50 protein-coding genes (1 of these 50 running past the window's edge) are annotated in these 57,671 nt (G+C 63.8%); 33 read left to right on the forward strand and 17 right to left on the reverse strand.

Going from position 1 to position 57,671, the window contains the following annotated elements; genetic code table 11:
- A partial coding sequence (locus J4D28_RS08190; protein ID WP_207246409.1) for a leucyl aminopeptidase occupies positions 1-1,461 on the reverse strand: 1,461 nt, incomplete at its 3' end.
- Between the two features lie 311 nt (positions 1,462-1,772).
- Between J4D28_RS08190 and lptF the strand changes: the two genes are divergently transcribed.
- The 9 genes from lptF to pdxJ all read left to right on the forward strand — a co-directional run bounded on the left by lptF (position 1,773) and on the right by pdxJ (position 10,248).
- A complete protein-coding gene (gene lptF / locus J4D28_RS08195) occupies positions 1,773-2,891 on the forward strand; it encodes an LPS export ABC transporter permease LptF (protein WP_009047122.1) in 1,119 nt (372 codons plus the stop codon).
- Complete coding sequence (gene lptG, locus J4D28_RS08200; RefSeq protein WP_016702720.1) at positions 2,884-3,945, forward strand: LPS export ABC transporter permease LptG; 1,062 nt, start codon at positions 2,884-2,886, stop codon at positions 3,943-3,945. Before lptF ends, lptG begins: the two co-directional genes overlap by 8 nt.
- Positions 3,946-4,113: 168 nt before the next feature.
- Positions 4,114-5,913, forward strand: coding sequence for a translation elongation factor 4 (gene lepA, locus J4D28_RS08205; protein WP_007932152.1), 1,800 nt, complete (start codon positions 4,114-4,116; stop codon positions 5,911-5,913).
- 5 nt (positions 5,914-5,918) lie between these two features.
- Positions 5,919-6,773 carry a signal peptidase I gene (lepB, locus tag J4D28_RS08210; RefSeq protein WP_007932153.1) on the forward strand — a complete coding sequence of 285 codons (855 nt, stop codon included), beginning with the start codon at positions 5,919-5,921 and terminating at the stop codon, positions 6,771-6,773.
- A gap of 31 nt (positions 6,774-6,804) precedes the next feature.
- Positions 6,805-6,990 carry a hypothetical protein gene (locus J4D28_RS08215; RefSeq protein WP_009047124.1) on the forward strand — a complete coding sequence of 62 codons (186 nt, stop codon included), beginning with the start codon at positions 6,805-6,807 and terminating at the stop codon, positions 6,988-6,990.
- Positions 6,987-7,676, forward strand: a complete 690-nt coding sequence (rnc, locus tag J4D28_RS08220; RefSeq protein WP_009042306.1) for a ribonuclease III — start codon at positions 6,987-6,989, stop codon at positions 7,674-7,676. The genes J4D28_RS08215 and rnc overlap by 4 nt, the downstream gene beginning before the upstream one ends.
- Positions 7,669-8,571 (forward strand): GTPase Era, encoded by a 903-nt coding sequence (gene era, locus J4D28_RS08225; protein ID WP_007932155.1) that lies wholly within the window; start codon positions 7,669-7,671, stop codon positions 8,569-8,571. Before rnc ends, era begins: the two co-directional genes overlap by 8 nt.
- Before the next feature lie 119 nt (positions 8,572-8,690).
- Entirely contained in the window at positions 8,691-9,380 is a 690-nt protein-coding gene (recO, locus tag J4D28_RS08230; RefSeq protein WP_009047125.1) for a DNA repair protein RecO, read from the forward strand.
- Positions 9,381-9,507: 127 nt separating this feature from the next.
- The gene (pdxJ, locus tag J4D28_RS08235; protein ID WP_009047126.1) at positions 9,508-10,248 is read left to right on the forward strand and encodes a pyridoxine 5'-phosphate synthase; all 741 of its coding nucleotides are present in this window, start codon (positions 9,508-9,510) and stop codon (positions 10,246-10,248) included.
- Between the two features lie 109 nt (positions 10,249-10,357).
- Here pdxJ and mltF read toward each other — a convergent pair whose 3' ends face one another.
- Positions 10,358-11,818 carry a membrane-bound lytic murein transglycosylase MltF gene (gene mltF, locus J4D28_RS08240; protein ID WP_009042308.1) on the reverse strand — a complete coding sequence of 487 codons (1,461 nt, stop codon included), beginning with the start codon at positions 11,816-11,818 and terminating at the stop codon, positions 10,358-10,360.
- 287 nt (positions 11,819-12,105) lie between these two features.
- Between mltF and purL the strand changes: the two genes are divergently transcribed.
- Entirely contained in the window at positions 12,106-16,002 is a 3,897-nt protein-coding gene (purL, locus tag J4D28_RS08245; protein WP_009047128.1) for a phosphoribosylformylglycinamidine synthase, read from the forward strand.
- A gap of 5 nt (positions 16,003-16,007) precedes the next feature.
- Positions 16,008-16,319 carry a YqfO family protein gene (locus tag J4D28_RS08250; RefSeq protein WP_009047129.1) on the forward strand — a complete coding sequence of 104 codons (312 nt, stop codon included), beginning with the start codon at positions 16,008-16,010 and terminating at the stop codon, positions 16,317-16,319.
- Positions 16,320-16,495: 176 nt separating this feature from the next.
- Here J4D28_RS08250 and nagE read toward each other — a convergent pair whose 3' ends face one another.
- The 7 genes from nagE to J4D28_RS08285 all read right to left on the reverse strand — a co-directional run bounded on the left by nagE (position 16,496) and on the right by J4D28_RS08285 (position 25,094).
- Complete coding sequence (gene nagE / locus J4D28_RS08255; RefSeq protein WP_103330512.1) at positions 16,496-18,217, reverse strand: N-acetylglucosamine-specific PTS transporter subunit IIBC; 1,722 nt, start codon at positions 18,215-18,217, stop codon at positions 16,496-16,498.
- A gap of 26 nt (positions 18,218-18,243) precedes the next feature.
- Entirely contained in the window at positions 18,244-20,766 is a 2,523-nt protein-coding gene (gene ptsP, locus J4D28_RS08260; RefSeq protein ID WP_103330509.1) for a phosphoenolpyruvate--protein phosphotransferase, read from the reverse strand.
- 30 nt (positions 20,767-20,796) lie between these two features.
- Positions 20,797-21,819 (reverse strand): SIS domain-containing protein, encoded by a 1,023-nt coding sequence (locus J4D28_RS08265; RefSeq protein ID WP_009047132.1) that lies wholly within the window; start codon positions 21,817-21,819, stop codon positions 20,797-20,799.
- On the reverse strand, positions 21,800-22,906 hold the full coding sequence (nagA, locus tag J4D28_RS08270; protein WP_016702726.1) for an N-acetylglucosamine-6-phosphate deacetylase: 1,107 nt from the start codon (positions 22,904-22,906) through the stop codon (positions 21,800-21,802). The genes J4D28_RS08265 and nagA overlap by 20 nt, the downstream gene beginning before the upstream one ends.
- A 57-nt stretch (positions 22,907-22,963) precedes the next feature.
- Positions 22,964-23,695 (reverse strand): GntR family transcriptional regulator, encoded by a 732-nt coding sequence (locus tag J4D28_RS08275; protein ID WP_016702727.1) that lies wholly within the window; start codon positions 23,693-23,695, stop codon positions 22,964-22,966.
- Positions 23,696-23,990: 295 nt separating this feature from the next.
- Positions 23,991-24,494, reverse strand: a complete 504-nt coding sequence (locus J4D28_RS08280) for a murein L,D-transpeptidase family protein (protein WP_009047135.1) — start codon at positions 24,492-24,494, stop codon at positions 23,991-23,993.
- A gap of 48 nt (positions 24,495-24,542) precedes the next feature.
- Positions 24,543-25,094 (reverse strand): NUDIX hydrolase, encoded by a 552-nt coding sequence (locus J4D28_RS08285; RefSeq protein ID WP_009042316.1) that lies wholly within the window; start codon positions 25,092-25,094, stop codon positions 24,543-24,545.
- Positions 25,095-25,507: 413 nt separating this feature from the next.
- Between J4D28_RS08285 and J4D28_RS08290 the strand changes: the two genes are divergently transcribed.
- The 5 genes from J4D28_RS08290 (at position 25,508) to purT (ending at position 28,789) form a co-directional block, all read left to right on the forward strand.
- Complete coding sequence (locus J4D28_RS08290) at positions 25,508-26,107, forward strand: CoA pyrophosphatase (protein WP_009047136.1); 600 nt, start codon at positions 25,508-25,510, stop codon at positions 26,105-26,107.
- A gap of 66 nt (positions 26,108-26,173) precedes the next feature.
- A complete protein-coding gene (locus tag J4D28_RS08295) occupies positions 26,174-26,695 on the forward strand; it encodes a gamma carbonic anhydrase family protein (RefSeq protein ID WP_009047137.1) in 522 nt (173 codons plus the stop codon).
- Positions 26,695-26,907, forward strand: a complete 213-nt coding sequence (locus J4D28_RS08300) for a DUF1289 domain-containing protein (protein WP_016702729.1) — start codon at positions 26,695-26,697, stop codon at positions 26,905-26,907. Before J4D28_RS08295 ends, J4D28_RS08300 begins: the two co-directional genes overlap by 1 nt.
- Before the next feature lie 129 nt (positions 26,908-27,036).
- Positions 27,037-27,504: a VUT family protein gene (locus tag J4D28_RS08305; RefSeq protein ID WP_016702731.1), complete on the forward strand. Its 468-nt coding sequence runs from the start codon at positions 27,037-27,039 to the stop codon at positions 27,502-27,504.
- A 103-nt stretch (positions 27,505-27,607) separates the two neighbouring features.
- A complete protein-coding gene (purT, locus tag J4D28_RS08310; protein WP_009047140.1) occupies positions 27,608-28,789 on the forward strand; it encodes a formate-dependent phosphoribosylglycinamide formyltransferase in 1,182 nt (393 codons plus the stop codon).
- Between the two features lie 76 nt (positions 28,790-28,865).
- Here purT and J4D28_RS08315 read toward each other — a convergent pair whose 3' ends face one another.
- The 3 genes from J4D28_RS08315 to J4D28_RS08325 form a co-directional block, all read right to left on the reverse strand.
- Entirely contained in the window at positions 28,866-30,182 is a 1,317-nt protein-coding gene (locus J4D28_RS08315) for an MFS transporter (protein ID WP_028681724.1), read from the reverse strand.
- A 394-nt stretch (positions 30,183-30,576) separates the two neighbouring features.
- Positions 30,577-31,815, reverse strand: coding sequence for a transporter associated domain-containing protein (locus tag J4D28_RS08320; protein WP_038630673.1), 1,239 nt, complete (start codon positions 31,813-31,815; stop codon positions 30,577-30,579).
- A 12-nt stretch (positions 31,816-31,827) separates the two neighbouring features.
- The gene (locus tag J4D28_RS08325; RefSeq protein WP_007927682.1) at positions 31,828-32,640 is read right to left on the reverse strand and encodes an inner membrane protein YpjD; all 813 of its coding nucleotides are present in this window, start codon (positions 32,638-32,640) and stop codon (positions 31,828-31,830) included.
- Positions 32,641-32,837: 197 nt separating this feature from the next.
- On the opposite strand from J4D28_RS08325, the gene ffh reads away from it, so the two are divergent.
- The 6 genes from ffh to J4D28_RS08355 all read left to right on the forward strand — a co-directional run bounded on the left by ffh (position 32,838) and on the right by J4D28_RS08355 (position 36,912).
- Complete coding sequence (ffh, locus tag J4D28_RS08330; RefSeq protein ID WP_007927681.1) at positions 32,838-34,214, forward strand: signal recognition particle protein; 1,377 nt, start codon at positions 32,838-32,840, stop codon at positions 34,212-34,214.
- Between the two features lie 248 nt (positions 34,215-34,462).
- Positions 34,463-34,714: a 30S ribosomal protein S16 gene (gene rpsP, locus J4D28_RS08335; RefSeq protein ID WP_007927680.1), complete on the forward strand. Its 252-nt coding sequence runs from the start codon at positions 34,463-34,465 to the stop codon at positions 34,712-34,714.
- A 5-nt stretch (positions 34,715-34,719) separates the two neighbouring features.
- Positions 34,720-35,256: a ribosome maturation factor RimM gene (gene rimM, locus J4D28_RS08340; protein ID WP_007927679.1), complete on the forward strand. Its 537-nt coding sequence runs from the start codon at positions 34,720-34,722 to the stop codon at positions 35,254-35,256.
- Positions 35,257-35,258: 2 nt separating this feature from the next.
- Positions 35,259-36,011: a tRNA (guanosine(37)-N1)-methyltransferase TrmD gene (gene trmD / locus J4D28_RS08345; RefSeq protein WP_007927678.1), complete on the forward strand. Its 753-nt coding sequence runs from the start codon at positions 35,259-35,261 to the stop codon at positions 36,009-36,011.
- Between the two features lie 45 nt (positions 36,012-36,056).
- Positions 36,057-36,407 carry a 50S ribosomal protein L19 gene (gene rplS / locus J4D28_RS08350; protein WP_009047143.1) on the forward strand — a complete coding sequence of 117 codons (351 nt, stop codon included), beginning with the start codon at positions 36,057-36,059 and terminating at the stop codon, positions 36,405-36,407.
- A gap of 91 nt (positions 36,408-36,498) precedes the next feature.
- A complete protein-coding gene (locus tag J4D28_RS08355) occupies positions 36,499-36,912 on the forward strand; it encodes an acyl-CoA thioesterase (RefSeq protein WP_007927676.1) in 414 nt (137 codons plus the stop codon).
- Between the two features lie 69 nt (positions 36,913-36,981).
- Here J4D28_RS08355 and J4D28_RS08360 read toward each other — a convergent pair whose 3' ends face one another.
- Complete coding sequence (locus J4D28_RS08360; protein ID WP_009047144.1) at positions 36,982-38,787, reverse strand: sodium:proton antiporter; 1,806 nt, start codon at positions 38,785-38,787, stop codon at positions 36,982-36,984.
- 107 nt (positions 38,788-38,894) lie between these two features.
- Here J4D28_RS08360 and xerD point away from each other — a divergent pair, with 107 nt between their 5' ends.
- The 6 genes from xerD (at position 38,895) to J4D28_RS08390 (ending at position 48,684) form a co-directional block, all read left to right on the forward strand.
- The gene (xerD, locus tag J4D28_RS08365) at positions 38,895-39,791 is read left to right on the forward strand and encodes a site-specific tyrosine recombinase XerD (protein WP_009047145.1); all 897 of its coding nucleotides are present in this window, start codon (positions 38,895-38,897) and stop codon (positions 39,789-39,791) included.
- A gap of 188 nt (positions 39,792-39,979) precedes the next feature.
- A complete protein-coding gene (locus tag J4D28_RS08370) occupies positions 39,980-40,711 on the forward strand; it encodes a thioredoxin fold domain-containing protein (RefSeq protein ID WP_009047146.1) in 732 nt (243 codons plus the stop codon).
- Between the two features lie 131 nt (positions 40,712-40,842).
- Positions 40,843-42,147: a homoserine dehydrogenase gene (locus tag J4D28_RS08375; protein ID WP_009047147.1), complete on the forward strand. Its 1,305-nt coding sequence runs from the start codon at positions 40,843-40,845 to the stop codon at positions 42,145-42,147.
- A gap of 62 nt (positions 42,148-42,209) precedes the next feature.
- The gene (thrC, locus tag J4D28_RS08380; protein WP_016702738.1) at positions 42,210-43,619 is read left to right on the forward strand and encodes a threonine synthase; all 1,410 of its coding nucleotides are present in this window, start codon (positions 42,210-42,212) and stop codon (positions 43,617-43,619) included.
- 154 nt (positions 43,620-43,773) lie between these two features.
- A complete protein-coding gene (locus J4D28_RS08385; RefSeq protein ID WP_103330507.1) occupies positions 43,774-47,349 on the forward strand; it encodes an ATP-binding protein in 3,576 nt (1,191 codons plus the stop codon).
- 90 nt (positions 47,350-47,439) lie between these two features.
- Positions 47,440-48,684, forward strand: coding sequence for an EAL domain-containing protein (locus J4D28_RS08390; RefSeq protein ID WP_103330505.1), 1,245 nt, complete (start codon positions 47,440-47,442; stop codon positions 48,682-48,684).
- Between the two features lie 8 nt (positions 48,685-48,692).
- Here J4D28_RS08390 and J4D28_RS08395 read toward each other — a convergent pair whose 3' ends face one another.
- The gene (locus J4D28_RS08395; RefSeq protein WP_038630679.1) at positions 48,693-49,355 is read right to left on the reverse strand and encodes a response regulator transcription factor; all 663 of its coding nucleotides are present in this window, start codon (positions 49,353-49,355) and stop codon (positions 48,693-48,695) included.
- 104 nt (positions 49,356-49,459) lie between these two features.
- Between J4D28_RS08395 and J4D28_RS08400 the strand changes: the two genes are divergently transcribed.
- Positions 49,460-49,642: a hypothetical protein gene (locus J4D28_RS08400; RefSeq protein ID WP_124301179.1), complete on the forward strand. Its 183-nt coding sequence runs from the start codon at positions 49,460-49,462 to the stop codon at positions 49,640-49,642.
- Between the two features lie 189 nt (positions 49,643-49,831).
- Positions 49,832-50,116, forward strand: coding sequence for a DUF3509 domain-containing protein (locus J4D28_RS08405; RefSeq protein WP_016702741.1), 285 nt, complete (start codon positions 49,832-49,834; stop codon positions 50,114-50,116).
- Between the two features lie 167 nt (positions 50,117-50,283).
- Here the strand turns inward: J4D28_RS08405 and J4D28_RS08410 are convergent, their stop codons facing one another.
- Both J4D28_RS08410 and J4D28_RS08415 read right to left on the reverse strand, forming a co-directional pair.
- Entirely contained in the window at positions 50,284-51,126 is an 843-nt protein-coding gene (locus tag J4D28_RS08410; RefSeq protein WP_009047153.1) for a TIGR02285 family protein, read from the reverse strand.
- A gap of 106 nt (positions 51,127-51,232) precedes the next feature.
- Positions 51,233-52,432, reverse strand: a complete 1,200-nt coding sequence (locus J4D28_RS08415; protein WP_023969736.1) for a CaiB/BaiF CoA-transferase family protein — start codon at positions 52,430-52,432, stop codon at positions 51,233-51,235.
- A gap of 149 nt (positions 52,433-52,581) precedes the next feature.
- Between J4D28_RS08415 and J4D28_RS08420 the strand changes: the two genes are divergently transcribed.
- The 3 genes from J4D28_RS08420 to J4D28_RS08430 all read left to right on the forward strand — a co-directional run bounded on the left by J4D28_RS08420 (position 52,582) and on the right by J4D28_RS08430 (position 56,288).
- The gene (locus J4D28_RS08420; RefSeq protein ID WP_007923023.1) at positions 52,582-53,121 is read left to right on the forward strand and encodes a YaeQ family protein; all 540 of its coding nucleotides are present in this window, start codon (positions 52,582-52,584) and stop codon (positions 53,119-53,121) included.
- Between the two features lie 63 nt (positions 53,122-53,184).
- Complete coding sequence (recJ, locus tag J4D28_RS08425) at positions 53,185-54,894, forward strand: single-stranded-DNA-specific exonuclease RecJ (protein WP_041985777.1); 1,710 nt, start codon at positions 53,185-53,187, stop codon at positions 54,892-54,894.
- Positions 54,895-55,181: 287 nt separating this feature from the next.
- Positions 55,182-56,288: an NADH:flavin oxidoreductase/NADH oxidase gene (locus J4D28_RS08430; protein ID WP_009047156.1), complete on the forward strand. Its 1,107-nt coding sequence runs from the start codon at positions 55,182-55,184 to the stop codon at positions 56,286-56,288.
- Between the two features lie 213 nt (positions 56,289-56,501).
- Here J4D28_RS08430 and J4D28_RS08435 read toward each other — a convergent pair whose 3' ends face one another.
- Positions 56,502-57,671, reverse strand: the 3' portion of a protein-coding gene (locus tag J4D28_RS08435; RefSeq protein WP_016702744.1) for a glucan biosynthesis protein D. The gene runs 450 nt beyond the window's last position; only the last 1,170 of its 1,620 coding nucleotides appear in the window; the start codon falls outside the window, past its right edge; the stop codon is at positions 56,502-56,504.

A 57,671-nucleotide genomic window follows, 5' to 3' on the forward strand; every position in this document is an offset into this window, starting at 1 on the left:
GGTCAGCAGGGGCACCGGACGGCCAGTGGCGCCCTTGTCCTTGCCGCCGCTGGTCCAGGCGGTACCGGCGATATCCAGGTGCGCCCAGTTGTACTGCTTGGTGAAGCGCGACAGGAAGCAGGCAGCGGTGATGGTGCCGGCTTTCGGGCCACCGATGTTGGCGATGTCGGCGAACGGACTGTCCAGCTGTTCCTGGTACTCGTCGAACAGCGGCAGTTGCCAGGCACGGTCGTCAGCCTGAACGCCGGCGCTCAGCAACTGGCCGATCAACTCGTCGTTGTTGCCCAGGAGGCCCGAGGTATGGGAGCCGAGGGCGACCACGCAGGCACCGGTCAGGGTGGCGATGTCGATCACCGCCTGTGGCTTGAAGCGCTCGGCGTAGGTCAGGGCATCGCACAGCACCAGGCGGCCTTCGGCGTCGGTGTTGAGGATTTCCACGGTCTGGCCGCTCATGGTGGTGACGATATCGCCCGGACGCGAAGCGGTGCCGCTCGGCATGTTCTCGGCGCAGGCCAGGATGCACACCAGGTTGATCGGCAACTTGAGTTCCAGCACGGCGCGCAGGGTACCGAACACGCTGGCGGCGCCACCCATGTCGTACTTCATTTCATCCATGCCGGCGCCAGGCTTGAGGCTGATGCCGCCGGTGTCGAAGGTGATGCCCTTGCCGACCAGGGTGTACGGCTTCTCGGATTTCTTGCCGCCGTTGTATTGCATGACGATCAGGCGTGGTGGCTGGGCGCTGCCCTGGCCCACCGCATAGAACGAGCCCATGCCCAGTTCCTTGATCTTCTTCTCGTCGAGGACTTCGACTTTCAGGGCCTTGAATTCCTTGCCCAGGGCCTTGGCCTGCTCGCCGAGGAAGGTCGGGTGGCAGATGTTCGGCGGCAGGTTGCCCAGGTTGCGGGTGAAGGCCATGCCGTTGGCGATCGCCTTGGCGTGGGCCACGGCGCGCTCGACTTCGGCCAGCGCGGCCTTGATGGTCAGCAGGGTGATTTTCTTCAGGGCGCGCGGTTCGGCTTTCTGGCTCTTGAACTGGTCGAAACTGTACTCGCCGTCCACCAGGGTTTCAGCCAGCAGGCGGGTCTTGCCGTAGCTGTCGCGGCCCTTGACCACCACTTCGTCCAGCGCCAGCACGGCATCGCTGCCGCCCAGGCCCTTGAGGGTAGCGAGGATGCCACTGACGATCTTGCGGAACGGGCGGTCGCCCAGTTCGGCGTCCTTGCCGGTACCGACCAGCAGGACACGTTCGGCCTTCAGGTTCGGCAGGGCGTGCAACAGCAGGCTCTGGCCGACCTTGCCGTCCAGGTCGCCGCGCTTGAGTACCGCGCCGATGGCGCCTCCGCTGAGCTCGTCGAGTTGTTTGGCAACGCTGCCGAGCTTGCGGCCTTCGCCGACGGCGACCACCAGGGTGGCGGTCTTCAACGTTTCCGGGCTAACGCTTTTTACAACCAGTTCCATGTCCGGGTCCCTGAATTAATGGTCAAAGAGCGCAGGGCCAATGCCGTGCGCCAGGCTTGTCATGTCTGTAGCTTTTATAAGGAGAGGCGTCGGCAGCGGCCAACGACAGGGCCGCCAGTTTGAACCCGGGCGGTCGAGGCTGACAACCCTCCCATGAGCGAACTTCGCCGCTTTAGAGGCCTGCGTGAGCATGCGCAGTGACAGGCGCATGCAATCACAGGATAATGCGCCATCTTTTTTCGGCGGCTCGGCTTCACGGGCCGTGTTTGCTTGTTTGGCCGCCTTAGCCTGACAACCCTGGAGTGTCTGGTTTGATCGTCTTCCGTTATCTATCCCGCGAAGTGTTGCTGACCTTGAGCGCCGTGAGTGCCGTTCTGCTGGTCATCATCATGAGCGGACGTTTCGTCAAATACCTCGCGCAAGCGGCCTCGGGCGCACTGGACCCGGGCTCGCTGTTCCTGATCATGGGCTTTCGCCTGCCAGGCTTCCTGCAACTGATCCTGCCGCTGGGGTTGTTCCTCGGCATTCTCCTGGCCTACGGCCGGCTGTACCTCGAAAGCGAAATGACCGTGCTGTCGGCCACCGGCATGAGCCAGCAGCGCCTGCTGGGCATGACCATGATCCCGGCCGCGCTGGTGGCCCTGCTGGTGGCGTGGCTGAGCTTGAGCCTGGCGCCGCAGGGGGCCAATCAGTTCCAACTGCTGCTGAACAAGCAGGACGCCATGACCGAATTCGACACCCTGGTGCCGGGGCGCTTCCAGGCGCTCAACGACGGTACCCGGGTGACCTATACCGAACACTTGTCTGATGACCGCGCCAACCTGGGTGGCGTATTCATCTCGGAAAAACGCCTGAGCCAGGACAAGAAAGACCAGGGCATCTCGGTGCTGGTGGCAGAGAAGGGGCACCAGGACATTCGTCCGGACGGCAACCGCTACCTGATCCTGGAAAACGGCTACCGCTACGACGGTAACCCCGGCCAGGCCGATTACCGGGTCATCAAATACGACACCTACGGCGTATTGCTGGCCAAGCCGGACGTCAGCGACGAGGTCACCGACCGCGACGCCATGCCGACCCGCGACCTGATCGGCAACCCGGAACTGCGCGCCCATGCCGAGCTGCAATGGCGTATTTCCCTGCCGCTGCTGGTGTTTGTCGTGACCCTGATGGCGGTGCCGCTGTCCCGGGTCAACCCGCGCCAGGGCCGCTTCCTCAAACTGCTGCCGGCGATTCTTCTTTATATGGCTTACCTGACCATCCTGATCGCGGCCCGTGGCTCGCTGGAAAAGGGCAAGCTGCCGCAGGCGCTGGGCCTGTGGTGGGTACACGGACTGTTTCTATTGATTGGCCTCGGATTGCTGTACTGGGAACCCTTGCGTCTGAAACTGGCGAGCCGCCGCAGCATGAAGGAGGTGGCTCGTGGTTAAGCTCGATCGCTACATCGGCAACAGTGTCCTGCTGGCCATTCTGGCGGTACTGGGGATCATTCTCGGCCTGGCGTCGCTGTTCGCCTTCATCGACGAAATGGGCAGTGTCAGCGACAACTACACCGTGATGGATGTGCTGAGTTTCGTGGTCATGACGGCGCCGCGCCGACTCTACGAAATGCTGCCGATGGCGGCCCTGATCGGCTGCCTGATCGGCCTGGGCAGCCTGGCCAGCAACAGCGAGCTGACCATTATGCGCGCCGCTGGCGTGTCCATCGGGCGGATCGTCTGGGCGGTGATGAAGCCGATGCTGTTCCTGATGCTGGCCGGTGTGCTGATCGGCGAGTACGTCGCTCCCGCCACGGAAAGCCAGGCACAGGCCAGTCGCGCGCTGGCGCAGGGTTCGGGCGACGCGCAAAGTTCCAAACGCGGCCTGTGGCACCGTCAGGGCGAGGAGTTCATCCACATCAACGCCGTGCAACCCAATGGCCTGCTGTATGGCGTGACCCGTTACCACTTCGACGATCAACGGCACATGTTGTCCTCGAGCTTCGCTCGCCAGGCCCGCTTCGAAGAGAACTACTGGCAGCTGAGCGACGTCACCACCACTTATTTCCGTGAAGGCCATACCGAAGTCATCAATACCCCTCAGGAACGCTGGGACGTGGCCTTGAGCCCGCAACTGCTGAGCACTGTGGTGATGGCGCCGGAGTCCCTGTCGATCAGCGGTCTGTGGGGCTATATCCACTACCTGGCCGATCAGGGCCTGAACAACGGTCGCTACTGGCTGGCGTTCTGGGTCAAGGTGCTGCAACCGCTGGTCACCGCGGCCCTGGTATTGATGGCGATTTCGTTCATTTTCGGTCCGTTGCGTTCCGTGACGCTCGGCCAGCGGGTATTCACCGGCGTGCTGGTGGGGTTCACCTTCCGCATCGCCCAGGACCTGCTGGGCCCGTCGAGCCTGGTATTTGGCTTCTCGCCGCTGTTCGCGGTGCTGGTTCCCGCCGGTTTCTGTGCCCTGGCCGGGTTCTGGCTGATGCGCCGGGCCGGCTGACCGGCGCCAATGACGCCACGCGCAAGAGCAACGCCCCTGTCGAAAGACCGGGGCGTTTTGCGTTTATGCACCACTGACAGGCGAACGTGACGCTTGCGTCGTCTATCAGGTACAATTCCCGGCTATTTTTCGGCGGGCTATGCCTGCAGCCTTTTTGAGTGTTGATCCGTGAGTGATTTGAGTCATATCCGCAATTTCTCCATCATCGCCCACATTGACCATGGCAAGTCGACTCTGGCCGATCGCTTCATCCAGATGTGCGGCGGCCTGGCCGAGCGCGAAATGGAAGCCCAGGTTCTGGACTCCATGGACCTTGAGCGTGAACGCGGGATCACCATCAAGGCCCACAGCGTTACCCTCTATTACAAAGCCCGCGACGGCATCACCTACCAGCTGAACTTCATCGACACCCCGGGCCACGTGGACTTCACCTATGAAGTCAGCCGCTCGCTGGCCGCTTGTGAAGGCGCCTTGCTGGTGGTCGACGCCGGCCAGGGCGTGGAAGCGCAGTCGGTCGCCAACTGCTACACCGCCATCGAGCAGGGCCTGGAGGTCATGCCGGTGCTGAACAAGATCGACCTGCCGCAGGCCGATCCGGACCGGGTCAAGGAAGAGATCGAGAAGATCATCGGTATCGATGCCACCGACGCCGTGACCTGCAGCGCCAAGACCGGCCTGGGTGTCGACGAGGTGCTGGAGCGCCTGGTAACCACCATTCCCGCGCCGACCGGCAACATCGAGGATCCGCTGCAAGCGTTGATCATCGACTCCTGGTTCGACAACTATCTGGGCGTCGTGTCCCTGGTTCGCGTGCGCCATGGCCGCGTGAAAAAGGGCGACAAGATCCTGGTGAAATCCACCGGCAAGATCCACCTGGTGGACAGCGTCGGTGTATTCAACCCGAAACACACCGCCACCACCGACCTGAAGGCCGGTGAAGTGGGCTTCATCATCGCCGGCATCAAGGACATTCATGGTGCACCGGTTGGTGACACCCTGACCCTGAGCTCGACCCCTGACGTCGAAGTGCTGCCCGGCTTCAAGCGCATTCAGCCGCAGGTCTACGCCGGCCTGTTCCCGGTCAGCTCCGACGACTTCGAAGACTTCCGCGAAGCCCTGCAAAAGCTCACGCTGAACGACTCGTCGCTGCAATACACCCCGGAAAGCTCCGACGCACTGGGCTTCGGCTTCCGTTGCGGGTTCCTCGGCATGCTGCACATGGAAATCATCCAGGAGCGCCTGGAGCGCGAATACGACCTGGACCTGATCACCACGGCGCCGACGGTGATTTTCGAGTTGCAACTGAAGAATGGTGAGACGATCTACGTCGATAACCCGTCGAAGTTGCCGGATCTGTCGTCCATCGAGGACATGCGCGAGCCGATCGTGCGGGCCAATATCCTTGTGCCGCAGGAGCATCTGGGTAACGTCATTACCCTGTGCATCGAGAAGCGCGGCATACAGCACGACATGCTGTTCCTCGGCAGCCAGGTCCAGGTGACCTACGACCTGCCGATGAACGAAGTGGTCCTGGACTTCTTCGACCGCCTCAAATCCACCAGTCGTGGCTATGCTTCGCTGGATTATCATTTCGATCGCTACCAATCGGCTAATCTGGTCAAGCTGGATGTGCTGATCAACGGTGAGAAAGTCGACGCCCTGGCATTGATCGTGCACCGTGACAACGCGCACTACAAAGGGCGTGCGTTGACCGAGAAGATGAAGGAACTGATTCCTCGGCAGATGTTCGACGTGGCAATCCAGGCCGCCATTGGCGGGCAGATTGTGGCGCGGACAACCGTCAAGGCGCTCAGAAAGAACGTACTGGCCAAATGCTACGGTGGTGACGTTAGCCGTAAGCGCAAGCTGTTGGAAAAGCAGAAGGCCGGTAAGAAACGCATGAAGCAAGTGGGTAACGTGGAGATTCCACAAGAAGCCTTCCTTGCCGTGCTCAGGTTGGATAGTTAGGTCCTATGTCGCTAAATTTCCCGCTGTTGCTGGTCATCGCCGTCGCCGTCTGCGGCCTCTTGGCGTTGCTCGATCTGGTCTTTCTGGCGCCGCGTCGGCGTGCCGCCATTACCAACTATCAGGGCAGCGTCAGCCAGCCGGATGGACTGGTCATCGAGAAACTGAACAAGGAGCCGATGCTGGTCGAGTACGGCAAATCGTTCTTTCCGGTGCTGTTCATCGTGCTGGTGCTGCGTTCGTTCCTGGTGGAACCGTTTCAGATTCCTTCGGGATCGATGAAACCGACCCTGGATGTGGGCGACTTCATCCTGGTGAACAAGTTTTCTTACGGGATCCGCCTGCCGGTGATCGACAAGAAAATCATCGAGGTCGGTGATCCGCAGCGCGGCGATGTGATGGTGTTCCGCTACCCGAGCGATCCGAACGTCAACTACATCAAGCGTGTGGTTGGCCTGCCGGGCGACGAAGTGCGCTACACCAGCGACAAGCGCCTGCTGGTCAACGGCCAGTCGGTCGCCGAACAGCTGGTCGGCTCCGAGCCGGGCACCCTGGGCAGCGCGGAGCTCTACAAGGAAAAACTCGGCGCCGCCGAGCACCTGATCCGCAAGGAAATGAGCCGCTACCGGGCGACCCCGGACCGTCAGTGGACCGTGCCTGCCGGGCACTACTTCATGATGGGCGACAACCGCGACAACTCGAACGACAGCCGCTACTGGGATGACCCGAGCATTCCCAAGGACCTGCTGGGCATGGTTCCCGACAAGAATATCGTCGGCAAGGCCTTCGCAGTCTGGATGAGCTGGCCCGAACCGAAACTCAGCCACCTGCCGAATTTCTCGCGGGTTGGCCTGATCAAGTAATCAAACACGGCGCTGTTGAACACAGCGCCGAATGCTTTTCTGGATCTTGCAGAACACCGGCCCGCCAGGTTCGGCAGCCTCCCAGGCGTCACCAGAAGCAGCAGTCAACGATATTCAGGATGTGGATTTGAACACAGCGTTAATTGCCACAGGCACCTCGTGCCTCGTCTCCAAGGTGGTGAAATTCAACCACGAACTCAGCGTGGGTAAACCGTGAGCGTTTCTTTGAGCCGTCTCGAGCGTCAGCTCGGTTACACCTTCAAGGACCAGGAACTGATGGTCCTGGCCCTCACTCACCGCAGTTTTGCCGGGCGCAACAACGAACGCCTGGAGTTCCTCGGTGACGCCATCCTCAACTTCGTCGCCGGCGAAGCGCTGTTCGAGCGTTTCCCCCAGGCCCGTGAAGGCCAGCTGTCGCGTCTGCGCGCGCGCCTGGTGAAGGGAGAAACCCTGGCCGTACTGGCCCGCGGTTTCGATCTGGGCGAATACCTGCGCCTGGGTTCCGGTGAGTTGAAAAGCGGCGGCTTCCGCCGTGAGTCGATCCTCGCCGATGCCCTGGAAGCGCTGATCGGTGCGATCTACCTGGATGCTGGCATGGAGGTCGCGCGTGAGCGTGTGCTGTCCTGGCTGACGTCCGAGTTCGACAGCCTGACGCTGGTCGACACCAACAAGGACCCCAAGACCCGCCTGCAGGAGTTCCTGCAGTCGCGTGCCTGTGAATTGCCCCGCTACGAAGTGGTGGATATCCAGGGTGAGCCCCATTGCCGGACGTTCTTCGTCGAATGCGAAATCACCCTACTGAACGAAAAAAGCCGAGGTCAGGGTGTGAGCCGTCGTATTGCCGAACAGGTAGCGGCCGCCGCAGCACTGATTGCCCTGGGCGTGGAGAATGGCCATGACTGATACAACCGCAACACGCTGTGGCTATGTCGCCATCGTCGGCCGTCCGAACGTGGGCAAGTCCACGCTGCTGAACCATATCCTGGGGCAGAAGCTGGCCATCACCTCGCGCAAGCCGCAGACCACGCGGCACAACATGCTCGGCATCAAGACCGAAGGCGCCATCCAGGCGATCTATGTCGACACCCCGGGCATGCACAAGAGCAACGAGAAGGCGCTGAACCGCTACATGAACAAGACTGCCTCGGCGGCCTTGAAAGACGTCGACGTGGTGATCTTCGTCGTCGACCGCACCAAGTGGACCGACGAAGACCAGCTGGTGCTGGAGCGCGTGCAGTACGTGCAGGGCCCGGTGATCCTGGCGATCAACAAGACCGATCGCATCGAGGACAAGGCCGAGCTGATGCCGCACCTGACCTGGTTGCAGGAGCAGTTGCCGAATGCCGAGATCGTTCCGGTGTCGGCCCAGCAGGGCCACAACCTGGAAGCCCTGGAAGGCCTGATCGCCAAGCACCTGCCGGAAAACGATCACTTCTTCCCGGAAGACCAGATCACCGACCGCAGCAGCCGTTTCCTCGCCGCCGAACTGGTGCGCGAGAAGATCATGCGCCAACTGGGTGCCGAGCTGCCGTACCAGATCACCGTGGAAATCGAAGAGTTCAAGCAGCAGGGCAAGACCCTGCACATTCATGCCTTGATCCTCGTCGAGCGCGACGGGCAGAAGAAAATCATCATTGGCGACAAGGGTGAGCGCATCAAGCGCATCGGCATGGAAGCGCGCAAGGACATGGAGCTGCTGTTCGACTCCAAGGTCATGCTCAACCTGTGGGTCAAGGTCAAAGGCGGTTGGTCCGACGACGAGCGTGCCCTGCGTTCGCTGGGCTACGGCGACCTGTAACTCCTGCGAGCGCTTTGCGCTCAATCGCGAGCAAGCTCGCTCCTACAAGGGAGCGGGTGTGCTGCTCGCGATAATTCCGGACCTGTCACTTTCTCAAGCCTTGAGATCCCCCGACACCTATGTCCAGTAACCCTCCCATCGGCCAGCCCGCTTACGTCCTGCACAGTCGCGCCTATCGCGAGAGCAGTGCGTTGGTGGACTTCCTCACGCCCCAAGGGCGGCTGCGCGCGGTGTTGCGTGGCGCGCGGGGCAAGGCCGGGACCCTGGCGCGGCCGTTCGTGCCGCTGGAAGTGGAGTTTCGTGGGCGCGGCGAGCTGAAAAACGTCGGGCGCATGGAGAGCGCGGGAACCTCCACCTGGCTCAACGGCGAGGCGCTGTTCAGCGGTCTCTACCTCAACGAGCTGCTGATCCGCCTGCTGCCTGCCGAAGATCCGCATCCGGCGATCTTCGAGCACTATGCGGCAACCTTGCTGGCGTTGGCCGAGGGCAGGGCCCTTGAGCCCTTGCTGCGTGCCTTCGAGTGGCGCCTGCTGGACGACCTGGGCTACGGTTTTGCCCTGGACACGGATATCCACGGCGCGCCGATCGAGGCGCAGGGCATGTATCGCCTGCAGGTGGATGCCGGCCTGGAGCAGGTTCAGCTGTTGCAGCCGGGCCTGTTCAACGGCACCGAGCTGCTGGCCATGGCGCAAGCCGACTGGAGCGCCCCCGGCGCGCTGGCGGCAGCCAAGCGCCTGATGCGCCAGGCGCTGGCGGTGCACCTGGGCGGTCGGCCATTGGTCAGTCGCGAATTGTTTCGCAAGCCCTAGTCGTCCCATTACGCCAATACGCTCGAATCCTGCCTGGCTTGCTCGTGCGGCCGAACGCCGGCAGTTATTTTCGCCAGCGGACACTATATGCTGTGCACCGAATCTCTAACTCCTCAGGAGCGCTTCCGTGACCACCAGCAATCGCATTCTTCTTGGCGTGAACATCGACCACGTAGCCACCCTGCGTCAGGCCCGGGGTACCCGTTACCCTGACCCGGTCAAGGCGGCGCTGGACGCGGAAGAGGCGGGGGCCGACGGCATTACCGTGCACCTGCGCGAGGACCGCCGGCATATCCAGGAGCGCGACGTGCTGCTGCTCAAGGACGTGCTGCAAACCCGCATGAACTTCGAGATGGGCGTCACCGAGGAAATGATGGCGTTCGCCGAGCGCATCCGTCCGGCGCACATCTGCCTGGTTCCGGAAACCCGCCAGGAGCTGACCACCGAAGGCGGCCTGGATGTCGCCGGGCAGGAGGCGCGGATCAAGGCGGCGGTAGAGCGTCTGTCGAAGATCGGCGCCGAAGTGTCGCTGTTCATCGATGCTGATGAGCGGCAGATTGCAGCCTCCCGTCGGGTGGGCGCACCTGCCATCGAGTTGCACACAGGGCGTTACGCCGATGCCGAAACGCCGAGCGAGGTGGCCGAGGAGCTGCAACGCGTGGCCGATGGCGTGGCGTTCGGCCTGGGCCAGGGCCTGATCGTCAATGCCGGCCACGGCCTGCATTACCACAACGTCGAGGCGGTCGCGGCGATCAAGGGCATCAACGAGCTGAACATCGGCCATGCGCTGGTGGCCCATGCGCTGTTCGTCGGCTTCAAGGGTGCGGTGGCGGAGATGAAGGCGCTAATCCTGGCGGCGGCCAGGTAACAGTCTTTGATGCTATCGCGAGCAAGCTCGCTCCTACAGGGTTGGCGGCGTGCACGGAAATAGTGGCCTCCGTCTATCTCTGTAGGAGCGAGCTTGCTCGCGATGCGGTTTAAAGCGGCGGGGTTTCCTGGGTCGGCTTGGTCTTGTCCACGCCCGGCACATGCAGATTGCCTTCGGCCACCTGGTCGCCTTCCAGCTGCGGCTGCGTGACCCAGGTCAGGATGTCGTAGTAACGACGGATGTTGGCGACGAAATGCACCGGCTCGCCGCCCCGGGCGTAGCCATAGCGGGTCTTGCTGTACCACTGCTTCTGCGAAAGACGCGGCAGCATTTTCTTCACGTCCAGCCACTTGTTCGGGTTCAGTCCTTCCTTTTGCGCCAGCTTGCGGGCGTCGTCCAGGTGGCCGCTGCCGACGTTGTAGGCGGCGAGGGCGAACCAGGTGCGGTCCGGCTCTTCGATCTTGTCGTCCAGTTGATCCTTCATGTACGCCAGGTACTTGGCGCCGCCCTGGATGCTTTGCTTGGCATCCAGGCGGTTGGACACGCCCATGGCCTGGGCGGTGTTCTGGGTCAGCATCATCAGGCCACGTACGCCGGTCTTGGAGGTGACGCTCGGTTGCCACAAGGATTCCTGGTAGCCAATGGCCGCCAGCAGGCGCCAATCGACCTTTTCTTCCTTGGCCGAGGCCTTGAAGTGTTTCTCGTACTTGGGCAGGCGCTGCTGCAGGTGCTGGGCAAAGGTGTAGGCGCCGACATAACCGAGGACATCCACGTGCCCGTAATAACGGTCCTTCAGGCGTTGCAGGGTGCCGTTCTTCTGCACCTTGTCGAGGAAGTCGTTGATTTCGTTGAGCAGGCTGTTGTCTTCACCGGCGGCCACCGCCCAGCTCTGGTTGCGGGCATCGCCAAGGTCGAAGGCCACGCGGATATTGGCGAAATACACCTGGTTCATCGCCACTTCGTTGGAATCCACCAGGGTCAGGTCGATCTGCCCTTCGTCGACCATGCGCAGCAGGTCGACCACTTCGACCTCGTCGGACTCTTCATATTGAATGCCGGGGTATTTCAGCTTGAGTTCGGCCAGTTGCTCGGCGTGGGTGCTGCCCTTGAGCACCATGATCTTCTTGCCGACCAGGTCGCCCGCATCGGTGGGGCGGGACTGGCCGTTGCGGTAGATGATCTGCGGGGTCACTTCCAGATAGGTGTGGGAAAACCTGACTTGCTGCTTGCGTTTCTCGCTGCTGACCAGACCGGCAGCAGCCAGCACCGGGCCGTTAGGTTTACCCAGCTGGTCGAAGAGGTCGTCGAGGTTGTCCGCGGTTTCGATCTTGAGCGTTACCCCCAGATCGTCGGCGAAGCGTTTCACCAGCTCGTATTCGAAGCCGGTTTCACCATTGCGATCCTGAAAGTAGGTGGCCGGGCTGTTACGGGTGACCACCCGCAGCACGCCATCCTCCTTTACTCGCTCCAGTGTGCTGGGTTTCTCAACGCAGGCACTGAGCATCAGGAAGAGTCCGGTTGCGATGAGCCATCGGGCACAGCGCGGACGTAAAGCCATTGGGGAAAACATCTGCGCAGTATACGCAAAGGACAACAACCGCCATATCTCGACAGCGAAGGGCTTGTCTGCTAGAGGTCCCGGCCCCCGGCCAGAGCCCTCGGGAATGGGCCTTCGCGGCTTGCCGAGAGGGTTCAAATAACCCTTCCGAAGGGGCCGGATAAGCCTTTGTCGCAGGGGGCTGCGCACGGGCCGACGTCTGGCCGTGCTCGGGCATGCCGTTTCGGGTGCCGTCGCGGGCGGTTTAGGCTAGAATGCACGGCCTCAAAGCACACCCCCTTCCCGAGGCTGTCCCGAAGATGTTGATCCTGCGCGGCGCTCCTGCCCTTTCTGCCTTTCGCCACAGCAAACTCCTTGAGCAACTGAGCCAGAAGGTTCCAGCTGTCAGTGGCCTGTATGCTGAATTCGCTCACTTCGCCGAAGTTACCGGCGTCCTGACCGGCGACGAACAGCAGGTGCTTGCGCGCCTTCTGAAGTACGGCCCAAGCGTACCGGTGCAAGAACCTACCGGTCGTCTGTTCCTGGTGCTGCCGCGTTTCGGCACCATCTCGCCATGGTCGAGCAAGGCCAGCGATATCGCCCGCAACTGCGGCCTGAGCAAGATCCAGCGCCTGGAACGCGGTATTGCCTTCTACGTGGCCGGTGAATTCAGCGACGCGCAAGCGCAGTTGATCGCCGACACCCTGCACGACCGCATGACCCAGATCGTGCTGGGCAACCTGGAACAGGCTGCCGGCCTGTTCAGCCATGCCACGCCGAAGCCGCTGACCGCCATCGACATCCTCGGTGGTGGCCGCGCCGCGCTGGAGCAGGCCAACACCGAGCTGGGCCTGGCCCTGGCCGAAGACGAAATCGATTACCTGGTCAACGCCTTCCAGGGGCTCAAGCGCAACCCGCACGACATCGAACTGATGATGTTCGCCCAGGCCAACTCCGAGCACTGCCGCCACAAGATCTTCAACGCCAGTTGGGATATCGACGGCCAGAGCCAGGAAAAAAGCCTGTTCGGCATGATCAAGAACACCTATCAGATGCACAACGAAGGTGTGCTGTCGGCCTACAAGGACAACGCGGCGGTCATCGTCGGTTCCGTTGCCGGGCGCTTCTACCCGAATCCGGATACCCGCCAGTACGGCGCGGTGCAGGAGCCGGTGCACATCCTGATGAAGGTCGAGACCCACAACCACCCGACCGCCATCGCGCCATTCCCGGGGGCCTCCACCGGTTCCGGCGGCGAGATTCGCGACGAAGGCGCGACCGGTCGCGGCGCCAAGCCGAAAGCCGGCTTGACCGGTTTCACCGTGTCCAACCTGCAGATCCCGGGCTTCGAACAGCCATGGGAAAAGCCGTACGGCAAGCCCGAGCGCATCGTCGACGCCCTGGACATCATGATCGAAGGCCCGCTGGGCGGCGCGGCGTTCAACAACGAATTCGGCCGTCCGGCCCTGACCGGCTACTTCCGTACCTTCGAACAGTCCATCAACACCCCGCGCGGTGAAGAAGTTCGCGGTTACCACAAGCCGATCATGCTGGCGGGCGGCATGGGCAACATCCGCGCCGAACACGTACAGAAAGGCGAGATCACCGTCGGCTCCAAGCTGATCGTCCTCGGCGGCCCGGCGATGCTCATCGGCCTGGGCGGCGGCGCTGCTTCCTCCATGGCCACCGGCACCAGCTCGGCCGACCTGGATTTCGCCTCGGTACAGCGTGAAAACCCGGAAATGGAACGCCGTTGCCAGGAAGTCATCGACCGCTGCTGGCAGCTGGGCGACAAGAACCCGATCAGCTTCATCCACGACGTCGGCGCGGGCGGCCTGTCCAACGCCTTCCCGGAGCTGGTCAACGATGGCGGCCGTGGCGGTCGCTTCGAACTGCGCAATATTCCGAACGACGAGCCGGGCATGGCCCCGCACGAAATCTGGTCCAACGAATCCCAGGAACGTTACGTCCTGGCCGTCGGCGCCGCTGATTTCGAACGCTTCCAGGCCATCTGCGAGCGTGAGCGCTGCCCGTTCGCGGTCGTCGGCGAAGCCACTGCCGAGCCGCAACTGACCGTGACCGACAGCCACTTCGGCAACAGCCCGGTGGATATGCCGCTGGAAGTGCTGCTGGGCAAGGCTCCGCGCATGCACCGTTCGGCCGTTCGCGAGACTGAACTGGGCGACGATTTCGATCCGGCCAACCTGGACATCGCCGAAAGCATCGAGCGCGTCCTGCATCACCCGGCCGTGGCCAGCAAGAGCTTCCTGATCACCATCGGCGACCGCACCATCACCGGCCTGGTGGCCCGTGACCAAATGGTCGGCCCGTGGCAGGTTCCGGTGGCCGACGTTGCCGTCACCGCCACCAGCTTCGACGTCTACACCGGCGAAGCCATGGCCATGGGCGAGCGGACTCCGCTGGCGCTGCTGGACGCTCCGGCGTCGGGCCGCATGGCCATCGGCGAAACCCTGACCAACATCGCCGCTTCGCGCATCGAGAAGATTTCCGACATCAAGCTGTCGGCCAACTGGATGTCCGCTGCCGGTCACCCAGGCGAAGACGCTCGTCTGTACGACACCGTGAAAGCGGTTGGCATGGAGCTGTGCCCTGAGCTGGGCATTACCATCCCGGTGGGCAAGGACTCCATGTCCATGGCCACTCGCTGGAACGACAAGGGCGTCGACAAGAGCGTGACCTCGCCGCTGTCGCTGATCGTGACCGGTTTCGCGCCTGTGGCCGACATCCGCCAGACCCTGACCCCGCAACTGCGCATGGACAAGGGCACCACCGATCTGATCCTGATCGACCTCGGTCGCGGCCAGAACCGCATGGGCGCCTCGATCCTCGCCCAGGTGCACGGCAAGCTCGGCAAGCAGGCTCCGGACGTCGATGACGCCGAAGACCTGAAAGCCTTCTTCGCGGTGATCCAGGGCCTCAACGCCGACGGTCACCTGCTGGCTTACCACGACCGTTCCGACGGTGGTCTGCTGACCAGCGTGGTGGAAATGGCCTTCGCCGGTCACTGCGGCCTGAACCTGAACCTCGACGCCCTGGCCGAGACCTCGACCGAGATCGCCGCCATCCTGTTCAACGAAGAACTGGGTGCGGTGATCCAGGTGCGCCAGGACGCGACCCCGGGCGTGTTGGCGCAATTCAGCGCCGCCGGCCTGGGCGACTGCGTGGCGGTGATCGGCCAGCCGGTCAACAACGGCCATATCAACATCAGCTTCAACGGCGAAAGCGTCTTCGCCGGCGAGCGTCGCCTGTTGCAGCGCCAGTGGGCTGAAACCAGCTACCAGATCCAGCGCCTGCGCGACAACGCCGACTGCGCCGAGCAGGAATTCGACGTCCTGCTGGAAGAAGACAACCCGGGCCTGAGCGTCAAGCTGAGCTTCGACGTCAACCAGGACATCGCCGCGCCTTACATCAAGAAAGGCGTGCGTCCTCAGGTGGCGGTGCTGCGCGAGCAGGGCGTCAACGGCCAGGTGGAAATGGCCGCGGCGTTCGACCGCGCTGGCTTCAACGCGATCGACGTGCACATGAGCGACATCCTCGCCGGTCGCGTCGACCTCAACGACTTCAAGGGCATGGTCGCCTGCGGCGGCTTCTCCTACGGCGACGTACTCGGCGCCGGCGAGGGCTGGGCCAAGTCGGCGCTGTTCAACAGCCGTGCCCGCGACGCCTTCCAGGGCTTCTTCGAGCGCAACGACACCTTCACCCTCGGCGTGTGCAACGGTTGCCAGATGATGTCCAACCTGCACGAGCTGATCCCGGGCAGCGAGTTCTGGCCGCACTTCGTGCGCAACCGTTCCGAACAGTTCGAGGCCCGTGTGGCGATGGTCCAGGTCCAGGAGTCGAATTCGATCTTCCTGCAGGGCATGGCCGGTTCGCGGATGCCGATCGCCATCGCCCACGGCGAAGGCCATGCGGAATTCGAAAGCGCAGAAGCGCTGCTCGAAGCCGACCTGTCCGGTTGCGTGGCCCTGCGCTTCGTCGACAACCACGGCAAGGTCACCGAAAGCTACCCGGCCAACCCGAACGGCTCGCCGCGCGGGATCACCGGCCTGACCAGCCGCGACGGTCGCGTCACCATCATGATGCCGCACCCTGAGCGGGTATTCCGTGCCGTGCAGAACTCCTGGCGTCCGGAAGAGTGGAACGAAGATGCGGCGTGGATGCGCATGTTCCGTAACGCTCGCGTGTGGGTTAACTAAGGCCCGTGTACAAGCTCAGCTTTTTCGTCCCGCCCAGCCACGTGGAAGTGGTCAAGAACGCTGTATTCGCCGCCGGCGGCGGACGGATCGGCGCTTACGACCAGTGTGCGTGGCAGGTGCTGGGCCAGGGCCAGTTTCGCCCGTTGGACGGCAGCCAGCCGTTTCTCGGGCAGACCGGCCAGGTCGAGCAGGTGCAGGAATGGAAAGTCGAGCTGGTGGTGGCCGACGAGTTGATCCGCAGCGTGGTGATGGCCCTCAAGCAGAGCCATCCCTACGAGACACCGGCTTATGAAGTCTGGCGTCTGGAAGACTTCTAAGGCCCCGCCCATGAAAAAGCCCGCCGAACCGGTAACGGTCAGCGGGCTTTTTTGTGCCGGTTCGCCGCCACCCCCGTAGGAGCGAAGCTTGCTCGCGATAGCGCCCGTCCAGGCGCCATCTTCTTCACTGTGGACCTGATCGCGAGCAAGCTTCGCTCCTACAGCATGCGAGCCCGTCAGACCTTGGCGCTGACCTCGCTGCGGTTGATCAGGGTATCCAGCGCCTGGCCCAGGCTCGCGGCCTTTTCCCCGATCAGCAGGTGCCAGACGCCATCGTCGAGCTGGCTCGAGCCCTGGCAGCCAAGGCTCTTCAGCTGATATTCCGACAGCGCCTTGTTGTCGCCCAGTTGCACCCGCAGGCGGGTCATGGCCACGCACTCCAGTTGCAGCACATTGTCGCTGCCGCCGAAGGCGTCCAGCCATTTCACGGCTTCCTGGGGCGCGATGCTCACCGCTGCCGGTGCTTCGAAGGCCGCAGCGGCGGGGCCTGGCTGCTCCAGTGGCTTGCCGGCGCTGGGCATGGCCAGGCGAATTTCATCGGCGATGCTGTCGGCCAGCGGGCCGACCACCACTTGCAGGCTGCCGCCCTTGCCGGGACGCACCACGGCCATGGCGCCAAGGGCCTTGAGCTCGCTGTCCGATGCCTTGTTGCGGTCGGCCAGTTCCAGGCGCAGGCGGGTGGTGCAGGCGCCGACGGTGATCAGGTTGTCCGCGCCGCCCAGGGCCCGGATATAGGCACCGGCGCGCTGATTGTTGGTCATGGCGGCTTTTTCGGTACTTGGGGTGTCTTCGCGGCCCGGTGTTTTCAGGTTGAAGCGTTTGATGCAGAAGTCGAAGACCGTGTAGTAGATCACCGCATAGAGCAGGCCCACGGGAAATATCAGCCAGCCGTTGGTGGACTTGCCCCAGCCCAGGGCCATGTCGATGGCGCCGCCGGAGAAGGTGAAGCCCAGGTGAATATTGAGGAAGTTGGTCAGGCCCATGGCGAGGCCGGTCAGCAGGGCGTGCACCAGGTAGAGAAAGGGGGCGAGGAACATGAAGGCGAATTCCACCGGTTCGGTCACCCCGGTGAGGGCCGAGGTCAGGGCCATCGACAGCAGGATCCCGCCCATCACCTTGCGCCGCTCCGGCAAGGCGTTGCGATACATCGCCAGGCAGGCGGCGGGCAGGCCGAAGATCATCATCGGGAACATGCCGGTCATGAACTGGCCGCCCTTGGGATCGCCGGCGAAGTAACGCGAGATATCCCCGGTGACCAGGGCGCCGGTGGTTGGGTCGGTGAAGTTGCCGAAGACGAACCAGGCCATGTTGTTGAGGATGTGGTGCAGGCCGGTGACGATCAGCAAGCGGTTGAACACGCCGAAGACGAAGGCGCCAAAGCTGCCGCTGTCCAGCAGCAGGGCGCCGAAGCTGTTGATGCCGTGCTGGATCGGCGGCCAGATCAGGCCGAACACTACCCCCAGGCCGACGGCACTGAAGCCGGTGACGATCGGCACGAAGCGCCGTCCGCCAAAGAACGCCAGGTATTCCGGCAGCTTGATGTCCTTGAAGCGGTTGTACAGGGCGCCGGCCAGCAAGCCGCTGATGATCCCGGCGAGCATGCCCATGTTGATGCTGGCATCGAGCACCTTGAGGGTCGCCACCATCACCAGGTAACCGATGGCGCCGGCCAGGCCGGCGGTGCCGTTGTTGTCCTTGGCGAAGCCCACGGCGATGCCGATGGCGAAGATCAGCGCCAGGTTGGCGAAGATGGTCTGGCCGGCATCGTGGATGATCGCGATGTTCAGCAGGTCGGTGTCGCCCAGGCGCAGCAGCAGGCCGGCGATCGGCAGGATCGCGATCGGCAGCATCAGGGCCCGGCCCAGGCGCTGCAGGCCTTCGATGAAAAATTGGTACATGGCGTGTCTCCCGGTGTTCTTGTTGTTCAGCTCAGGGGCCAGTGTTGGTGGCAGGCATGGCGCACCGCCGAGGCACTGCTCAGGTTCAGCAGGTCGTGGCTGATACGCCGGCATTCGGCGGCGTCCAGCTGGCGGACCCGTTCCTTGATCTCGCCCACTTGCGGCGGGCTCACCGACAGCTCGCTGACCCCCAGGCCGACCAGCACCGGCGTCGCCAGCGGATCGGAGGCCAGGGCGCCGCACACACCGACCCAGCGCCCATGCCTGGCCGCGCCGGCGCAGGTCTGGGCGATCAGCCGCAGTAGCGCCGGGTGCAGCGCATCGACCCGCGCGGCCAGGCCGGCATGGTCACGGTCCATGGCCAGGGTGTATTGCGACAAGTCGTTGGTGCCGATGGAGAGGAAGTCGGCGTATTCGGCCAGTTGCTCGGCGAGCAGGGCGGCGGCCGGGACTTCGATCATCACCCCCAGCTCCGGGCGCTGGCCGATCCCCAGCTCGGCGCACAGGCAATCGATGCGCTCGCGGATATGCAGCAATTCGTCGAGCTCGCTGACCATCGGCAGCAGGATGCGGCAGCGTTGCAGTGGGCTGACCTGCAGCAGGGCCCGCAGTTGCTGGTCCAGCAGTTCCGGGCGGGCCTGGGCCAGGCGAATGCCGCGCAGGCCCAGCACCGGGTTGGCTTCCACCGGCAATGGCAGGTAGTCCAGTTGCTTGTCGCCGCCGACGTCGATGGTGCGGATGATCACCGCCTTGTCGCCCATGGCATCGAGTACGGCCTGATAGGCCTGGCGCTGCTCCTGCTCATCGGGGGCGGTATGCCGGTCGACGAACAGAAACTCGGTACGCAGCAGGCCGACGCCGTCGGCACCGTTGGCATGGGCGTTCTCGGCTTCCTGGCTGGAGGCGACATTGGCGGCGACTTCGATCGCCTGGCCGTCGAGGGTCCTGGCCGGCAGCTGGGCCTGTTGCTGTTGTTGCTCGCGCCGTTGCTGGCGCAGCAGATGGCTCTGCCGGACCTGTTCGATACGGGCGCTGTCCGGTGTCAGTTCCAGGCGACCCTGATCGGCGTTCAGCACCACCTGCTGGCCTTGAGGCACATCGACAAGCTCCGAGCCCAGGGCCACCAGGCAGGGCAGGCCCTTGCCCCGGGCCAGGATCGCTACGTGGGAGGTGGCGCCGCCGGCGGCCATGCACAGGCCAACGGCGCCTTGCTCGCTCAGTTGCAGCAGGTCGGACGGGGTCAGTTCGTGGGCTGCGACTATGGCGCCGGCCGGCAGCTGGTAATGCCAGGCTTCGCCGAGCAGGGCGCGCAGCACCCGTTGTTGCAGGTCGCGCAGGTCGTTGGTGCGTTCGGCGAGCAGGGCATTGCCCAGTTGCAGCAGGATCTCGCACTGTTCGCCGATGGCGTCGCTCCAGGCGTGGGCGGCGGCGCGTCCCTGGGCGATGCTCTGGCGGGCGGCGTCCAGCAGCGCCGGGTCTTCGAGCAGGGCCAGGTGGGCGGCGAAGATCGCTTCTTCCTGGTTGTCCTTGCGTTGCCGGGCGTGGTCCAGGGTGCCGCGAATGTCGCTGCGAACCCTTTCCAGGGCCTGGTCCAGCGCCTGCAGTTGTTCCTGGGGCAGGTGACCGCCACTGTCTTCGGGCAGGGTCATGGCGGTCAGGTGAAACAGCGGCCCGCAGACCAGTCCGGGGGCGGCGCAGACACCCTGGATCACCCCGGCTTCGGCGGGGCGCTGGGGTGTGGCGGCCTTCACCGCCGGCGCCGCGGCGTGGGCGTCTTCGGCCAGCGGGGTGGCGAGGGCGTCCAGCAGCGCCAGCAGGGCGGCTTTGCAGTCCTTGCCCTGGCAACTGACCCGCACCTCGTCCTGCTCGCCGACCCCCAGCCCCATCAGGCTGACCAGGCTGTCGCAGGACGCCGACTTGCCGTTGAAATGCAGTTGCGCCTTGCTGCTGAAACCCTGGGCGGTCTGGCGGATCAGCGCAGCGGGCCGGGCATGCAGGCCACCGCGGTGATTGACCCGGGTATGGCCTTCGACCTCGTCGGTCGAGGTGTCGCTGGCTTGCGCCTGGGCCCCATTGGTCGCGCGCGGAACGATGTGCAGCAGCGGTTCGCCGACTTTCACCGATTTCAGGGTGATGGGCAGGGCCTGGAAGTGTTCACCGTTGGTCAGGATCATCAGGCTGATCAGGCTTTTGCTGTTCCGCGCGACCTGGTCGAGGTCGAAGCGCAGCAGGGCCTGGCCGCTGCTGACCCGGGCGCCTTCCTGCACCAGCATGGAGAAACCCTCGCCTTGCAGCTGGACAGTGTCCAGGCCCAGGTGCAGCAGCAGTTCCGCGCCATTGTCGGCACGCAGGGTCACTGCGTGGCCGGTGCGGGCGGCATGCACCACCACGCCAGCGCAGGGGGCGTGCAGGGTGTTGTTCAGCGGGTCGATGGCGATCCCGTCGCCCATGGCGCCGCTGGAAAACACCAGGTCGGGGACCCTGGCGAGGGTGAGCACCGGGCCGCTCAAGGGAGCGCCGAGCGTCAGGTCTTTATTGTTGTTGTGCATGGCGCAGTACTCATCCGTTGAAGGAAAGGCTCAGTGGGTGCGGGTCACTTTGCTCAGGTGCCGTGGCTGGTCCGGGTCCATGCCGCGGGCCTCGGCAAGGCTTGCGGCCATGCCGTAGAAACTCTGGATCGCCAGGATCGGATCGAGCGCCGGGTGTTCGGCCCGGCTCAGGGTCAGGTCGCGCTCGGCGATGTCGTCCGGCGCCGCCAGCAGCACTCGGGCGCCACGCTGGCGCATGTCGGCGGCGAGGCTGATCAGGCCGGCCTGTTCCGCTCCCCGTGGGGCGAACACCAGCAGCGGGTAGTTGTCGCCGATCAGCGCCATCGGGCCGTGGCGAACTTCCGCGCTACTGAAGGCTTCGGCCTGGATCGCCGAGGTTTCCTTGAGTTTCAGCGCCGCTTCCTGGGCGATGGCGAAACCGGCGCCGCGGCCGATCACCATCAGTCGCTGGCTATCGCGCAGGGCCTCGACGGCCGGGCTCCAGTCCTGGATCGCGGCTTCGCGCAGCCCTTGGGGCAGGGCGAGGCCGGCTTCCAGCAACTGCGCGTCCTGTTTCCAGTGGGCGATCAGGCGGGCGCTGGCGCTGAGGGTGGCGATAAAGCTCTTGGTCGCCGCCACGCTGCGTTCGGCGCCGGCGTGCAGCGGCAGGCAGAACTCGCTGGCGGCTTCCAGCGGGCTGTCCTGGGCGTTGACCATGGCCACGCTCAAGGCCCCGCGTTTGCGCAGCAGCCGCATGCTGTTGACCAGGTCGGGGCTCTGCCCGGACTGGGAAAAGGCGAATGCCGCCTGGCCGCTGACCCGCAGCGGCGCCTGTTGCATGGTCACCACCGACATCGGCAAGGACGCGACCGGGAAGCCCAGCTGCTGCATGGTCAGGTAGGCGAAGTAGCTGGCGGCATGGTCGGAGCTGCCGCGGGCGACGGTCATCACCACTTGCGGCGGCTGGCGGTTCAGGCGCCCGGCCACTTCGATCAGTTGCGGGTCCAGGTGCTGCAACTGGCCTTCGACGGCCGCGGCAGAGGACAGCGCCTCCTCAAGCATTTTTGAAGTCAATGTCTTCTCCTTCGACCATGACGGCGGTCAGTGTGAGTGAGCGATCCAGGCACACGCAGTCGGCCCAGCTGCCGACCTGCAAACGCCCGCGTTCGGCCAGGCCGAGATAATCGGCGGGAAACTGTGACAAGCGTTGCGAAGCTTCGGCCAGGGGCAGGCCGATCTTCACCAGGTTGCGCAAGGCCTGGTCCATGGTCAGGGTGCTGCCGGCCAGGGTGCCGTCCGGCAGGCGCACGCCGCCCAGGCATTTGGTCACGGTGTGGCTGCCGAGCTTGTATTCGCCGTCCGGCATGCCGGCGGCCGCGGTGGAGTCGGTCACGCAGTACAGGCAGGGGATCGAGCGCAGGGCCACGCGCATGGCGCCGGGGTGCACGTGCAGCAGGTCGGGGATCAGTTCCGCGTACTGGGCGTGGGCCAGGGCGGCGCCGACTATGCCCGGCTCGCGGTGATGCAGCGGGCTCATGGCGTTATACAGGTGGGTGAAGCTGGTGGCCCCGGCGTCGAGCGCGGCCACGCCTTCCTCGTAGCTGCCCAGGGTGTGGCCGATCTGCATGCGGATGCCGCGGGCGCTGAGGGCGCGGATCAGCGCGTCATGGCCGGCGATTTCCGGGGCGATGGTAATCACCCGGATCGGTGCCAGGCGCAGGTAGGCCTCGACTTCGGCCATCAGCGCGGTATGGGCGAAATTGGGCTGGGCACCGAGCTTGCCTGGATTGATATACGGACCTTCCAGGTGCACGCCGAGCACCCGGGCGCTGCCGCTGGGGCGCTGCTCGCAGTATTCGCCGATGGCGCCCAAGACCCGGGTGATCTCCTCGGTCGGTGCGGTCATGGTGGTGGCCAGCAGCGAGGTGGTGCCGAAGCGTACGTGGGTGCGGGTGATGGTCTCGAACGCCGGGGCGCCTTCCATGATGTCCTTGCCGCCGCCGCCGTGCACATGCAGGTCGATGAAGCCTGGCAGCAGGTAGGGCAGGTCGTTGTCCGCTGGGTCGCAGGGGCTGCCTTCGATGCCGGTGACCTTGCCGTCCCGGTGGTTCAGGTGGCCGCGAATCCAGCCTTGCGGGGTGAGGATGTTGTATTCGGACATGGGCTGCTCTCTGGGACGGGTTCTTGGCGACTCGGCGGCCTGGCTCAGCGGCCTGGTTTAGCGACGCAGCTCGGCGACGAAGTCGTAGTAGTCGTTGCGGCAATAGGTGTCGGTGACTTCGATCGGGGTGTTGTCTTCGAGGTAGCCGACACGGGTCATCAGCAGCATCGCGGTGCCGGGGGCGATACCCACCAGGGCGGCGAACTCGGCGGAGGCGTTGATCGCCTGGATGTGCTGCAGGGCACGGACCACCGGGCGGCCGATGCCATCGAGGTAGGCGTAGAGCGAGTCGCCGATGGCGTCCGGCTGGGCAATGATCGAGGCCGGCAGGGTGCTCATTTCGATCGCCATCACCGTGTCGTCGGCTTTGCGCAGGCGCTTGAGGCGCGCCACCTTGTCGTTCGGCGACAGGCCGAGGCGGATCAGTTCTTCGTGGGTCGGCGTGGTGATTTCCCGCTCCAGCCATTGGGAGCCGGGGACGAAGCCCTTGAGGCGGAGCATTTCGCTGAAGCCGGACAGCCGCGACAACGGTTGTTCCAGGCGTGGGGTGATGAAGGTGCCGGAGCCCTGGCTGCGACGGATCAGGCCTTGTTCGAACAGCACTTCCAGGGCCTTGCGCGCGGTGACGCGGGAGATGTTGAGCATCTCGCTCAGGTTGCGTTCCGAGGGCAGGGCCTGTTCGGCTTTCCACTGGCCGGCATGGATCGCGGCTTCAAGGTTGCGCGCCAGTTGCAGGTACAGCGGGGTCGGCTGGGTATCGTCGGGGCGCAGGGCCAGGATGTGGTTCATCTGTCGAGGTTCCGATGCGTTATTGGTTTGTTGTCGCCCGGTAATGTGGCGAAAACTAATACCACTTAAATACCATGTCAACGCCAGTACTACGGCGATGGCGCGCGAGAACGGGAGCTTTATGGGGGTTGGCGGGCTTGGTTTGGGAAAGTGGTATTAGGGCGGTCTGGCCATGAATGCGAAAATCGCAGGGGCGGCGGTTCTTCGAGGGGGAATTGGTATTCACCTTTCGAAGCCGGCGCGGCCTGCGATTTTTTTTGTAACTGAGGTGTTTTAGCGGCGTTTCAGCGAGGAATCAGGGGCGGATTTCGATCATCGTGCCGTCCGGGACCAGGCCCCAGACTTCGCGCATGTCGACGTTGCGCATGGCAATGCAGCCATCGGTCCAGTCCAGGGTGTGGAAGTACTGCTCGGGGTAGTCTTCGCTGTCCGGGGTGCCGTGGATCATGATCATGCCGCCGGGCTCCACGCCCTCGCGGCGCGAACGCGCGGAATCGCTGATGTTCGGGTAGGAAATATGCATGGCCAGGTTGAAGCGGTCGCTGGTCTTGCGCCAGTCCAGCCAGTAGAAGCCTTCCGGCGTGCGCTTGTCGCCTTCCATGAGCTTCGGCCCCTTGGGCTGTTTGCCCAGGGAAATGCGGTAGGTTTTGAAGGGTTTGCCGTCGTTGATCAGTTGCAACTGATGGGCCGACTTGAGGACCAGGACTTTCTCGATGACCTTGCCGTCCAGGGTATCCGTCGCGGAAGCGTGGGAGACAGCGATAACCGAGCAGCAGAAAAGAGCGAGCAACCAGCGCATTGAAACGATATCCCTAAGAGTACACAGGTGCCGCGTACGTTTTGTTGTTTAAGTGAGGGCCGGCTGAGCCAGGGGCGGAATGGACTCGGAGCGCACGGGGTATTGCTCGTTCCGCCGGTCAGCGAAGAAACATTCTAAGGTACGTCCGACCGTGCGAAAAGCCAGCTCGGACCAGGGAATGTCGGCTTCTTCGAAAAGCCGGACTTCCAGGCTCTCTTCGCCGGCGGCGAAATCCAGGTCCGCCAGCTCGGCGCGGAAGAAGACATGCACCTGGCTGATGTGCGGGACGTCGATCAGGGTATAGATGCTCAGGTTGCGGACCCGGGCGCAGGCTTCCTCGAACGTCTCGCGAATCGCCGCCTGTTCGACGGTCTCGCCGTTCTCCATGAAACCGGCCGGCAGCGTCCAGTAACCACGGCGCGGCTCGATCGCGCGCCGGCACAGCAGCACCTGGGTGCCCCAGGTCGGCAGGCAGCCGGCGACTATGTTCGGGTTCTGGTAATGGATGGTCTGGCAGTTGTCGCAGACAAAACGCAGGCGCGAATCGCCTTCGGGAATGCGCTGGGTGACCGGGTGACCGCACTGGCTGCAGAATTTCATGCTGGGTATCCGAAAAGGCTGCGCCTATCTTGGCGTGCACGGGGCTTTGTCGGCAAGTTGTCGTTACGCGACATGGCGTGGATCGGGGGTTGGGCGGTCGGTTTGTTTGGTGCATGATGCATAGGGTCTGTTGACCTTTGGTGACGAGCCGCGTTGCTGGGCCAAACTGTGCGAGGCAAGGCGCGGGATGCCGCTAATGGTTGTTCCCTTGGCAAATCCCGCAACGCAGCCTCGCGCAGTTTGGCACGCAACCCGAAGGGACGGGGTCCACTTGGCGCAGGGCTGTGTTGCTCGGAGCTTATTTGGAACAACCAAACCACGCTCCTCGCGCCTTGCCCTGCGCCAAGTGGACTCCCGTCGCGGCCGTCACCAAAGGTCAACAGACCCTAATAGCGCACAGACCGAGAAGACTCATGCTGGACGAGCTACTGCACCGGGTAAGCAACCATACGCCGCGACCGCTGGAGACGGATCGACGTTTCCCCGAGGCCGCCGTGCTGGTGCCCATTACCCGCAGTGACGAGCCCGAGCTGGTGCTGACCCTGCGCGCCAAAGGATTGTCCACCCACGGCGGCGAAGTAGCCTTCCCCGGCGGCCGCCGCGACCCGGAAGATCCCGACCTGGTTTTTACCGCCCTGCGCGAAGCCGAAGAGGAAATCGGCCTGCCCCCGGGGCTGGTGGAAGTGATCGGCCCTTTGAGCCCGCTGATTTCCCTGCACGGGATCAAGGTCACGCCTTATGTCGGGGTGATTCCCGATTATGTCGAGTACCTGGCCAATGACGCCGAGATCGCCGCGGTATTCAGCGTGCCGCTGGAGTTTTTCCGCCAGGACCCGCGCGAACATACCCACCGCATCGATTATCAGGGCCGCAGCTGGTATGTGCCGAGCTACCGCTTCGGCGAGTACAAGATCTGGGGCCTGACAGCGATCATGATCGTCGAACTGATCAACCTGCTGTATGACGCCAAGATCAGCCTGCACCAACCGCCCAAAAGCTTTATCAATATTTGAAGCCATCGCTCGTATGGCCTGAACCCTGCTGTGTACCTGAACCTGCCTGGCCTTGAGGACAACAATATGAAATACCGCCTGGGCGACGCCCGCGTCGAAACCCATCCGCAAAGCTGGGTCGCACCCAATGCCACGCTGGTGGGCAAGGTCAAGCTGGAGGAGGGGGCCAACGTCTGGTTCAACGCGGTGCTGCGTGGCGACAACGAGCTGATCCTGATCGGCAAGGACAGCAACGTGCAGGATGGCACGGTGATGCACACCGACATGGGCTTTCCGCTGACCATCGGCACCGGCGTGACCATTGGCCATAACGCCATGCTGCATGGCTGCACCGTCGGCGACTACAGCCTGATCGGCATCAACGCGGTGATTCTCAACGGCGCGAAGATCGGCAAGAACTGCATCATCGGCGCCAATTCGCTGATCGGCGAAGGCAAGGAAATCCCCGACGGTTCGCTGGTGATGGGCTCGCCGGGCAAGGTGGTCCGCGAGCTGACCGAGCAACAGAAGAAAATGCTCGAAGCCAGCGCCGCGCACTATGTGCATAATTCCCAGCGTTACGCCCGCGACCTGGCCGAGCAAGAATAATGACCACCCCCGAAAAACCCGTTCCCTCGCCCTGCGTGAGCATCTGCGCGCTGGACGATGACGATATCTGCACTGGCTGCCAGCGCACGGTGAGCGAGATCACCCGTTGGAGCCGCATGGACAACGCCGAGCGCCGCGAGGTGCTGGCGCTGTGTCATGAGCGCGCCAAGTCCAGCGGGCTGCTGTGGATGATCGGTACCCAGTCCGGCTAAACGGCTGTCGCGAGCAGCCTCGCCCCAGCCGGAGCGAGCCTGCCCGCGGTATCGGCGCCAGCTCCCGTCTGGTCCATCCCACCCACCTGAAGTACCCTGTGTGCCTTACTGACAGGTACTTTTCGCCCCATGCTCTTCCTGATCGCCTATATCGGCAGTGTCGTGCTGATCAACTACGCCTTTTCCACCGCTCCGCACCTGGACATCATCTGGTCGGCCTGGGGCGGGCTGGTGTTCGTCCTGCGGGACATGGTGCAGACCCGCTTCGGCCATGGCGCGCTCGTCGCCATGCTGGTGGCGCTGGTGCTGTCCTACGTGACCTCCGACCCGGCCATCGCCCTGGCCAGCGCCACGGCGTTCGCGGTCTCCGAGTGCATCGACTGGCTGGTGTTCAGCATCACCAAGCGCCCGCTGCACGACCGCCTGTGGATAAGTTCGGCGTTGAGCATTCCCCTGGACACCTTTATCTTTTTCGGACTGATCGACGCCTTGACCCCGGGCGTGATCCTCACGGCGCTGGGTTCGAAGTTCGCTGGCGTGACCGTGGTCTGGCTGGCCATGGCCTGGCGTGTGCGCAAGGCGGCGTGCGCCAGCTGAGGCCAAAGCGCGCGGTTCATGTAAAATGCCGCGCTTTCTTCCCCATGGGCCGCCCGCCTGGTGCGCGACCCTCGATGATCCGCTCCTTTTTGAGGACCTTCAGATGACCCGTATCGGAACTCCATTGTCGCCAACCGCGACCCGCGTTTTGCTGTGTGGCTGTGGTGAGTTGGGCAAGGAAGTGGTGATCGAGCTGCAACGCCTGGGCGTTGAGGTGATTGCCGTGGATCGCTACGCCAATGCGCCGGCGATGCAGGTCGCCCATCGCAGCCATGTGATCAACATGCTCGACGGTGCCGCGCTGCGTGCGGTGATCGAGGCGGAGAAGCCGCACTTCATCGTGCCGGAAATCGAAGCCATCGCTACCGCCACCCTGGTGGAGCTGGAGTCCGAAGGGTTCACCGTGATCCCGACCGCCCGTGCCGCCCAGTTGACCATGAACCGCGAAGGCATCCGTCGCCTGGCCGCCGAAGAGCTGGACCTGCCGACCTCGCCTTACCACTTCGCCGATACCTTCGAAGACTACCGCAAGGCGGTGGACGACCTGGGCTTCCCCTGCGTGGTCAAGCCGGTGATGAGTTCCTCGGGCAAGGGCCAGAGCCTGCTGCGCAGTGTCGACGACGTGCAGAAGGCCTGGGACTACGCCCAGGAAGGCGGGCGCGCCGGCAAGGGCCGGGTGATCATCGAGGGTTTCATCGATTTCGATTACGAAATCACCCTGCTGACCGTGCGCCATGTCGGCGGCACCACCTTCTGCGCGCCGGTCGGCCACCGCCAGGAGAAGGGCGACTACCAGGAATCCTGGCAGCCCCAGGCCATGAGCCCGAAAGCCCTGGCCGAGTCCGAGCGCGTGGCCAAGGCGGTGACCGAGGCCCTGGGTGGCCGTGGCCTGTTCGGCGTCGAACTGTTCGTCAAGGGTGATCAGGTCTGGTTCAGCGAAGTGTCGCCGCGTCCCCATGACACCGGCCTGGTGACCCTGATTTCCCAGGACCTTTCGCAGTTCGCCCTGCATGCGCGGGCGATCCTCGGCCTGCCGATCCCGTTGATCCGTCAGTTCGGCCCGTCGGCGTCGGCGGTGATCCTGGTGGAAGGCCAGTCGACCCAGACCGCTTTCGCCAACCTGGGCGCGGCCCTGAGCGAGCCGGACACGGCCCTGCGCCTGTTCGGCAAGCCTGAAGTCAACGGCCAGCGCCGCATGGGCGTGGCCCTGGCGCGCGACGAGTCGATCGAGGCCGCCCGGGCCAAGGCGACCCGCGCTTCCCAGGCGGTCGTAGTCGAGCTGTAAAAGTATCGCGAGCAAGCTCGCTCCTACAGGTTCGGCGCAGCCCTTGTAGGAGCGAGCTTGCTCGCGAAGCGATCTTTCAATCGACCTGATTCAGGTCGTTATTGCGCGTTTCCTTCAGGCACAGCACAGCGATCAGGCTGAGCACCGCTGCCGCCGACACATAGCCGCCGACCCAGCTCAAGCCCCCCATCGCCACCAGCTTCTGGGCGAAGAAGGGTGCCGCCGAGGCGCCGACAATGCCGCCCAGGTTATAGGCCGCCGACGCGCCGGTATAACGCACGTGGGTCGGGAACAGCTCGGGCAGCAGGGCGCCCATCGGGGCGAAGGTCACGCCCATCAGGAACAGCTCGATGCACAGGAACAGCGCCACGCCCCAGGTCGAGCCCTGGGTCAGCAGCGGTTCCATGGTGAAGCCGGAGAGAATCGCCAACAGGCCGCCGATGATCAGCACCGGTTTGCGTCCATAACGATCGCTGGCCCAGGCCGACAGCGGCGTGGCCGCGGCCATGAACAACACCGCGAAGCACAGCAGGCCGAGGAAGGTTTCGCGGCTGTAGCCGAGGGTCGCGACGCCGTAGCTCAGCGAGAACACCGTCGAGATGTAAAACAGCGCGTAACACACCACCATCGCCGAAGCACCCAGCAATACCGGCAGCCAGTACTGGCTGAACAGCTCGACCAGCGGCATCTTGACCCGTTCCTGGCGGGCGATGGCGTTGGCGAATACCGGGGTTTCGTGGAGTTTCAGGCGCACATACAGGCCGACCAGCACCAGCGCGGCGCTGAGCAGGAACGGAATCCGCCAGCCCCAGGAGCGGAACTGTTCGTCGCTCAGGCTCATGGCCAGGGTCAGGAACAGGCCGTTGGCCGCGAGAAAGCCGATCGACGGCCCCAGTTGCGGGAACATGCCGAACCAGGCGCGTTTGCCTTTGGGCGCGTTTTCCGTGGCGAGCAGCGCGGCTCCGCCCCATTCGCCGCCCAGCCCCAGGCCCTGGCCGAAACGCAGCAGGCACAACAGGATCGGGGCCCAGGCGCCAATGCTGTCATAGCCGGGCAGCACGCCGATCAGCGTGGTGCACACGCCCATCAGCAGCAGCGATGCCACTAGGGTCGACTTGCGGCCGATCCGGTCGCCGAAGTGGCCGAACAGCGCCGAGCCCAGGGGGCGGGCGAGGAAGGCGATGCCGAAGGTCAGGAAGGCTGAGAGCATCTGCGCGGTGCCGGACGTCTGCGGGAAGAATACCGGGCCGATCACCAGCGCGGCGGCGGTGGCGTACACGTAGAAGTCGTAGAACTCGATGGCGGTGCCGATAAAGCTGGCGGTGGCCACGCGGCTGGCGGAGTTGGTCGGCTGGGCAGGCACGGAGGCGCTGTAAGTGGTGCTGGTCGTCATGCGGTTATCCCTGACAGTCATGTGCTCCATCGGAGCGAATTATTATGGTCGAACACCCAGGGATGTGGGTTTGGCGCGGGCGTGGCTCGGGGTGGGAGCGCAGCCTGCCAGAAGCGGGCAGAGCAGGGCAGAAGCCGCTGGGTGCGGGTAGCACGCGGGTGCTGCGGGGCTTGGGTAAGCGGATCGATTATAGGAAGGCCCCTAACGATTCAACAAGCAGGACTTGTCCCTGTAGCCCTGTAGCCGCTGCCGAGCCTGCGAGGCTGCGATCGGCGGCACAGCCGTCGTAAAACCAGGCGGCGCGGTATTTCAGGCGGATTGTTGTATCCCGGTTAGCGCCCGCTTCGTCGGAATGCCGCCCAGATCGATCGCAGCCTCGCAGGCTCGGCAGCGGCTACAGGGACGAGGGAGCACCTGGCTTGGTGTGCCAGATCAGCACGCGGCTGACCCGGTTGTCCTCGGTCTCGAGGATTTCCAGGCGGTAGCGGCCGATTTTCAGGCAGACGGCGCTGTCGGGAATGGTCTCCAGCGCTTCGGTGACCAGGCCGTTGAGGGTTTTCGGGCCGTCGCTGGGCAGGTGCCAGCCCAGGCTCTTGTTCAGCTCGCGAATCGAGGCAGCGCCTTCGATGACAAAGCGTCCGTCGGCCTGGGGATGGATATGCGGGTTGTCGAGGCTGTGTTCGCTTTCGAATTCGCCGACGATTTCTTCGAGGATGTCTTCCAGGGTAACGATGCCCAGCACTTCGCCGTACTCGTCCACCACCATGCCCAGGCGGCGCTGCTGCTTGTGGAAGTTCAGCAGTTGCAGCTGCAGCGGGGTGCTTTCCGGCACGAAGTAAGGTTCGTGGCAGGCCGCCAGCAGGGCCTCTTTGGTCAGGCTGGCATCCGGTAGCAGGTGGCGGATCTGGCGGGTGTTGAGAACCGCCTCGACCTGGTTGATATCGCTGTGGAACACCGGCAGGCGGGTGCGTTTGGACAGGCGCAGCTGCTCGATGATCTCGCCGATGGGCTCGTCCAGGTTGATCCCGGCGACTTCGCTGCGCGGCACCAGGATGTCATTGACGGTGATGTTGTCCAGGGCATGGATGCCCGACACCGGGTGCGGGCGGCCGTTGGCATGTTCCTCGGCGTCGTCCGGGTCGGCGGCCTGCTCGTCTTCGCTCTGCTTGACGGCGCCGGCCTTGCGGCTGAAGGGGCGCAGCAACAGCTGGCTGATGCTGTCGAGCAGCCAGGCCGCGGGGTAGATGATCTTCAGCGGCACGCCCAGCAGGGTGTTGCCCAGGCTGAGGATGGCGTCCGGATAACGGGTAGCCAGGGTGCGCGGGAGGTAGTCGGCGAGTACCAGCAACACGCTGGTGGCGATCAGGCAGGCCAGCCACGGGCCGTTTTCCGCCCACTGCAGGAGCGCCAGCAAGGTGCTGATGATGACCGCCAGCACCCGGCACAGGGTGTTGCAGAGAATCAGGCTGTCGCGCGGGAAGCTCAGGCGCGCCAGCGGTTTGTCGCCGGAGCGCGAAGCGGTGCGCAGGGTCAGCAGGTGTTGCTGGGCGGCTTCGATGGCGGTGAACAGCCCCGACCACAGCACCAGCAAGGCCAGGACCACGAGCATCGGCTCTATGGGCAGGTTGTCCATTATCGCCGCTCGTCAGATATGCAGGATGTATTCACGGACCAGCTTGCTGCCGAAGTACGCCAGCATCAGCAGGCAGAAGCCGGCCAGGGTCCAGCGAATCGCCTTGTGTCCGCGCCAGCCGAGGCGGTTGCGGCCCCACAGCAGCACGCTGAACACCACCCAGGCCAGGCACGCCAGCAGGGTCTTGTGCACCAGGTGCTGGGCGAACAGGTTCTCGACGAACAGCCAGCCGGAGATCAGCGACAGCGACAACAGGGTCCAGCCGGCCCAGAGGAAGCCGAACAGCAGGCTTTCCATGGTCTGCAGCGGCGGAAAGTTCTTGATCAGCCCGGACGGGTGCTTGTGCTTGAGCTGGTGGTCCTGCACCAGCAGCAACAGGGCCTGGAACACGGCGATGGTGAACATGCCGTAGGCAAGGATCGACAGCAGGATATGGGCGAGGATGCCCGGTTCTTCGTCGATCACCGGCACCGTGCCGGTGGGCACGAACTGCGCCAGCAGCACGGTCAGCGCCCCCAGCGGAAACAGCAGGACCAGCAGGTTCTCCACCGGAATGCGCGAGCAGGCCAGCAGGGTCAGGGCAATCACCGCGGCGGCGATCAGGCTGGCGGCGCTGAAGAAGTCCAGGCCCAGGCCCACGGGGGTCATCAGGTGGGTCAGGAGGCTGGCGCTGTGGGCGAGCAGGGCAAGGATGCCGAGCGAGACCAGCAGGCGCTTGTTCGTCTTGGCGGCTTGAGCCAGACGAGTGCCTTGATAGAGGGTCGCAGCGGCATAGAGACAGGCGGCGGCGAGGGTGGTTAGCAAGCTGGGTGACAAGGGGAGCATAAATCCTGTTAGGCAAGCCCGAAAGTCGTTGAGTTTGGCATAGAACCGCCACCACACGAAAGACCGCGCAACCAGACGGCGGCTGTGCGTCGCGCGCAGTCTTCGCTATAATCCGCGACCTGCCCACGGAGCACCCTTTATATAAGGGGCCCGAGCCGCCATTACCTCGGTCTACTTAGGGCCTGAAAGGATCGCGCATGTTTGAAAACCTAACCGACCGTCTCTCGCAGACGCTGCGCCATGTCACCGGCAAGGCCAAGCTGACCGAGGACAACATCAAAGACACCCTGCGCGAAGTGCGCATGGCGTTGCTCGAAGCCGACGTCGCCCTGCCGGTGGTCAAGGACTTCGTCAACTCGGTGAAGGAACGTGCCGTCGGCACTGAAGTGTCGCGCAGCCTGACTCCGGGCCAGGCGTTCGTGAAGATCGTCCAGGCCGAGCTCGAAAGCCTGATGGGCGCGGCCAACGAAGATTTGAACCTGAGCGCCGTGCCGCCTGCCGTCGTGCTGATGGCCGGTTTGCAGGGCGCCGGTAAGACCACCACCGCTGGCAAGCTTGCGCGCTTCCTTAAAGAGCGCAAGAAGAAGAGCGTGATGGTGGTATCCGCCGACGTGTACCGTCCGGCGGCGATCAAGCAGCTCGAAACCCTGGCCAATGACATTGGCGTGACCTTCTTCCCGTCCGACCTGAGCCAGAAGCCGGTCGCGATCGCCGAAGCGGCTATTAAAGAAGCCAAGCTCAAGTTCATCGACGTGGTCATCGTCGACACCGCCGGTCGTCTGCACATCGACGCCGACATGATGGACGAGATCCAGGCGTTGCACGCGGCGGTCAAGCCGGTGGAAACCCTGTTCGTGGTCGACGCCATGACCGGCCAGGACGCCGCCAACACGGCCAAGGCCTTTGGTGACGCGCTGCCGCTGACCGGTGTGATCCTGACCAAGGTCGACGGCGATGCCCGTGGCGGTGCCGCGCTGTCGGTGCGTGCGATCACCGGCAAGCCGATCAAGTTCATCGGTATGGGCGAGAAGAGCGAAGCGCTCGAGCCGTTCCACCCTGAGCGTATCGCTTCGCGCATCCTCGGCATGGGCGACGTGCTCAGCCTGATCGAGCAGGCCGAACAGACCCTCGACAAGGAAAAAGCCGACAAGCTGGCGAAGAAGCTGAAAAAAGGCAAAGGCTTCGACCTCGAAGACTTCCGCGATCAGTTGCAACAGATGAAGAACATGGGCGGCCTCGGTGGCCTGATGGACAAGCTGCCGAATATCGGTGGCGTGAACCTGGCGCAAATGGGCAATGCCCAGGGCGCGGCCGAGAAGCAGTTCAAGCAGATGGAAGCCATCATCAACTCCATGACCCCGGCCGAGCGCCGCGACCCTGAGCTGATCAGCGGTTCGCGCAAGCGTCGGATCGCCATGGGCTCCGGCACCCAGGTGCAGGACATCGGTCGCTTGATCAAGCAGCACAAGCAGATGCAGAAGATGATGAAGAAATTCTCCGCCAAGGGCGGAATGGCGAAAATGATGCGCGGCATGGGCGGAATGTTGCCCGGCGGCGGCATGCCGAAGATCTGAAGAATCCACGCCGGCAGCCATGCCGGCGTTTCCCGCGGGGACGCGGGACCTCCAGCAAACCCGCGCTTGGCGGGAGCTGACTCGCCGTTGTTGCCAACGGCCCTATAGCAAATCTGGATGGCAGCCGGTAGGCGCCGGAAAAAGTCATTTGCAAAAGTCCGGATATTCCTTAGAATATGCGGCCTTTCGGGCACCCATGCCCGCTGTGCATTTAGATTTGCAGCACCGACTACAGGAACGATGTTCACATGCTAACAATCCGTCTTGCCCTTGGCGGCTCCAAAAAGCGCCCGTTTTACCACTTGACCGTGACCGACAGCCGCAACCCACGCGACGGTTCGCACAAAGAACAAGTTGGCTTCTTCAACCCGATCGCTCGTGGTCAAGAAGTCCGCCTGTCCGTGAACCAAGAGCGCGTAGCCTACTGGCTGAGCGTTGGTGCACAACCGTCTGAGCGCGTTGCTCAGCTGTTGAAGGAATCGGCTAAGGCTGCAGCCTGAACCCTATGAACGCGACGCCTGCTCCTGCTGATGATTTGATCGTTATCGGCAAAATCTACTCTGTTCACGGCGTTCGCGGCGAAGTGAAGGTTTATTCCTTTACTGATCCGATTAAAAACCTGTTGGATTACAAAACCTGGACGCTCAAGCGCGAAGGTAGCGTGAAACAGGTTGAGCTGGTCAGCGGACGCGGGAATGAAAAATTCCTGGTCGCAAAGCTCAAGGGTCTCGATGATCGTGAAGAAGCGCGTCTTCTGGCCGGTTATGAGATCTGCGTGCCGCGCAACCTGTTCCCTGAACTGACCGACGGCGAGTACTACTGGTACCAGCTGCAAGGTCTCAAGGTCATCGACACTCACGGACAACTGTTCGGGAAGATCGATCACCTGCTGGAGACCGGCTCGAACGATGTAATGGTGGTCAAGCCTTGCGCTGGCAGCCTGGATGATCGCGAACGCCTGTTGCCCTATACCGAGCAATGCGTGTTGGCCGTCGACCTGGCAGCGGGCGAGATGAAGGTGGATTGGGACGCGGACTTCTGAACGTGGCTAGCCTGCGCGTAGAAGTGATCAGTTTGTTTCCCGAGATGTTTTCCGCCATCAGCGACTACGGCATAACCAGCCGCGCGGTGAAACAGGGGCTCTTGCAGCTGACCTGTTGGAATCCGCGAGACTACACCACGGATCGACATCACACTGTGGACGATCGCCCATTTGGCGGTGGCCCGGGCATGGTGATGAAGATCAAGCCCCTGGAAGATGCTCTGGTTCAGGCCAGGCAGGCAGCCGGGGAGGGCGCGAAGGTGATCTACCTGTCGCCCCAAGGCCGCAAACTGACTCAGTCGGCGGTACGCGAGTTGGCGAATGAGGATGCATTGATCCTGATTGCCGGTCGTTATGAAGGCATTGACGAGCGTTTTATTGAAGCTCATGTCGATGAAGAGTGGTCGATTGGCGACTATGTACTCTCCGGTGGCGAGCTGCCGGCGATGGTCCTGATTGATGCGGTTACGCGACTGCTGCCCGGAGCTTTAGGGCATGCGGATTCCGCGGAGGAAGATTCCTTCACGGATGGTCTGCTGGATTGCCCGCACTACACCCGACCGGAGGTGTATGCGGATCAGCGTGTTCCCGACGTGTTGCTAAGTGGCAACCACGCACACATCCGGCGTTGGCGTTTACAGCAGTCCCTTGGTCGGACCTATGAACGACGCGCCGATCTTCTGGAAAGCCGCTCGCTTTCTGGAGAAGAGAAGAAGCTGCTCGAGGAATACATCCGCGAGCGGGACGATAGTTAACAACGTATCGATGGTAGATCCGACGATTTACCTTAGGAGCACAGCATGACCAACAAAATCATCCTTGCACTCGAAGCAGAGCAGATGACCAAAGAGATCCCAGCCTTTGCCCCGGGCGACACCATTGTCGTTCAGGTGAAAGTGAAGGAAGGCGATCGTTCCCGTCTGCAAGCGTTCGAAGGCGTTGTAATCGCCAAGCGTAACCGCGGCGTGAACAGTGCATTCACCGTTCGTAAAATCTCCAACGGTGTTGGCGTAGAACGTACTTTCCAGACCTACAGCCCGCAAATCGACAGCATGGCTGTCAAGCGTCGCGGTGACGTACGTAAAGCCAAGCTGTACTACCTGCGTGACCTGTCGGGTAAAGCAGCTCGCATCAAGGAAAAACTGGCTTAAGTCCAGCTTCCGATGCAGAAAAAAGCAGCCTACGGGCTGCTTTTTTGTTGCCCGTCATTTATCCCCGAAGTGTGTTTCAGGCAGTAGAACCATGAGCCCCCGCGAGCAAGAAATCCAACGCCGGACCGAGCTGTCGGTTACCCGCGTGACCAAGGCGGTATTCCCGTCGACCACCAATCACCACAACACCCTGTTTGGCGGCACGGCGCTGGCCTGGATGGACGAAGTGTCGTTCATCGCCGCGACCCGTTTCTGCCGGTTGCCGCTGGTCACCGTGTCCACCGACCGTATCGACTTCAATCACCCGATTGCCGCGGGCTCCATCGTCGAGCTGGTGGGACGGGTAGTGAAGGTCGGCAACACCAGCCTCAAGGTCGAGGTTGAGGTCTTCGTCGAGAGTATGAGTTGCGATGGGCGGGAGAAAGCCATCCACGGCCTGTTCAGCTTTGTCGCCATCGATGACGACAAGCGCCCGGTGCCGGTGCTGCCGGGGTTTGTCGACTGATCGCGAGCAAGCCTCGCTCCTGCGGGATTTCACCGTTCTGTAGGAGCGAGGCTTGCCCGCGATGGGCTATCAGGCCGCCATATCCTTCTGAATCAACGCCACCAGGGTCCAGCCCGCTGTGGGCTTGAGGGCGCTACCCGGCGTCACCACATGCACCCAGCCGCTGCTGTCGCGAGCGAACAGCAGGGTCGCCCGTTCGCCGTGCAGCGCCTGATAATCCTCCCAGCCAAAGCCTTCGGTGAGGTTGGTGCTGTACAGCTCCGCACCCTGTCCCAGCAGGCTGGCCAGTTTGCTGTAGGACAGCGCCTCGCTGCCCAGCAGATGCCCGCGGTGTTCATGGCTGGCCCGGTGCTTGTCGGTGCGCCGGCTTTCCTGGCTGTTGGCCAGGCCGAACAGGCGCTGATGGCCGAAGTCGTGACGGAAGCGCATGGAGGCCAGGGTGTTCAGTTCGCCGGAGGGCGACAGCGCCAGCAGATGGCCAAGCCCCACCAGGTCCAGATGGGCATCGGCGTGTTGCGACGCCGGATTGCCGAAGTAGGTCGGCAGGCCGTCCATGCGCGCGGCGCGGATGTTTTCCCAGCTCGAATCGGTCAGCAGCACGCGACTGCCCAGTTGTTGCAGGGCCTTGCCGATGGTCCGCGCCGGAGCGTTCGCCCCGACGATCAGGAAGCCACTCGGCGCCGGTTCCGCGACTTTCAGCAGGCGGGCCAGCGGCCGCGCGGTGGCGCTTTGCAGCACCACGGTGCCGATGATCACGGCAAAGGTCAGCGGCACCAGCAGCAGCGCGCCTTCATGGCCGGCCTGGTCCAGGCGAATGGCGAAGATCGCCGAGACAGCCGCGGCAACGATGCCCCGCGGTGCGATCCAGGCCAGCAAGGCCCGTTCGCGCCAGTTCAGATTGGAGCCGGCGGTGGATAGCAGCACGTTCAAGGGCCGGGCGATGAACTGGATCACCAGCAGCAGAATCAACACCAGCGGCCCCAGGGCGATCAGCGCATTGAGGTCCAGGCGTGCCGCCAGCAGGATGAACAGCCCGGAAATCAGCAGCACGCTGAGGTTTTCCTTGAAGTGCAGGATGTGCCGGACGTCGACGTCCTTCATATTGGCCATCCACATGCCCATCAGGGTCACGGCCAGCAGGCCGGACTCATGCATCACCTGGTTGGCGCCGATGAAGATGCCCAGCACCGCCGCCAGCGTGGCCAGGTTGTGCAGGTATTCCGGCAGCCACTGGCGGCGCATGATGGTCCCCAGCACCCAGCCGCCGACGATGCCGAACAGGCTGCCGCAGAGAATCACCCCGCCGAAGGTCATCAGGCTGTGCTGCAGGCCCTGGCCCTCGGCGCTGGCGATGATGAAGCTGTAGACCACCACCGCCAGCAGGGCGCCGATCGGGTCGATGACGATGCCTTCCCAGCGCAGGATGTTGGCGATCGACGCCTTGGGCCGAACCACCCGCAGCATGGGTACGATCACGGTGGGCCCGGTGACCAGGGTCAGGGTGCCGAACAGCAGCGCCAGCAGCCAGTCGAAGCCCAGCAGCCAATGGGTGGCCAGGGTGATCACTGCCCAGGTCGAAAGCGCGCCGATGGTCACCAGCCGGTGCACCACCTTGCCGATCTCGCGCCATTCCGACAGGTGCAGGGTCAGGCTGCCTTCAAACAGGATCAAGGCCACCGCCAGCGACACCAGCGGCATCAGCAGCGGTCCGAACAACGCTTGTGGATCGAGCCAGCCCAGGACCGGGCCGGCGAGAATGCCGCTCAACAGCAGGAACAGAATGGCCGGTAGTTTCAGGCGCCAGGCCAGCCATTGGCAGCCCACTGCCGCCACGCCTATGCCGCCAAAGGCCAACAGAATCTGTTGTTCGTTCATTGAAGCTCCCTGTTCCTTGAAATAGCGGGCTATGAAAGACTAGCGACCCTCTGCACAGTTCACTATTTATTTGCGCCTGGCCTCAAGCCCGCGCCTTTCGAGTATTTATGCCCGCCATCGACCATCCCCTGATAGACCGCTTCCTCGATGCGCTATGGCTGGAAAAGGGCCTCTCGGACAACACCCGCGAGGCGTATCGCAGCGACCTGGCGCTGTTCAACGGCTGGCTGCAGGAAAAGGGGCTGGAACTGGTGAATGCCGGCCGCGAGCTGATTCTCGACCACCTCGCCTGGCGAGTGGAACAAGCCTACAAGCCGCGTTCTACCGCGCGTTTTCTCTCCGGGGTGCGTGGCTTCTATCGTTACCTGCTGCGGGAAAAGCTGATCGCCGTGGACCCCACGCTGCAAGTCGACATGCCGCAGTTGGGGCGGCCGTTGCCCAAGTCCCTGTCGGAGGCCGATGTCGAAGCCCTGCTGGCCGCTCCCGACCTCAGCGAGGCCATCGGCCAGCGCGACCGCGCCATGCTTGAAGTCCTGTATGCCTGTGGCCTGCGGGTCACCGAGCTGATCAGCCTGACCCTGGAGCAGGTCAACCTGCGCCAAGGCGTGCTGCGGGTGATGGGCAAGGGCAGCAAGGAGCGCCTGGTGCCGATGGGCGAGGAAGCGATTGTCTGGGTCGAGCGCTACATGCGCGATGCCCGGGGCGAGCTGCTCGGCGGGCGGCCCAGCGATGTGCTGTTCCCCAGCCAGCGCGGCGAGCAGATGACCCGGCAGACCTTCTGGCACCGGATCAAGCATCAGGCCAGGGTCGCCGGGATCGGCAAGTCGCTGTCGCCCCATACCTTGCGGCACGCCTTCGCCACCCATCTGCTCAACCACGGCGCCGACCTGCGGGTGGTGCAGATGCTGCTCGGCCACAGCGACCTGTCGACCACCCAGATCTACACCCATGTCGCCCGGGCTCGTCTGCAGGATCTGCACGCCAAGCACCATCCCCGCGGTTGAGTGAGGCATCGGTCACGCCCCGGAAGCGGCTCCGCGCTGATCGGCAAGTGACCGGCTTGGCTCAGCGGGAGCCCGCCAGGCGGGCCTTATGTGGTAGGCTTTGCCGGTTTGCAAAGTGGGCCGTTATGACCCGGTGTTCCAGTACGGGCGTTCTGACCGTCCCATTTGTCCGCCTTCAGGAGTTCCCAATGCGCGTGACCCAGATGATCGCCGCCGCAGCCATTGCGTTGGCCAGTACCTTTGTTATGGCCGATGACGCCGCCGAAAAAGCGATTCGTAAAAGCCTTCAGGGCCTGCAGCTCGAAGTCCCGGTAGAAAGCATCAGCGCCAGTCCGCTGCCCGGTGTCTATGAAGTCAAGCTCAAGGGCAGCCGCGTGCTGTACGCCAGCGCCGACGGCCAGTTCGTGATGCAGGGCTACCTGTTCCAGCTCAAGGACGGCAAGCCGGTCAACCTGACCGAAAAGACCGAGCGCCTGGGCGTGGCCAAGCTGATCAACGCCATTCCGGTCGCTGAAACCGTGGTCTACCCGGCCATCGGCGAAACCAAGACCCACATCACCGTCTTCACCGACACCACCTGCCCGTACTGCCACAAGCTGCACGCCGAAGTGCCTGAGCTGAACAAGATGGGCGTGGAAGTGCGTTACGTCGCCTTCCCGCGCCAGGGCCTGGGTTCGCCGGGTGACGAGCAATTGCAGGCGGTCTGGTGCTCGGCCGACAAGAAAGCGGCCATGGACAAGATGGTCGATGGCAAGGAAATCAAGGCCGCCAAGTGCGCCAACCCGGTTTCCAAGCAGTTCGCCCTGGGCCAGTCGATCGGTGTGAACGGCACGCCGGCCATCGTTTTGGCCGACGGCCAAGTGATTCCGGGCTACCAGCCTGCGCCACAAGTCGCCAAACTGGCGCTGGGCGCGAAATAATCCTGCGTCGTCGAGCCTTTGACGATCATGGCGCGGCGGTTGTGGCCGACGCGTCATTAATAGAGAGCCGTGTGGTTTGCGGCTGTTTTCCACGGCCGACCTAGTGTCGGCCGTTTCATGGGGAGTTCAGAGTGAATCCGGTCAAAGTGGGCATCTGTGGGCTGGGTACCGTCGGTGGCGGTACCTTCAATGTACTTCAGCGTAACGCCGAGGAAATTGCTCGTCGTGCCGGGCGTGGAATCGAAGTGGCACAAATTGCCATGCGCACGCCAAAGCCTCAGTTCCAGACGACCGGTATTGCGATTACCAACGATGTGTTCGAAGTGGCCACGAACCCTGAGATCGACATCGTCATAGAGCTGATGGGCGGCTATACCGTTGCCCGCGAGCTGGTACTCAAGGCCATCGAGCATGGTAAACATGTGGTCACCGCCAACAAGGCGCTTATCGCCGTACACGGTAACGAAATTTTCGCCAAGGCCCGTGAGAAGGGGGTGATCGTGGCGTTCGAAGCCGCCGTGGCGGGTGGTATTCCAGTCATCAAGGCGATCCGCGAAGGCCTGGCGGCCAACCGCATCAACTGGGTGGCCGGGATCATCAACGGCACTGGCAACTTCATCCTCACCGAAATGCGCGAGAAGGGTCGCACCTTCGAAGACGTGCTGGTCGAGGCCCAGGCCCTGGGTTACGCCGAAGCCGACCCGACCTTCGACGTCGAAGGCATCGACGCGGCGCACAAGCTGACCATCCTGGCGTCCATCGCCTTTGGTATCCCGCTGCAGTTCGACAAGGCCTACACCGAAGGCATCACCAAGCTGACCACCGCCGACGTGAACTACGCCGAGGCCCTGGGCTATCGCATCAAGCACCTGGGCGTGGCCCGCCGCACCGATGCCGGCATCGAGCTGCGCGTGCACCCGACGCTGATCCCGGCCGATCGCCTGATCGCCAACGTCAATGGCGTGTTCAACGCGGTGATGGTCAACGGCGACGCCGTCGGCTCCACCCTGTACTACGGCGCCGGCGCCGGCATGGAGCCGACCGCTTCGTCGGTGATCGCCGACCTGGTGGACGTGGTTCGCGCCATGACCAGCGACCCGGAGAACCGCGTGCCGCACCTGGCCTTCCAGCCGGACTCGCTGTCGGCCCACCCGATCCTGCCGATCGAGGCCTGCGAAAGCGCCTACTACCTGCGGATCCAGGCCAAGGATCACCCGGGCGTACTGGCCCAGGTGGCGAGCATCCTGTCCGAGCGCGGCATCAACATCGAGTCGATCATGCAGAAAGAGGTCGAAGAACACGACGGCCTGGTGCCGATGATCCTGCTGACCCACCGGGTGGTGGAACAGCGCATCAACGACGCGATCACCGCGCTGGAAGCCCTGCAGGGCGTAGTCGGTCCGGTCGTACGGATCCGCGTCGAGCACCTGAACTAATCCGCTTCGTTGCGGGAGCCCCGGCGGCTCCCGCTTGAGAACTCTTTTTAGAGGAGCCAGTCATGCGTTACATCAGCACCCGCGGCCAGGCACCGGCCCTGAATTTCGAAGACGTCCTGCTGGCCGGCCTGGCGAGCGACGGCGGCCTGTACGTACCGGAAAACCTGCCACGTTTCACCCAGGAGGAAATCGCTTCCTGGGCCGGCCTGCCATACCACGAGCTGGCTTTCCGGGTGATGCGCCCGTTCGTCACCGGCAGCATTCCGGATGCCGACTTCAAGAAAATCCTCGAGGAAACCTACGGTGCCTTTTCCCACAACGCCATTGCCCCGCTGCGCCAGCTGAACGGCAACGAGTGGGTCCTGGAGCTGTTCCACGGCCCGACCCTGGCGTTCAAGGACTTCGCCCTGCAACTGCTGGGTCGCCTGCTGGACTACGTGCTGGAGAAGCGCGGCGAGCGCGTGGTGATCATCGGCGCCACTTCCGGCGATACCGGTTCGGCCGCCATCGAAGGCTGCAAGCGTTGCGACAACGTCGATATCTTCATCCTGCACCCGCACAACCGTGTGTCCGAAGTGCAGCGCCGGCAGATGACCACCATCTTCGGCGAGAACATCCACAACATCGCCATCGAAGGCAACTTCGACGACTGCCAGGAAATGGTCAAGGCCAGCTTCGCCGACCAGGGCTTCCTCAAGGGCACTCGCCTAGTGGCGGTGAACTCGATCAACTGGGCGCGGATCATGGCCCAGATCGTCTACTACTTCCACGCGGCCCTGCAGCTGGGCGGCCCGGCGCGTTCGGTGGCGTTCTCGGTACCGACCGGCAACTTCGGCGATATCTTCGCCGGTTACCTGGCCCGCAACATGGGCCTGCCGATCAACCAATTGATCGTCGCCACCAACCGCAACGACATCCTGCACCGCTTCATGAGCGGCAACCAGTACGTCAAGGAAACCCTGCACGCCACCCTGTCGCCGTCGATGGACATCATGGTCTCGTCGAACTTCGAGCGCCTGCTGTTCGACCTGCACGGTCGCAACGGTGCCGCGCTGGCCGCGCTGATGGACTCCTTCAAGCAAGGTGGCGGTTTCAGCGTCGAGCAGGAGCGCTGGACCGAAGCGCGCAAGCTGTTCGATTCCCTGGCCGTGGATGACGCCCAGACCTGCGAGACCATCGCCGAAGTCTTCGCCCAGACCGGCGAAGTGCTCGACCCGCACACCGCGATCGGCGTGAAGGCCGCCCGTGAGTGCCGTCGCAGCCTGGATATCCCGATGGTGGTGCTGGGCACCGCGCATCCGGTGAAATTCCCGGAAGCGGTGGAAAAGGCCGGGATCGGCAAGGCCCTGGAATTGCCGGCGCACCTGTCCGACCTGTTCCAGCGCGAAGAGCGTTGCACCGTCCTGGCCAACGACCTGAAGGCCGTCCAGGCCTTCGTCAGCCAGCATGGCAATCGCGGCAAACCGCTCTGATCGAGTGACATCGATCGTCAACAAGGCCCGTCTCTGACGGGCCTTGTCTTTTTATACACAGGCTGTTTATCGCGACGCGTCTTTAAGGATCGAGCTCAAGGACAGGGCACAAGGACAGGGCGACGCCGCGTCGAGGATCACTCACAGGATGCTTATGTTGCTGCGCCCGGTTTTCCGCACATTGATGGTTTTGGCGATGCTGTCCCTGGCCCCGTGCCTGATGGCGGCGCAGAACCTGCCCTTCAAGCTGGTGCCGGCCTTCGTCCAGCTGCAACCGCTCACCCTGGCTTCGGCCGAACGGCAATGGCTGGCGGGCCGTGGCACCTTGAAGGTGGGCATTTCGATCGACGACTACCAGCCGATCGACATCACCCGCGACCGCAACCGTTACCAGGGCATCAGCGCCGATTACCTGAGCCTGGTCGGCGAACGCCTGGGCGTGTCCCTGGAAGTCCTGGGGTTCTCCGAGCGCGAACAGGCGGTCGAGGCGCTGCGCACGGGGGCGATCGATATCCTGACCAGCGCCAACGGTTATGAGCGTGGCGCCGCGGGGCTGCATTTCTCCAGTGACTACATGCCCGACCGCGCGGTCGTGGTGGTGCGCCGGGACGAGGCGGAAATTCCCGAAGACCTGGCTGGCAAGAAAGTGGTGCTGCTGGAGGGCTATGCGGACGCCAAGATTGCCCATGCGGCCTATCCCCACAGCCAGATCATTCTTTCGCCCAATCTGTACAGCGGCCTGGAAGCCCTGAAACAGGGGGATGTCGATGCCTTTATCGGCAATGAAGTGATCGTCCGAGCCTACAAGGCGCTGCGCCCTTACCTGGGGTTGCAGGTCCGCACCGAAAGCCGGCTGCCGCCGATCGGCTTTGCCTTCGCCACGCGCCAGACCGACCCGCTGCTCGGCCGCCTGATCGAACAGGCGCTGCAAAGCATCGACGACTCCACGCGGCGGGAGATCCTGGCCCGCTGGACCACCGGGCTGGGTGCCAGCACTGGCGACGAGCGGATCAAGCTGAGCAAGCAGGAGCGCGCCTGGCTGCTCGAGCATCAGCATGTGGTAGTGGCGTCCCAGCAGTTTCCGCCCTACGTGTTCAAGGATAAGGACGGCCAGTGGGCCGGGCTGAATATCGACCTGCTCAACCGCATCTCGAGGATGACCGGGCTGCAATTCGTCCAGGAGGAAACCTTCTCCACGGCCCACACCCTGGATCTGCTGCTCAAGGGCCGGGCGCAGATGAACACCACGCTGTCGGCCAACGATGAGCGCTGCGGCTTCCTCGACTTCACCCATGCCTTTGGCGGTTCGGCCTGGGTGTTCGTGGTGCGCGCCGACGACATCCAGCTCAATACCTTCAACCAATTGGCCGGCAAGGTCCTGGCGCTTCCGGCCAAGCATGCGCTGGAGAGCTACGTCCGGCAGAACTACCCGAAGGTCCACCTGCGTCTGGTCGACACCTACCTGGAGGCGCGGGCCCTGGTGGCCAGCGGCGAGGCCGACGCGACCATCCAGAACGAAGTCGAGGTGCAGGGCTACCCGGCGAACGGCCTGCGCATCGGCCGCAGCGTCGAGGGCAAGTGGTCGGCCGACGAATTGTCGGTGCGCCGGGACCAGCCCGAGCTGCTGAGTATCCTGAACAAGGCCCTGGAAGCCTTCCCGGTGGCCGAGCTCAGCGCCATCCGCCTGAAATGGCTGGGGGTGACGCCGGTGCCGGTGCCGATGTGGCAGCGAGTGCCAGCGTGGATCTACTGGGTCACCTTTACTGCGATCCTGTTCGGCCTGCTGTCCCTGGCCTGGAACACCCGGCTCAAGGGGCAGATCCGCCAACGCCTGCAAGCCGAGCAACGGCTCAACGACCAGCTGGCGTTCAAGCGCGCCTTGCTCGACGGCATCCCCAACCCGATCTTCGTCCGCGACCTGGCCGGACGCCTGATCACCTGCAACAAAAGCTACGAAACCCAGACCGGCATGCGCCTGGAACAGATCAAGGGGCTGTGCCTGACCGAGCTGGATGTGTTGCCCGAGGCCACGGCCCGGCAGCTGCACCGCGAGTTCCTGGAGCAGCTGGAGTCGCAGGAGTCGGTGTTCGTCGACCGGCAGATCGAATCCAGGAACGGCCCGGTGCAGGTCTATCAATGGACGGTGCCGTTCTACAGCGCCCAGGGCGAGTTGCAGGGGCTGCTGGGGGGCTGGATCGACATCACCGAGCGCAAGCGCCTCGAGGAAGAGCTGCTGGAGGCGCGTCGCGCCGCGGATCAGGCGAACTACGCCAAGAGCGCCTTTCTCTCGACCCTGAGCCATGAGATTCGCACGCCGATGAACGCGATCATCGGTTTGCTGGAGCTGGAAAAGGAACAGGCGCGCCTGCGCGGCATGCCGTTTTCCGATGCCTTGCGCGTGGCCTATCAGTCGGCGCAGGAGTTGGTCGGCCTGATGGGCGACAACCTCGACCTGGCCAAGATCGAGGCCGGGCACATGCAGCTGGCGCCACAGACCGTGGCCCTGCGAGGCCTCTTCGAAGACATACAGCAATTGTTCGAGGTCACCGCGCGCAACAAGGGGCTGCACCTGACGCTGGCCTTCGACAAGGCGGCGGACGGCTTCTACTGGCTCGATCCATTGCGCCTGCGCCAGGTGCTGCACAACCTGCTGAGCAATGCCCTGAAGTTCACCCAGGTCGGCGAGGTGCGGGTATCCGTCGAGCGCCAGGCCGATGAACATGGCGCCGATCGCCTGTGCATCAGCGTGGCCGACACCGGGCCAGGCATCAGCCCGGAGAAACAGGCGAGCCTGTTCGATCCGTTCATTCAGGCCCATGTGCAGACGACGCCGGAGCAGGGCGGAACCGGCCTGGGCCTGAGCATCTGCAAGCAGCTGGTGGAGCTGATGGGCGGCCGCATTCTGCTGCAAAGCCAACCCGGCGCGGGGACCCGCGTGACCCTCGAGCTCTATCCGGAGCAAGTGGTCGAGGCTTTCAGCCAGTCGCCCCAGGTGACCAGCGAGCGTCCGCAGAGCCGTCGCATGTCGGTGCTGGTGGTCGATGACGTGCGGGCCAATCGCATGGTGCTCAGCCAGCAACTGATGTTCCTCGGGCACAAGGTGGTGGCGCTCGACAGCGCCGAGGCGGCGTTGGCGCGCTGGCAGGGCGAGGCGTTCGACCTGGTGATGACCGATTGCCACATGCCGGGCATGAGCGGTTATCAGCTGAGCGAAGCGATACGTGAGATCGAGGCCCGGGAAGGGCGCGACGCCTGCCCGCTGATCGGCTGCACCGCCAATGCCTTCGAGGATGAACAGCAGCGCTGCGAGCAGGCCGGCATGGACGAGCTGCTGGTCAAGCCGGTGACCCTGGACCGGCTGGCGCAGATGCTTGCGCGTTTCTTGCCGCCGCCATCCTTTGATATCCAGACCCTGCGCAGCATGACCCAGGCCGACGAGCCGATCCTGCAACGCATGCTGCGCGAGCTGTGGAGCAACCTGGGGCAGGAGCAGGTGGCCCTCGAGTCGGCGGTGCTGGAGCAGGACTGGGCGCGTATCGGCGCGTCCACCCACCGCCTCAAAGGGGTCTGCTGCCTGATCGATGCACTGCCGCTGGCCCAGGTCTGCATCGACCTGGAGGGCGTTGCCCGGGCCCGCTCGACGGCGGTGCTGGCGGAGCACTGGCTGCGTCTTAAGGAAGCCATCGGTTGCTTGCGCAGCGATATCGAGCCGCACCTGGGTAGCGATTAAGACTTGTCTTATGGGGCGACCTGCCCTCTGCGATTAACGTACCGGCCCGCTGCGGATTCTCGCCGCTCTCGCCGTATCGGAGGTCGTTGCATGCACTCGTTGAAAGTGCTCGTTCTTGAAGACAATTCGTTCCAGTTGATGGCCCTGCACCAGATGCTCAACGCCAACGGCGTGTTCAACGTGTTGAACGCCGAAAGCGTTGCCGCCGCCCGGCAATCCCTGGACAGCAAGGGGCCGGTGGACATCGCCATCTGCGATCTGTACCTGGAGCAGGCCGACGGCCTGGAGCTGATTCGTTACCTGGCGGAGCAACAGCGGGCGAAGGCGCTGATCATTCTCAGCGACGCGCAAGCGGATGTCCGCGAAGGCGCCGCGGCCATGGCCCGGCAGCAGGGCCTGAATGTGCTGGGCTGCCTGCCCAAGCCGGCTTCGGTGACCCTGGTCAATGAACTGCTGAGCCTGTACCAGCAATGTTTCGAGCCGGGCCCGCAAGCCTTGTCGCTGGCCCAGGTGCGCGAAACCCTGGCGCTGGATGTATTCCAGCCTGAAGTGCCGACTGCCGAGGAAGGGCGGGCGGCGGTACTGCGCCATGGGGTCGCGCACTTTCAGCCGGTGGTCAGCCAGGACGGCGAGGTCCAGGGCGTCGAGGCGCTGGCCCGCTGGCAGCATCCGGAGCATGGCCTGATGCTGCCCGCCGAGTTCCTCCCGGTGATCGAGTTCGCCGGGCTGGAAGAAGCCTTCACCTGGCTCATGCTGGAGCAGGCCATGCAGCTGTCGGCCGGGGTGCGCCTGGTCATGGGCCGTTCGCTGGCGATCTCGGTGAACATCCCGGTGGGCATGCTGGAACTGCCGAACTTCGCGCGCCAGCTGGAAGCCCTGCTGCGCCGTTTTGAAGTACCGGCACGCCTGCTGACCCTGGAAATCGTCGAGACCACCGAGCTGCAAACCGACACCGCCCATGTCGAGGCCCTGCTGCGCCTGCGCATGATCGGTTGCAAGCTGTCGATTGGCGACTTCGGCACCGGTGGCACCAGCCTGCAGCGCCTGCTGGAGTTGCCGTTCACCGAGCTGAAGATCCCGCCGGCCTTTGTCTGTGGGCTGGCGGCCGATGAGCGCAAGTCGGCGGTGGTGGCCGGCGCCATGAGCATGGCCCGGCGCATGTCGCTGGGGTTGGTGCTGGCCGGTATCGAGAGCGCCGCCGACTACGAGGCGGCCAAACGGCTGGGGCAGGCGCGCCTGCAAGGCTGCTTCATCGCCGAACCCATGAGCGCGGTCGCCGTGCGTCAGTGGATCGCCCGGCGCGTGAGGGCCGACCTCGGCGAAGAGATGGGCTGAGCCTGCGTTCAGGCCAGCCCGTGTTCCTGCACGTAGATGTACAACGCCGCGGCGCTGGACAGGCCGAGCTTGCGCATCGCGCTGACCTTCTGGGTGCTGACGGTCTTTTTGCTGCGGCTGAGCTTGGCGGCGATTTCCCCGACCGTCAGCCCGGCCGCCAGCAGGCGGATCACTTCGAGTTCGCGGGGCGACAGCTGTTCCCCGGACAGCAGGCGATCCGGCCCGACCTCGCCCGCCAGGCTGAGGAGTTGCTGGATGGCCTGGGCGACGAACACCTTGTTGCGACGCACATGGCTGATCGCCGCCGGCAGCTCATCGGCCAGGCTGGCCTTGCTCAGCAGGCCCATGACGCCCAGGTCGAGAATCGAGCGGAACAGCCCGGCGTTGTTGAGCATGGTCACCACCACGATCGGCAGCTCGGGGTGATGCCGGCGCAGTTGCTCGATCAGGCGCAGGCCGTCGTTCTGCTGCTCTCCCGGCATCATGAAGTCGGTGACCAGGACTTCGCAGGGACAGCTTTGCAGCAGTTCGCCGAGGGCGGTCGGGGAGCTGGCTTCGCCGACGATCTCCAGGTTGTCGTCGCGCTCCAGCACCGCCCGCAGGCCGATGAGGAAAATCGGGTGATCGTCGGCCAGGACGATCCGCAGTTTTTTATTGAGTGTTTGATTCAAGACTCGCTCCGGTGAGAAGGCAGCATTTTGGCCAGGCCCAGCAGCCGGGCAACCGTCATCGCTGCGCCGCCGGGCTTTGCCAACCGCTTGAGGAGAGGGCCCCCATGGCCACAACCCCACCTGCCAGAAAGACCTGCGCAAGGCCTGAAAATCCGCCCCGGGAGCAGGTTGCGATGCCGGTCCGGATCGACCCTCGGCGCTACTCCTGCCAACAGGCGGTATCGCGCTACAAGAAGGTCGAGGCGCTGATCGATCAGCCGGCACCGTCGCGTTCGTTTCTGGTTTGAAGTGCCGATTCTAGTCTGATACGGGCTGTTTTTTATCTGTCATGTTTTGCGGGCATGCTGGATCAACTCAGGTCGGCAACCGCCAGCGGTTGCGAACTTTCTTCTCTGGGCGGTGGTCACTTGAATGCCAGAAAGCTACCGGCATTGGTGTATTCGAGCCTTAATTCCAGCTATTGAGTGGTGATCGAGATGGAAAGTATCAGCCTATTGTTGGGTGAAGCTTTGAGCCCGTATCAGGTAACTCTGACCCCGCGCGCGCAAGGGGAATGCCTGGTGACCCTGAAGAATGCCTTGGGGGCCATCGTGGTCGAGCGTGAGTTCAACCAGGTCCAGTTGACCGACAAGCGCCAGTTGACCGATGTCGTCGACGGCCTGCATCGCGACGTATTGATCGCCGAAGGTCGCCTGGAACCCTGTGTCATCGCGGCCTTGCGTAATGTGGCCCAGGAGAAGGCGTTCGACAGCGCACGCTGATTGGAAATTTTCGGGAACCTTCGCTTCAGCCCATCAGTCAGACCCTTGGCAACAGGATCGAGCATTGTGCTCCGGTGCTTGTCGCTTGTTGCACGGGTCTGCTTGCAGACCACGTTTAACCCCGAGTCGTCTCCCCACTGCTCGGGGTTTCTTTTTGCCCGGATTTTTTAGCGCTGCGGCGCGTCGTGGAAAAACGCCAGGGCATCGCTGCGGTATTGCTCGCGCAGCGACGGTTCCAGCCACTGGGCATAAAGCTCCAGCAAGGTGTCCGGGCGCAGTTCGAGCAACGCCCGGTTGATACGCTCCACCGCCTGGCGGCCCTGCGCTGTGTTCGAACAGCCGACGTTCACCGATTGATACTTGGGCATGCCCTGGATCGGGTAGAACTCCAGCTCGTTCGGATCGATCCCTTGCTGTTGCGCCTGGAAACGAATTTCCGGCTGGTAGCCGATCAGGGCTTTGAGGCGTCCGTGCCTTTGCATCTGCAGCAGGTTGCCGATGGCGCTGTTGCCGTAGTGGGCCATCAGGGCTCCGGGCGGCGCCTGTGCGAGCAGGCTGTCGATCTGCTCGCCATAACTGCGCTCGGCCACCACGCCAACGTTGTGCGGGGCGCTGGCCAGGAGTGCACGCAAGTCGATCTGGCCGTCGTGGATAAACGGCTGCACGCCATCACGGTCTTTGCGACGCACCGCCAGGCCGTTGCTGAACACGCGAAAACTGGTGATGGAAAACGCGATCCACTGTGCCCGCTGCAGGTTGAACATCAGCGCCGGATCGCAGACGAAGGGTTGCTCCCGGAGCATCTGCATGCCCCGGGCGCGGTTGACGTGCACGATCTGGTGGTCGTACTCCGGCAGGCTGGCCATCAGCACAGGCAAGGCCTGGTCGATCACCCCGCGGCCTTTTTGCGGGCCTTCGAAAATCGTCGTTGGCGGCAGGTCGCGCAGGACCCAGATCAAGGTGTTCCTGGCCTGGCTGACCTGGGGCCAGGTGCCGAGTGCCAGCAACATACAAAACACACCTATCCCGCGAATCATTCGCCCGCCACTGCATGGGTTCATCAGGCTGCTGATCCTTGTCGGTAAAACTCTCATTGTCGCGAAATCGTGTTCAACGCTAGATCGCGCCGCTGTCACGCAGGCTTTTGATCTGCTGCTCGTCGTAACCCAGGGCGCCCAGCACCTGGGCATTGTGTTCGCCGAGCGCGGGGCCGACCCATTCGGACGAGCCTGGGGTGTCCGAGAGTTTCGGCACGATGCCGGGCATCTTGAATGCCTTGCCGTCCGGCAGCTTGGCCTGGAGGAACATTTCCCGGGCGAGAAACTGCGGATCGCTGAACATGTCCTCGGCACTGAAGATGCGGCTGGCGGGGACTTCCGCCTGGTTCAGCAACTCGAGCACGCGCTCCAGCGGCAGCGAGTTGACCCAGCGATCGATGACCCCATACAGCTCGTCGCGCCGGCTATCGCGGCCGTCATTGCTGGCCAGGGCCGGGTCGTTGGCCAGGTCGTCGCGGCCGATCACCTGCATGAAGCGCTTGAAGATCGCATCGCCGTTGGCGCCGATCTGCACGTGCTTGCCATCGGCGCTGGTGTGGATGGAGGAGGGCGTGATGCCGGGCATGATGTTGCCGGTGCGTTCGCGGATGAAACCGAAGACGTCGAACTCCGGGACCATGCTTTCCATCATGGCGAAGATCGCTTCGTACAGCGCCACGTCCACCACCTGGCCCTGGCCACCGTTGACCTCGCGGTGCCGCAGGGCCATCAGCGCGCCGATCACGCCCCACAGGGCGGCAATCGAGTCGCCGATGGAAATGCCGGTGCGCACCGGCGGGCGGTCCTCGAAACCGGTGATGTAGCGCAGCCCGCCCATGGACTCGCCGACCGCGCCGAAGCCGGGCTGGTCCTTCATCGGCCCGGTCTGGCCGAAGCCGGACAGGCGCACCATCACCAGCTTGGGGTTGAGCGCGTGCAGGGTGTCCCAGCCCAGGCCGAGTTTTTCCAGGACCCCGGGGCGGAAGTTCTCGATCAGGATGTCGGCCTCCGCCAACAGCTTCTTCAGCACCTCCAGGCCGTCCGGGTGCTTGAGGTTCAGGGTCAGGGACTGTTTGTTGCGCGCCTGGACGAACCACCACAGCGACGTGCCTTCATACAGCTTGCGCCACTTGCGCAGCGGGTCGCCGCCATCGGGCGATTCGACCTTGACCACCTCGGCGCCGAATTCGGCGCAGATACGCGAGGCGAACGGGCCGGCGATCAGGGTGCCGAGTTCGACGACTTTCAGGCCGGCAAGGGGTTTGGCGGTAAGCGGCATGGAAGATCCTTGTAGGACAAAGATTGGACGGTAGAGCGTTTTAACATAGCCCGGCGCTCCCTCGCCAAAGGATGATGGTGCGCGATTCGTGGATTGGCCCGTGCATCGGTTAGACTTGCCGCCTTTCCTCGTATCAAGAAGCCCCGTCCATGGCCCAGCCGTCTACCACCTACAAGTTTGAATTGAACCTGACTGACCTCGATCGCGGGGTGTACGAAAGCGTCAAGCAAACCATCGCCCGCCATCCGTCGGAAACCGAAGAGCGCATGACCGTGCGCCTGCTGGCCTACGCCCTTTGGTACAACGAACACCTGTCGTTCGGTCGTGGCCTGTCGGAAGTGGATGAGCCGGCCCTGTGGGAAAAAAGCCTGGACGACCGTGTGTTGCACTGGATCGAAGTCGGCCAGCCGGACGCCGAGCGCCTGACCTGGTGCTCGCGCCGTACCGAGCGCACCAGCCTGTTGGCCTACGGCAGCCTGCGCGTGTGGCAGACCCGGGTGGTGGACGCGGTGAAGAACCTGAAGAACCTCAATATCGCCGGCGTGCCCCAGGACGTCCTGGAAGTCCTGGCCAAGGACATGCCGCGCGTTATCAAGTGGGACGTGATGATCAGCGAAGGCACGATCTTCGTCACCGACGATCGTGGCCAGCACGAAGTCCAGCTGGAATGGCTGTTGGGCGAGCGCTGAGTTCGCCACGCCGCGCGCTGTTTCGCTGTATCCCCCGTATCGAAGAGAAGCTTCTGTCACCCCATGCGTATCGAACCTCGTGAGTTGCCCGCCACCCTGCCGTTTCTCGGTGATCTGCCGCCGTTGCTGACCCGCCTGTACGCCGCCCGTGGCGTGCAGTCCGAGGCCGAGCTGGACAAGAGCCTGGCGCGGTTGATCCCGTTCCAGCAGCTCAAGGGCATCGAGGCCGCGGTGGACCTGCTGGTGACCGCGCTGGAGCAGCGCGAACGCATCCTGATCGTCGGCGACTTCGACGCCGACGGCGCCACCGCCAGTACCGTGGGCATGCTTGGCCTGCGCCTGCTGGGCGCGGCCCATGTCGATTACCTGGTGCCGAACCGTTTCGAATACGGCTACGGCCTGACCCCGGAAATCGTCGCGGTGGCCCTGGAGCGCCAGCCCCAGCTGCTGATTACCGTGGACAACGGCATCTCCAGTGTCGAGGGCGTGGCGGCGGCCAAGGCGGCCGGGCTGAAAGTGCTGGTCACCGACCACCACTTGCCGGGCCACGAGTTACCGGCGGCCGATGCCATCGTCAACCCGAACCAGCCCGGCTGCGAGTTTCCGAGCAAGGCCCTGGCCGGGGTCGGGGTGATCTTTTATGTGCTGATGGCGCTGCGGGCCCGCCTGCGCAGCCTTGGCTGGTACGAAACCAAGCCGCAGCCGAACATCGGCGAACTGCTGGATCTGGTGGCGCTGGGCAGCGTCGCCGACGTGGTGCCGCTGGACGCGAACAACCGCATCCTGGTGCACCAGGGGCTGGAGCGGATTCGTGCCGGGCGCGCGCGGCCGGGGATCAAGGCGATCCTCGAAGTGGCCAAGCGCGAGGCGTCGCGCATCACCTCCACCGACCTGGGGTTCATCCTTGGCCCACGGCTGAATGCCGCCGGGCGCCTGGACGATATGAGCCTGGGCATCGAATGCCTGCTCAGCCATGACATGGCCCTGGCGCGGGAAATGGCCGGCCAGCTGGACGAGTTGAACCAGGATCGCAAATCCATCGAGCAGGGCATGCAGCGCGAAGCCCTGGCCCAGCTCAAGGACTTGCCGGTGGAGTCGATGCCATTCGGCCTGTGCCTGTTCGAGCCCGACTGGCACCAGGGGGTGATCGGGATTCTCGCTTCGCGGCTGAAAGAGCGTTACCACCGGCCGACCATCGCCTTTGCCGACGCCGGCGAAGGCATGCTCAAGGGGTCGGCGCGCTCAGTGCCGGGCTTTCATATCCGCGACGCCCTGGACGCGGTGGCGGCCAAGCATCCGGACCTGATCAGCAAGTTCGGCGGTCACGCCATGGCCGCCGGCCTGTCGCTGCCGGAGCAGAATTTCCCGGCCTTCGCCGAAGCCTTCGATGCCGAGGTGCGCCGCCAGCTGCGCGAGGAAGACCTGACCGGACGCCTGCTGTCGGACGGCACCCTGGCGGTGGAAGAGTTCCACCTCGAACTGGCCCGCGCCCTGCGCCATGCCGGGCCCTGGGGCCAGCACTTTCCCGAGCCGCTGTTCCATGGCGTATTCCAATTGGTGGAACAGCGCGTGGTCGGCGAGCGTCACCTCAAGGTGGTGCTGCGCAGTGAATGCGGCTCGGTGAAACTCGACGGCATCGCCTTCGGCATCGACCGCGATATCTGGCCGAACCCGACCATCCGCTGGGTGGAACTGGCCTACAAGCTGGACCTCAACGAGTTCCGCGGCCAGGAAACCGTGCAACTGATGATCGCCCATATCGAACCGCGTTAAGGCTGCTGACGCTATCGCGAGCAAGCTCGCTCCTACAGGGAGTGTGTTGCTTCTGTAGGAGCGAGCTTGCTCGCGAAAAAACGCCAGGCCACCATTACCTTCCTCGGCAAAATGTGTCGGAACCCTGCTGGTCGCGCCGTTGTCGACTAGTCTCTAAACACTGCTTGATTGGCCTTGTGACGTCTTGTCCTTTTTTCTCCCGCGGGGGCGGGCGCTGTTCCTTTCCAGTCACTCGTCGACTTTTCAAACAGAACCCTGGAGCCTGACCACTGATCGAGAGGTGCCCCATGAGTCTGCTGCTTGAACCCTATACCCTTCGTCAATTGACCTTACTCAACCGCATCGCGGTATCGCCCATGTGCCAGTACTCCAGCGTAGATGGACTGGCCAATGACTGGCACCTGGTGCACCTCGGCAGTCGTGCCGTGGGCGGCGCCGGACTGATTTTCACCGAGGCCACGGCGGTCACCGCCGACGGGCGCATCACCGCCCAGGACCTTGGCCTGTGGAACGATGAACAGATCGCACCCTTGCAACGCATCACCCGGTTCATCGCCGCCCAGGGCGCAGTCGCCGGCATCCAGCTGGCCCACGCCGGACGCAAGGCCAGCACCCATCGGCCGTGGCTGGGCAAGCATGGCAGCGTCAAGCCCGAGGAGGGCGGCTGGGTCCCGGTAGGCCCTTCGCCGATTGCCTTCGACCCGCAACATACACCGCCGACCCAACTCGACGAAGGGCAGATCGCCGCGATCGTCCAGGCCTTCGTCGACTCGGCCAAACGCGCCCTGGTCGCCGGCTTCAAGGTGGTCGAAGTGCATGCCGCCCACGGCTACCTGCTGCATCAATTCCTCTCGCCCCTGAGCAATCAGCGCCGTGACCAGTACGGTGGCTCCTTCGATAACCGCATTCGCCTGGTCCTGCAGGTGTGTGAGGCGGTGCGGGCGGTCTGGCCGCAAGAGTTGCCGCTGTTCGTCCGGGTGTCGGCGACCGACTGGGTGGAGGACGGCTGGAACCCGGACGAAACCGTCGAGCTGGCCTGCCGCCTGAAGGCCCTGGGTGTGGACCTGATCGATGTTTCCTCGGGCGGCACCGCGGTCAATGCCGAGATCCCCACCGGCCCGGGCTACCAGACCCGCTTCGCCGAACGGGTGCGCAAGGAGTCGGGGATCGCCACCGGCACCGTGGGCATGATCACCGAGCCGGCCCAGGCCGAGCACATTCTGCGTACCTGTCAGGCCGACATCATCTTCCTTGCCCGCGAGTTGCTGCGCGACCCGTACTGGCCGCTGCATGCCGACGACGACCTGAGCGGGCACAAGGCGATCTGGCCGGCGCAGTACCAGCGCGCGACCCATCGCGACCAGCCGATTCACGAGTCGGACCTGCGCGAGTGAGCTGAGCGGGGCATAAAAAAACCGGCCTGTGAGGGCCGGTTTTTTATGCCGTGTCATACACCGCGACCTGTAGCCGCTGCCGCAGGCTGCGATGGGCCGCGTAGCGGACCGCCTCTGGACACAACGGTCGATCGCTCCATCCGCGGCGCCCGTTGACGACCGGTTCCCGGTCGATCGCAGCCTGCGGCAGCGGCTACAGGCGATAGTGCTTCCTCAGCTGTACTTGCGCTTGTCCGGTGCCGGCGGGAAGTACTGGTACAGCCAGGTCTCGCTCAGGGTGCGATCGTTGGTGCGGATGAACAGCCGCAGCTCCACCGGATCGACGCTGTCGTTGGTCGGGTACCAGTCGAAGAGCACGCGATAACCCTGGATCTCGTCCAGCTTCAGCACATGGAAATCCTTGACCTGGCCGTTCGACGCGGTGACCACCGGTTCGATGCCGGTGCCCTCCGGCAGTCGCTCCAGGCCGCCGCCATTGAAGTCCACGGCGAAGCGCCGGGCCCAGACCGGCGGGTAATGCTCGCCCGGGGCCCAGCCTTCGACGAAGCCGCCCATGCCCGAACGGGTGGCGTTGACCCGCGCCAGCGGCGTGCCCACCGGTGGCAGGGCGCTCCAGTACAACTTGTAGCCATAGTTCAGCGAGTCCCCGGCGGCCAGCGGTTTTTTCGGGGTCCAGAAGGCCACGATGTTGTCCAGGGTCTCGCCGGTGGTGGGGATCTCCAGCAGGTCGACCGAGCCTTCGCCCCAGGCGGTGGTCGGCTCGACCCACAGGCTCGGGCGCCGGCTGTACCAGTCCACGGTGTCCTGGTAGTTGGCGAACTCGTGGTCGGTCTGCACCAGGCCGAAGCCCTTCGGGTCCTTGTCGGCGAAGGCGTTGAACTGCAGGGTCGCCGGGTTGTTCAGCGGGCGGCAGATCCACTCGCCGTTGCCGCGCCACATGGCCAGGCGGTCCGAGTCGTGGATCTGCGGATGGATGGTGTCGCACATGCGCCGTTCATGGGTGCCGCAGCTGAACATGCTGGTCATCGGCGCGATGCCCAGCTGTTCGATGGCGGTGCGGGCGTTGACGTGCGCGTCGACGTCCATCACCACGCGCTCGGCCTGGCAGTCGATGTCGAAGCGGTAGGCGCCGGTGGCGCTGGGCGAGTCGAGCAGGGCATAGACCACGAAACGGGTGCTGTCCTTGTCCGGGGTCTCGAACCAGAACTTGGTGAAGTCGGGAAACTCTTCACGTTTCTTGGCGTAGGTGTCGATCGCCAGGCCGCGGGCCGACAGGCCGTACTGGCCGGTCTTGTCCACCGCGCGGAAATAGCTGGCGCCGAGGAAGGACACCACGTCGTGCCTGTCCAGTTCCGGGGCCTTGAACAGCTTGAAGCCGGCAAA

The organism is Pseudomonas sp. GW531-T4 (assembly GCF_017349615.1).
In the GTDB taxonomy this organism is placed as follows: Bacteria; Pseudomonadota; Gammaproteobacteria; order Pseudomonadales; family Pseudomonadaceae; genus Aquipseudomonas; species Aquipseudomonas chlororaphis_I.

Coding starts and splice junctions, on each gene's coding strand:
- J4D28_RS08410 (WP_009047153.1), bottom strand. CDS start 51,126: ATGTTGCTGGCACTCGGCACCTGGCCCCAGGTCAGCCAGGCCAGGAAC.
- J4D28_RS08295 (WP_009047137.1), top strand. CDS start 26,174: ATGAAATACCGCCTGGGCGACGCCCGCGTCGAAACCCATCCGCAAAGC.
- J4D28_RS08215 (WP_009047124.1), top strand. CDS start 6,805: ATGCTTTTCTGGATCTTGCAGAACACCGGCCCGCCAGGTTCGGCAGCC.
- J4D28_RS08430 (WP_009047156.1), top strand. CDS start 55,182: ATGAGTCTGCTGCTTGAACCCTATACCCTTCGTCAATTGACCTTACTC.
- lepB (WP_007932153.1), top strand. CDS start 5,919: ATGTCGCTAAATTTCCCGCTGTTGCTGGTCATCGCCGTCGCCGTCTGC.
- J4D28_RS08325 (WP_007927682.1), bottom strand. CDS start 32,640: ATGCTCCCCTTGTCACCCAGCTTGCTAACCACCCTCGCCGCCGCCTGT.
- J4D28_RS08305 (WP_016702731.1), top strand. CDS start 27,037: ATGCTCTTCCTGATCGCCTATATCGGCAGTGTCGTGCTGATCAACTAC.
- nagE (WP_103330512.1), bottom strand. CDS start 18,217: ATGTACCAATTTTTCATCGAAGGCCTGCAGCGCCTGGGCCGGGCCCTG.
- ptsP (WP_103330509.1), bottom strand. CDS start 20,766: ATGCACAACAACAATAAAGACCTGACGCTCGGCGCTCCCTTGAGCGGC.
- rplS (WP_009047143.1), top strand. CDS start 36,057: ATGACCAACAAAATCATCCTTGCACTCGAAGCAGAGCAGATGACCAAA.
- J4D28_RS08390 (WP_103330505.1), top strand. CDS start 47,440: ATGCACTCGTTGAAAGTGCTCGTTCTTGAAGACAATTCGTTCCAGTTG.
- J4D28_RS08280 (WP_009047135.1), bottom strand. CDS start 24,494: ATGCGCTGGTTGCTCGCTCTTTTCTGCTGCTCGGTTATCGCTGTCTCC.
- mltF (WP_009042308.1), bottom strand. CDS start 11,818: ATGTTTTCCCCAATGGCTTTACGTCCGCGCTGTGCCCGATGGCTCATC.
- J4D28_RS08360 (WP_009047144.1), bottom strand. CDS start 38,787: ATGAACGAACAACAGATTCTGTTGGCCTTTGGCGGCATAGGCGTGGCG.
- thrC (WP_016702738.1), top strand. CDS start 42,210: ATGCGTTACATCAGCACCCGCGGCCAGGCACCGGCCCTGAATTTCGAA.
- purT (WP_009047140.1), top strand. CDS start 27,608: ATGACCCGTATCGGAACTCCATTGTCGCCAACCGCGACCCGCGTTTTG.
- purL (WP_009047128.1), top strand. CDS start 12,106: ATGTTGATCCTGCGCGGCGCTCCTGCCCTTTCTGCCTTTCGCCACAGC.
- J4D28_RS08285 (WP_009042316.1), bottom strand. CDS start 25,094: ATGAAATTCTGCAGCCAGTGCGGTCACCCGGTCACCCAGCGCATTCCC.
- J4D28_RS08275 (WP_016702727.1), bottom strand. CDS start 23,695: ATGAACCACATCCTGGCCCTGCGCCCCGACGATACCCAGCCGACCCCG.
- J4D28_RS08290 (WP_009047136.1), top strand. CDS start 25,508: ATGCTGGACGAGCTACTGCACCGGGTAAGCAACCATACGCCGCGACCG.
- xerD (WP_009047145.1), top strand. CDS start 38,895: ATGCCCGCCATCGACCATCCCCTGATAGACCGCTTCCTCGATGCGCTA.
- J4D28_RS08370 (WP_009047146.1), top strand. CDS start 39,980: ATGCGCGTGACCCAGATGATCGCCGCCGCAGCCATTGCGTTGGCCAGT.
- ffh (WP_007927681.1), top strand. CDS start 32,838: ATGTTTGAAAACCTAACCGACCGTCTCTCGCAGACGCTGCGCCATGTC.
- J4D28_RS08355 (WP_007927676.1), top strand. CDS start 36,499: ATGAGCCCCCGCGAGCAAGAAATCCAACGCCGGACCGAGCTGTCGGTT.
- recO (WP_009047125.1), top strand. CDS start 8,691: ATGTCCAGTAACCCTCCCATCGGCCAGCCCGCTTACGTCCTGCACAGT.
- nagA (WP_016702726.1), bottom strand. CDS start 22,906: ATGTCCGAATACAACATCCTCACCCCGCAAGGCTGGATTCGCGGCCAC.
- J4D28_RS08400 (WP_124301179.1), top strand. CDS start 49,460: ATGGCCACAACCCCACCTGCCAGAAAGACCTGCGCAAGGCCTGAAAAT.
- J4D28_RS08385 (WP_103330507.1), top strand. CDS start 43,774: ATGTTGCTGCGCCCGGTTTTCCGCACATTGATGGTTTTGGCGATGCTG.
- era (WP_007932155.1), top strand. CDS start 7,669: ATGACTGATACAACCGCAACACGCTGTGGCTATGTCGCCATCGTCGGC.
- recJ (WP_041985777.1), top strand. CDS start 53,185: ATGCGTATCGAACCTCGTGAGTTGCCCGCCACCCTGCCGTTTCTCGGT.
- J4D28_RS08420 (WP_007923023.1), top strand. CDS start 52,582: ATGGCCCAGCCGTCTACCACCTACAAGTTTGAATTGAACCTGACTGAC.
- J4D28_RS08315 (WP_028681724.1), bottom strand. CDS start 30,182: ATGACGACCAGCACCACTTACAGCGCCTCCGTGCCTGCCCAGCCGACC.
- J4D28_RS08300 (WP_016702729.1), top strand. CDS start 26,695: ATGACCACCCCCGAAAAACCCGTTCCCTCGCCCTGCGTGAGCATCTGC.
- rpsP (WP_007927680.1), top strand. CDS start 34,463: ATGCTAACAATCCGTCTTGCCCTTGGCGGCTCCAAAAAGCGCCCGTTT.
- J4D28_RS08320 (WP_038630673.1), bottom strand. CDS start 31,815: ATGGACAACCTGCCCATAGAGCCGATGCTCGTGGTCCTGGCCTTGCTG.
- J4D28_RS08405 (WP_016702741.1), top strand. CDS start 49,832: ATGGAAAGTATCAGCCTATTGTTGGGTGAAGCTTTGAGCCCGTATCAG.
- J4D28_RS08415 (WP_023969736.1), bottom strand. CDS start 52,432: ATGCCGCTTACCGCCAAACCCCTTGCCGGCCTGAAAGTCGTCGAACTC.
- rimM (WP_007927679.1), top strand. CDS start 34,720: ATGAACGCGACGCCTGCTCCTGCTGATGATTTGATCGTTATCGGCAAA.